Raw genomic sequence first — 57,671 nt, 5'->3', positions numbered from 1 at the left:
CGATAACCCAACGCTGAACCGCCCCACCTTCGGCGTAAAATCACGGCTACGCTCGCTGTCCAATGCGCACGCCATCAGCGCCTGTTGGCGCAAACCCGCCGTGTTCATCTCATCAAAATGGGTCATCATTAGCGCTTTATCCATCAGCGGCCATTGCTCAAACGGCAGAGCAGTCAAGCGCCGGAACCACGGACTGTGGCGCAATACCTGACGCCGAAAAGCGCGCAGCTTTTTTTCCTGCCACGCCTCCAGTTTCTCGCGTTCGGTAAAGCGTAGCTGGCGAATACGAAAATATCGCCACAGCGTCATCAATGGGGTCACAAATCCCCCTCGTGACACAGACGAATTGTCACTTCACCCGCACGCCATAGCTGGTTCATTTTTTCAAGAGTGCGCCAGTAAACGGCAGAATCGGCCAATACCAGATTGGCCAGTCGCGACGGACCGCGCAGTTCCTGATAGTTAGCCGGAGCCCACGCCGCATCGCCTGCCAGTAATACCCAGCCCTCATCCGTCAACACAAAGGCACCGATATGACCAGCCGCGTGTCCGGGAAGCCCGACCAGGATGATTTGCCCGTCGCTGTCGGGCAGCAGATAGCCCCGTTCAAACGGCGCCAACGCAGCAGGGAGCGTAAGGGAGTCGAAACTTTCAATAAAGCGTAATGAGGATTCAAAATCAGAGGGGATCAACCCCGGAATAAACGCTTCGCGTAGCGCCGCCAGACCCCGTAGTGTACGTACATGTCGCCAGCCCTCACCAGAACAGATACAGGCAACATCCGGAAAATCACGCAGCCCGGCAATATGATCGGCATGAAAATGCGAAAGAATAATGCCGTCAATATCCTTGCCGACCAGCCCACGGGCATCCAGTTGATTCACCAACGATAACTTCTCGTCGAAATAGACCGGTGTAAGATGGCGGTAAATGCGGAAAACGCCAGAACGGGTGAAATGTTCAAACCACGAAGAATAGCCCGTATCCCATAACCAGCGGCGATCGCCGACCTCCAGCAGCCAGGCGCGAGCGGGAAATTTACACACCCGAAATCCCGCGCCTTTTACCGCCATACAGCCAATGTGGGTACAGTAACCTATTTCAAACTCGCTGATTTTTGCCATGTTTTCTCAGCCACTCACCGGTTAATGAGATCCCTTCCGCCATCGAAAATTGGGGGCGATATCCCAGTTCATTAATTGCTTTTTCCGTACTCAACGTCATATCAAAACTGAGTGTTCCCGCACTGTAGCGGGTAACGGGTGGTTCCCTGTCAAGGCATTGCCCGGCCAGCTCCATCCCGCGCGCGACCAGTGACAGCAGCGACCATGGCACGTCTTTAACGCGATAATTCAGTTGCAGTTGTTGATGCAGTAGCGCCTCCAGCATATCGACCAGTCGCTGCGGCTGATGGTTCGTCACGTTATACACGCTACCGGAACACAGCCCCGGCTGGCGCGTCGCCAGTTCCATTGCATGCACCACGTTTTGCACAAAGGTTAAATCCAGTAGCGTCTCGCCGCCACGCGGCAGGCGCAACACCCCACCGCTGCGCCGCAGTTGCTGCACTATGCGTGGAACAATGACGTTATCGTGCGGGCCAAACAAACCGCGAGGGCGCAACAGGACAAAGGTAGTGGCAGGGAAACGGGTGACTGCGCCGTTAATCTCCTGCTCCGCCTGAAACTTGCTGTTGGCGTAATGGCTGGAAAAAGCGCGCGCACGGTAGTTTTCCGTCAGCAAATAATGATGCTGAAAATCAAAGTAGACTGCGGGGGTCGAAATATGGATAAAGCGCGGTATCCCGGCGCGCCCGGCGGCCTGCGCCAACAGGCGTGTTGCCTGCACATTAGCGAGGAAAAACTCGGCCTGTTTGCCCCAGGGCGAGGATTTGGCGGCGCAGTGCCACACCGCGTCGCAGTCCGTCATTAAACGGATGCAATCATTTTGATGGGCGTGTGTCAGATCGAGGGGGATAAAATGCGCCCCTGCCTGCGCCAGCTGTTCGCCCGCCAGTCGATTACGTCCTGTTGCCACGACCTGATGACCATTTTCCAGCAAATAGTGCGCCGCATTGCGTCCGAGGCCGCTGGTTGCGCCGGTCACCAGAATTTTCATGGCAGTAGTACCATACCTGCCAGCGTCAGACCGGCTGCTGTCCCTATTAGCATCACCGGGTTACCCGGCGTAAACCGACCGCTGTTAACGGCTTCATGCAGCGCCGTGGGGATCGACGCGGCGACCTGATTACCATAATGACGGTAAATATCCACCATTGCCGCTGCCGGAACATGCAGGCGTTTGCGCATATGCTCGAGGGAAAGATGGCTCGCCTGGTGCGGCACCACAGTGGCGATATCTGCCAGCGTCAGACCGCTTTTTTGCAGCAGTCGGGCGAAATAGTCTTCAATCAGAGAAGAGGCGTAACGAAACAACGGTTTGCCCTGCATATGAAACAGAAAATCGTTTTCAGTCATTCCCGCACGCGGATTACACCGCGTCCCCCCCGCACGAATTTCGCATAACTCGCTGCCCTCGGGGTACATTTCAATCAGACTGGCGACGATACCGCTGCGCCCGTTGCCACGTTCGACTATCGCGCAGGCCGCGCCATCACCGAAAATGAGTGAAGATTCTTCGTGATTCCAGTCGATGCCGCGCGACGCCAGATCCGCGGAAACAATGGCGATACGCCGGTAAGCGCCGCTATTCAGCAGGCCGGCGGCCACTTCCAGCGCAGAAATAAAGCTGACACAGCTACTATTAATATCAAATCCTGCCACGCCGGACGGCATGCCCGCCGCTTTCAGAATATGAATGGCGCTGCACGGCAGCGCCTGTACAGCCACCGCTGAGGCACAAATCAACAGATCTATTGAAGAGGGGGCGAGGCTGCCCGCGTTTAGCGCGTGATGTAACGCCTGTGCCGCCAGTCCCGACTGGCTGTCGTGCAAAGAGGCGTGATAACGATGGACAATGCCACAACGTTTTTCCACATAACCCGCCGCTTTACCGAGCCTGCTATCCAGTTCGGCAGAGGTGACGCACATTGACGGTAAGGCAATTCCGGTAGCGATAATCTTGCACGTTGTGACAGGCGAGGCTGAGTGTGTTTTTTCCATAAAACCAACTGTCGTTTTATTCTATTTCATCGATAAAAAAACAAATCCTGTCAGGCAGTTAGTTTCTCCATGGCAGAAAAGCACTATACCGTCAGAAGCGATAAAAGCAAGCATGGTTCAGGATGATTATCGTGTAAAAATATTTACATATTTCATTACCACTTCGTCAACTCCAAATTATTATGGGATGACTTTAGTCGTTAATCGTGCTTTATTGGCGACACCGTTTTTGCAGGAATACCCCAGTCACTCTGATTGATTAAAAAAATCCATCATTATAATAATAGTCATCAGCTTACTTTCAGCAATCGCACTTTCCATTTTATTATCAAAGAAGCTCAGCATGAACACTCTAACGATTTCGCTGCCCCCCAATTACAACCTATCGCTTATTACGATAATAATTCCCATTGGTTTAGCATTGATTATATTTTTTGAATCCACCAGCCTTTAGAATTTATTCGTAAAAATAGCTAACCAATTTTTCGTTCCTGCGAAGCAGAACACCAACGCATTTTGACGTTGTACGTCTCCCAGCAAGCGTTTAAGCGTCGTGACAGCGTTCCTGGTTCCAGAACCACGGCTAACAGCACAGCAACAGTCGTTGCACCAACACCATTAACTTCACTTAGCAGTGAAAATAGTCCACTGGAATTTATAGAAATATGAGCCGCCATTTTTACTTCAATTCGAGCTATTTCTTTTTTCAGTATCGAAATAACAAATCTGATAGTTTCATGGTTCTGAGGATGTGACGGATGCAACCAGTTCCGTTCAATCATCAGCATGATCGTTAGTTGTCTGCGTCAGACAACCCTCACTGCCCGCAAGCGAAGAATTTCTGTCACAGGAAGTAACCTATGGCCAGGGCAAAACCGGTTTATTAATCGCCTGTTGTTGGTGACGTTGATACGCATAAAGCTTTACATGCTGCTGTGGTTGATCAAAATAATCGAGTTTTAGGCTGTGAGTTTTTCGCGATAACACGCCAGGGATACCGGCAGATGCTGACCTGGATGGCATCTTTCGGAACGGTTTGCTGAAACGTTCACACAAGCCTGAAAATACGGCATTGTGTGATTCCGTTAATGTCGATTATTGATAATAATATTCCCGAAATAATTAACCGAACAGCTTTGACCATCCTAAACACTCACGAACCACATCGAGTATCAGAAAAAACGCAATCACGTAAATAAATGGATTCATAGCACACTCCTTGTATGACGGGTTCCCGAATTCCTTGCGGACTTAAATTAAAGACGATAACACATCGTAAATCAAAGGGGGGTAACGTAAACGTATGTAAAATGAGATATCCATTCAAAGCATTACCGTCTATATTTAAATGGTAGCATTTTGATATGAATACAGGGATGGCAATTCCGACAATTTCGTTATTTTAGAACATTAAGCCAACCACCATCGGATGGTTAGCCCCCCTCCCGCATATCGCCGTTTATTTGGCAATGAAGCCCGTTAATACGCTAATTTGTCACGATGACGAATCTTTCATGCCTGGATATGCGCAGGCATAAATAAACACAATGACAGAGGATTGTCTTATGCGTTTACGCAGTTATTTTTCAGGGATGATGGTGGTTTCCGCTGCTCTGCTCCTGTCGGCCCCCGCCAACGCAGAGAACTATAACCAACTGATAAACAAAGCAAGAAACGGTGAAATACAGCCTGCACTGCATTTTTTTCAGCAACAGAAAAGCTTATCGCCCGATCGTGTTGCCGACTGGCTGCAAATAAGCCTGTGGTCACAGGATGACAATCAGGTTATTTCGGTTTATGAGCGTTATAAAAACCTGAATATTCCTGATCGGGGGCTTTCAGCAGCGGCGATGGCGTATCGAAATATTCAGCAGTGGGATAACGCCATTCAGTTATGGGAGAATATCCTTAAGCATCAACCTGCCGATGATGATTATCGCCGGGGGTATATTATGACCCTCGCAGATGCCGGTTTACACGACCACGCGATATCTCAAATCACCACACTGACGAAAAATAAACCCATCGCGGAGAATTACCGTGTTCAGGCTTATGTATATCAACGCGCCGGGCAGCCTGAAAATGAATTACTCTCTTTAACGCTGTCACAAATGTATTCTGAATCAACCGGGGAATTATCCGACGTTCAGAATTTCACACTGCAGCGTAATCATCTGGCCGCACGGGTAAATAACCCTGGTGACGATATTATTCGCGCCGATGCCGCCGCAGAGCTGGTCAAACTCTCCTTTTACCCTTCCCGAAGCGAGCAGGATCGCTATCACCTTGCAGACCAGGCGCTGGCTGCATGCGACACGCTGCTTGAAGAGTGGAAAAACACCCCACAGACAGCGGCTCATCGTCAGGTTTCCATCGATCGTCTTGGAGCGCTTCGCAGCCGCGACCGTACGGCAGAGGTGATTGCTGGCTGGGAACAACTAAAACGCGACGGTGTCATTGTGCCGGATTATGCGCTGTACTGGGTCGCCTCGGCGTTGCTTGCCGAGCGCCGTCCCGCCGAAGCGGAAAGTATCATGATGCAGCTTGCGAATACGCAGGATGCGATTAACCGTCTGGAGCCAGAAGATCGCGCGCTTTTGTTTTACAGCCATCTTGAAAACGAGCGCCTACAGCAGGCGAAGTCGCTGACGTCCCTCACCCGCCAGAGTCATCCCTGGCAGCGAAATATTTACGGTAGCCCGACGCCACAGCCGAACGACCACTGGTTTCAGGGTCAGCAGTTTAGCGTGGGCGTTGACCGTTACGGCAACGACCTTCCCCGGGCGGAAGAGCGGGCCAACATGCTTGCGCGCTCGGCACCAGGAAATCAGGGGCTGCGCATTGATTATGCCAGCGTGCTGTTGACGCGCGGTCTGCCGCGTCACGCCGAGTGGGAACTGAAAAAAGCAGAAGCCCTTGAGCCGCGCAATATTCGTCTTGAAGCTGAGCAGGCCTGGGTCGCCGCGGATTTACAGGAGTGGCGCGCTTTTTCACAGCTTACTGACGATGTGGTCCGACGCGCACCTGAAGACGCTCAGGTGCAACAACTCCAGCGTGGGCTGGAGATCCATCGCAAAGCAGAACTGCGGGTGGATGGCTCGGTGGGGATCGACTCCGACAGTCCTGATGCTGGCCACAACGATTTTACCGTCAACACTGTCATCTACAGTCCACCGGTCAATGAAAACTGGCGCGCTTTTGCGGGCTACAGTTTTGCCAGAGGCGGTTTTTCGGAAGGCAAAGAGCGGTTGCACAACGGACTTGGCGGCGTGGAATGGCGAAGCCGGGATATCACCCTGGACGCGCAAGCCTCTGCGCAGCATGTGGCCGGTAAAACCCGCGCCGGGGCGCGATTCTCCGCGCAGTACGCGTTTACTGACCACTGGCACCTGTACGCCGACGCTGAACGCCTGAGCAACCGGACGCCGCTTCGCGCACTGCATCACGGAATTACGGCCAATGGCGGTTCTGCTGCCCTGACGTGGTACCAAAATGAACGCCGCGAGTATTCGCTGGCGGCGGCCATCACCGATTTCAGCGATGGCAACCTGCGCCAGGAATATGCGCTATCGGGAAAAGAGCGCCTGTGGACGTCGCCCCGTGTAAGCCTTGATCTGCTGCCGACGTTGGGGTTTGAAACCAACAGCCAGCAAGATGGTCCCTATTTTCATCCTGAAAAAGGGGTGACGCTTCTGCCCGCGCTGCGCGCAGAACATCTTATTACCCGCCATTACGATACCGTCTGGCAGCAGGAGTTCATCGGCGGTGCGGGCAGTTACTGGCAGGAAAATCACGGCAATGGCGCCGTGTTACAAGCCGGATACGGACAGCGTGTGTTCTTGAACAACGTGGCAAACATCGGAGCACGCCTGATGTGGGAAAAACGCCCGTGGGACGGTGAGCAGGAAAAAAACCTGTCTCTGGCGTTTGATATGAACTTCCGGTTCTGAGGGAACAACTATGAATTTCAATGGATGGATGTGTGCCGTCGCAATGGGACTGGTGCTGATGCTGACCGCCTGTTCGCCACAGGGTCCGGTCGCGTATACCGGGCCAGATCAACGTGAGTCACTACAGTCTGACAAACCGTGGCCGCATAACAGCTTTGTGGTAATTGGCTGGCATGATGTTGAAGATGAGGCGGCGGATCAGCGTTTTCTGTCGGTGCGAACCAGCGCCCTGCGCGAACAACTGGCGTGGTTGAAAGCCGAAGGCTACCAGGCGGTGAGCGTCGATCAGGTGCTGGAAGCTCATCGAGGCGGGAAGGCGTTGCCGCCGAAAGCGGTGATGCTGACCTTTGACGACGGATTTCGCAGCTTCTACACCCGCGTATTCCCATTGTTAACCGCCTATAACTGGCCCGCCGTGTGGGCACCTGTTGGCAAATGGATTGATACGCCAGCCGGGCAGAGGGTGGACTACGGCGGCATCACGGTTGAACGTTCACGCTTTGCGAGCTGGGATGAAATCCGCCAGCTTTCCCGCTCGCCGCTGGTAGAGGTTGGCGCGCATACCGATAATTCGCACTTCGGCATCGTTGCCAATCCGCAGGGTTCTATGCAGCCCGCCATCGCGACCCGCGGCTGGGACAGCGAGACGCAGCGCTATGAAACCGAGGCAGAGTACACCCACCGCGTGCGCCAGGACGTTAGCCGGATCACGCAGAAAATCCGCCGGGCGACCGGACAACCACCGAAAGCCTGGGTGTGGCCTTACGGAGCAGCCAGCGGCACGGCGCTTCGTGAAGTGAAAAATCAGGGATATGAGATGGTCTTCACGCTGGAATCAGGGTTGGCGAACGCCAGTAATCTTGATGCGATCCCGCGAATTCTGATCTCCGATAACCCCTCACTGGCCAATTTCGCGCAGCAGGTCATCAGCGTCCAGGAGCCTGCTCGCCTGCGCGTAATGCATATCGATCTCGATTACGTCTATGACGAAAACCCGCAGCAACTGGCGCGAAACCTCGATGTGCTGATCCAGCGCGTAAAAGATATGCAGATCAACACCGTGTTTTTGCAAGCCTTTGCGGACACCAAAGGCGACGGACTGGTGAAAGAAGTCTACTTCCCGAACCGATGGCTGCCGGTGCGCGCCGATCTCTTTAACCGGGTTTCCTGGCAGTTGGCCAACCGTGCGGAAGTGAATGTCTATGCCTGGATGCCGGTGTTGAGCTGGGATACCGGTCATCACCGTTCGCGTGTGCTGGCGTTTAACTCGAAGACTGGCGTTGTGTCTCAGGACAGGAAACAGTATTCCCGTCTGTCGGTGTTCAATGCTGAAAACCGCGAGATGATTAAGGATATCTACCGTGACCTGTCCGGACACGCCGCGTTCCGGGGCATTCTGTTTCATGATGATGCGCTGATGTCCGATTTCGAGGACGCCAGCGCGGATGCGCTCGCCGCTTACCAGAAAGCCGGTTTCCCTGACGATATTGCCGCCATTCGCGCCAATCCGGAACAGTTTGCCCGCTGGACGCAGTTCAAATCTCAGGCGTTAACCGACTTTACCATTGAGCTGAGCGATGTCGTGCGTGAGGTTCGCGGGCCGCAGGTGAAAACGGCGCGCAATATTTTCGCCATGCCGGTTCTCAACCCGGAAAGCGAAGCGTGGTTTGCCCAGTCGTTTCCCTCTTTTGTTGCCACCTACGACTGGACGGCGGTAATGGCGATGCCGCTCATGGAAGGCGTCAGCGTTAAAGAGAGCAACGCATGGCTGGAAAAACTGGTTCACGAGGTTAACCGCATCCCCGGCGCGAAAGCGAAAACGCTGTATGAGTTACAGGCACTAGACTGGCGGCCCGACGGCCAGCACCGTCCGATTGATGACGCGCTGCTGGCTGGGTGGATGTCCGTTCTGCAACTCAATGGCGTCACCCATTACGGCTATTACCCTGATGACTTCATCAACGATCAGCCCGCCATCAAGGTTATTCGCCCCGAGTTATCTCAAGCCTGGTACCCAAACGATGAAAAATAACATGTTGCCGTTCATTATTTTGTGTGTGGTGGTCAGCATTCCGGTGGCCTTTGCCCTTCTGTTCTCCAGCCAGGCCATGCTGAACTTTGTCTTTTTTTGGCCGTTTATGATGTCTGTGTTGTGGATTGGCGGCGGCTGTTATTTCTGGTTTCACCGCGAACGGCACTGGAAATGGGGGGACGATCTCGCACCGCCGCAACTCAAGGGCAATCCGCTGATTTCGATTCTGATCCCCTGCTACAACGAGGAACAAAACGTCCGGGAAACAATCCGCGCCGCCATGTCACAGCGTTACGAAAACATCGAGGTGATCGCGATTAACGACGGTTCATCAGATAAAACGGCGGAAAAACTGGACGAACTGGTACAGGAATACCCGAAACTTCGCGTCATTCATCTGGCAGAAAACCAGGGGAAAGCGGTGGCGCTGAAGGCGGGTGCTGCGGCAGCACGCAGTGATTTGCTGGTTTGCATCGACGGTGACGCCCTGCTGGATCGCGACGCGGCGGTCTTTATGGCCGCCCCGCTTCTCGCGAATCCGCGCGTGGGTGCGGTGACGGGCAATCCGCGTATTCGTACGCGCTCCACGCTGATTGGTCGCATCCAGGTTGGCGAATTCTCGTCGATTATCGGGCTTATCAAACGCACCCAGCGGGTGTACGGCCAGGTGTTCACCGTGTCTGGTGTGATTGCCGCCTTTCGCCGCCGTGCGCTGTCAGATGTCGGTTACTGGAGCGACGACATGATCACCGAAGACATTGATATCAGCTGGAAATTACAGCTGAAGCACTGGTCAGTGTTTTATGAGCCGCGCGCGCTGTGCTGGATCCTGATGCCCGAAACCCTGCGCGGGCTGTGGAAACAACGCCTGCGCTGGGCGCAGGGCGGTGCCGAAGTGTTCCTGGCGAATATCTCCCGTCTCTGGCGCTGGCAGTATCGTCGGATGTGGCTACTGTTCCTTGAGTTTTGCCTCTCAACGGCCTGGGCGTTCACCTATGTGATAAGTGTCATCGTCTTCACCATAGGTCTATTCTGGCCGCTGCCGGAGGGGCTGCACATCTACACCCTCTTCCCGCCAGCCATGGCCGGGCTGGTGCTGTGCCTGATGTGTCTGATTCAGTTTACCGTCAGCCTGATGATCGAACGCCGCTACGAAAAAAACCTGGCGAGTACGCTGTTCTGGATCATCTGGTTCCCAATTATTTACTGGATGCTAAGCCTGTTTACGACGCTGGTGTCCTTCACGCGCGTGATGCTGAATAGCCGTCGTACCCGCGCCCGCTGGGAAAGCCCTGATCGCGGTATTGCAAGGAGGTAATATGAAAAACGTCTTAATTTTTACACAGCAGAACCGGTTGCATCGTCTTTTCGATATTGTCATTACCCTGCTGGCCTGGGGTATGCTCGGGAGTTTGCTTATTCAGGGCATTTTCAGGCTGATAAGTAATCAGTCGCAAGGTTTACCTATTGAGAAAATCCTGTTTTATCTTGCCGTTGCGCTGTTGGTGAATATTGCGTTGTTGAGCTGGGCTAAATATAACCAACGGCGTTTTCGCCATGAACGCAGACAGCGCAAACCAGGTCTTGAACTCAGTGAGGTGGCGAAAAGCCTGCATATTTCACCCCGTGAAATGGAACGACTGAATCAGTCGAGAATCATGGTAGTCCACCACTGTAGCGGCGGTGTTATTCAGTCTGTTAAGGTGCGCCAGTAGCGTCGGAATATAATAGCAGCCGTGAAGGCTGCTATTATATTTGCACGATAAAACACATTTTTACATATACATAATATCTGGCTGGTATAGTAATTATTCTCTGATACGCAAGGAGTGCGACTGATGATCAGAAGACCTGAAGATATTGACCTGGCGATTTTAGATCTTAACAAGGCAATGGATGCCCATCTCGAATGGGTCGTTAATGTCCTCGATGCCTGTTTGAATGATGGCGAACTTCGCGACAATATTATGAGCAGCAGCGCGCACAAACGCTGCCGATTCAGCCGCTGGCTGCGTAAGGTTTCCCCTCTGGATGAGGCTGAAAAAACGTGTATTGCTGAGCTTAATACTACGCATCACCACATGCACGATACCGGACGCCAGTTAGTGAGCGCGTTAATTCGCGGGGAAATGCAGTCTGAGCTGGTCGATGCTTTCCGGCACGCGTTGATTACTTTTTCCGGCGTATTAATCCGCTATAAGACGTGGCTGATTGCCCTGCGCAGTCAGCACGATAATCTCACCGGGTTGCCGCTGCGCCAGTTACTTAATGACACGTTTGATAACGGCATGGTGTCCCTTTCCGGAAAATATCCTTATCTGTTACTAATGGATGTGGATTACTTCAAAAAAATCAACGACACGCTGGGGCATCTGGCAGGCGATAATATTCTGCGCTGTCTCGCTAGCGAATTGCGAAAATCAGCCAGACAGCACGACTGCGTATTTCGCTATGGCGGGGAAGAGTTTATTTTGATTCTTTACGCCAGCAGCGATACCACTGCCGCTGATATTGCCGCACGGATCGGTTTAACTATTTCCCGTCATTCCTTTGTGATTAATGAAAAACGCGTTGGCGTGACATTAACCTCCGGGATCACCCGTATTTTTCCCGGCGACACGCTGGAGAAAGCGGTAAGCCGCGCGGATAAAGCACTGTATGAGGGCAAAAAACAGGGCCGTAACCGGGCGATGTTTATTAACAGCCAGCATAGTATTGCGCTCATTAACGCCGCATAACACTCCCGGCGGGCATCTATGATTGCCCGCCCTTCTGCTTGCCCTGATCTCATTGCGCAAACGCGTAATGACCAGATCCCCTGATGACAGCACACACTTAGAAAGATCCTTTACACGGCATCACACTTGAAATGATGGTTAACACGTTAGTTAACCGTAAGAAAATGAATGTGCGGCGTTGCCTTAAGTTGTTATCTCTCACGAGAAGTCTTTACGCTGCGACGTATTCAAAACCGACTAATCAACACAACTTGACTCCTGGAAAGGCGCCCAGGTTAACCAGAACGGCAGTGATGACTGGCAGAGCTTCTGCCGGGCCAATAACCTGCTACCAGGTATGAGCCGGCGTGGCCGGCTGCTGGGATATGCCAAAAACTACGCGTTTATCCTTTCCACCAATCCGATATTTTAATCGCCAACTTTTGGCTCCATTAGGGAAGACCTCAAGGTGCAAGCCCCCGCTATCTGATAGTTTACAGGCTTTCTCTTTTGGCTTTGTCGCCTTGATTGATCTTACCCACCATATATGGACACGTGAGCAAGTAGGTAAATTCTTAAGCAAGAGGTGACTCATGACAACATTAACATCAACCAGTCAAAAATCCCGTGAACAGCACACACCTGAATTTCGGCAGGAAGCCCTGAAACTGTCCGAACGCATCGGTGTGGCTGCAACTGCCCCCGAGCTCAACCTGTATGAATCTCAACGGCATGAAGCGGCATAATCTGCATGGCAGTATCAGTGCCAAAGGCTGCTATTACGATAACGCCGGTGTTGAAAGTTCTTTCATTCGCTGAAAGTGGGGTGTATTCACGGTGAGTGCTTTGCCAGCCGGGAACTGGTGCGAACGACAGTGTTTAATTATATCGAGTGTGATTACAATCGGTGGAGCCGTCACTATGCCTGGGGCGGTCTCTGCCCGGAACAATTTGAACGCTCAGAAGCATGTCTATATTACGCTGGTAGGGTCACGTCAGCGTAATTACCTTCATCAGAAAGGTATCGTACAAACCACTGATACATTACGGGCCCAACCTTCCAGACCCGTAAATCTTCACGCGTACTAATCATCACTTATTCCCGATGATAACCATCCACCATACACCTGAATGTTTCGCCTGGCGTGCGACCCGTAGTACATAAATAGATATGACCGCAAATGAAAAACAAGCTAATAATTGCCAGTGCAAAATGTGCCTGCAATAACCAATAACCTGTACCGGGCAACTGACCTCCCACCACCTGCGGATAGAGCAGGAACAAACCGGTAATCAAAAGTAATGGCAGTAAACCGTACATCACACTGAGATAAGCGACCTGTTGCAATGGATTGAATTTAGAACGTATGGTTGCAGGGAATGGATGCGGCTCCCCATGCATAATGCCGAACAGGTAGAATCTCGCCTGCCTGAACGCCCGTTCTGTCCAACCATGACGTTGAATAATATAATGGTGGCCATTGCCGCCCACCAGATTGATTAGCATAAACCCAGCCCAACACGCCAGTAACAGGAATCCACAGACTTTATGAACAACAAGCAGGTTCACCATCACCGGAACGCTAAGTAACGCGAAATGGTTGATCAGTCCGCTGGTGAGCAGCATCATAAATAACAGTGCATTCGACCAGTGCCATAACCTGACAGCCTTTGAGTACAAATACACCGTCTCGCCATGTCCGACTGCGACCTTAACGGATGAACGTGCACGCAACATCGCATGTAGAGCCAATACTAACCACATCGCTACCAACATTAACCCGGCAATCACCAGCCATACCGGCCAGAATTCCGGAGTAAACAGGGGCACATATTGCCCGAGTTGTTCATGGAATTGTTCAGCATTCTGCGACGCGTTCATACATTTTCCTTTTTAATCAAATGTTGACCGAACCGACGATACAGATGGGGTTTCCCAGCCCCCTTAAGTTGATATTCGTAGTAGTTATTCTCCTTTAGCCAGCTCTGAATTTTCGGGCTGTCTTCACGACCAAAAATCAGTGCGTGCTCCGGACAAGCATTGACACAAATAGGGGCAAAACCTTTTACCAGCCGAGATTCGACGCAAAAATCACATTTATCGGCCACTTTAGTATGCGGGTTGAGATAACGTACCTGGTACGGACACGCGCCAATACAATAGCTACAACCAATACAACTGGATTGTTCAACACGCACAATTCCGCGCTCATCCCGCCAGGATGCCCCCGTAGGGCAAACATCAATACACGGAGCATTCTCACAATGCTGACAAGAATGGCGGAAAAAATGGTACTGAGTTTCATTTTCGTTATCTGACACAGGAATATGAGCAATCGACAATCGGCTCCCCTGTTCAGGCACATTATTGGTTTTCCTACAGGCTCGGGCACACAAATTACACCCGTTACACAATGATTCGTCGTGGATCATGGCATAACGGACTGCTTTGGCATTCTTCGTGTTTGCTAACAGGTTTTGACCGGGTACGGAGAAAAACATCACCGTACCCATGCCAATGACAAATTTTCGTCGAGTAAAGGACATCTGGTTATCCTCTAATGCTGTGACAGTGATCGTCCTCAGGTTCCATGACATCAACCTGAAATATTCAGGGATTCTGGTACTGCTCAACCTCAAGCCACTCGCACAATCCATATGCTTTGCCATAACTCATAAAACGTTCGCTAAACAGGTATGGCACTGCATTTGACGATGCAACTGATCGTATGTCGGCGTAATCAGGATGCGTATCCATTGCCGCCAACGCCGCTTCTATTTGTTGAGCTTCAAAGCAATACGGTAATAGTTCCAGCATCGCGACCTTGTAAGGCCGGGGATAGGTTTGGCAATCGAAACGAACGGCCGCTGCAATTGCACGGCAAATATCCTTTTCCATCACCTGTACACACATATCGGCATAATTTGCCGTCATAGTATGTGTGGAATAGAAGTAATCATCTTCCGTGCCCTGAATGCAGGTGATATCTGCCAATGCCTCTTCCTGGCTTAATGTTTCCAGCAACGGCATCAAATCTTCTTCCGTCAGCGAATACGGCGGTAGCAAAAACAGACTTCGAGCCACCAACTTCCCAGATGCCGAATGCTGGCGGATAAAATCCGCCACAATAGCTGTTGGATTGACGGATTCCTGCACTTGCAGTTCACTCGCCCCCTCCTCATTCTGCCTCCGCACCTTGAGCCACTTCCGTTTGTTGCTGTCTATTTCAGAAAGATTGTCAGGATCTTCCTCAACCAATGTAAGTACTTCACCAGGGTTAGTCATTTCGCGTTCCTTACGCTGGCAAAAGATTCTGTGCGGCCAAATCGTCTGCCACGTCTTCAAGTCCCAATCGATTTAGCGTTTCACGCGTCGGGCATCCCAGTTCCGGGTCCCATCCCATTTCCTGGTAGAATAGTGTGAAAGACTTATACATATCGTCACGATCCATTTTGTCGGTACCGGCGGTAAAAACCGGAATTTGTGGATCTTTTTCGAATACCCAGTCACAGATGAGATCGTGCTCATTACGCATGTCTTTGGTTTGCATCAACTTAACGGTATATGCACGATGCAGAGTAAAGATACGCTCGGCAGCGAGATCAAGACTGGTCTGGGTGGTTTCCTCGCCAGTAACCGCCTGAAAGAACTTCGCCTCCATATCCAGATCCCCGCGATAGTTTCGGCTCTTCAGTGGCGATACTGTCATCGGCCAGACCCAGTTGCACAGTGTGACGGCGTTATGCAGACAGACTTTGAGCAGAGCCCATTTCGCATACTTGATTTTGGCCGCATTAATCGGGGTGTAATTTTTGGTTTCGTCGTATGCATCTTCAGACCCAAACAGTTCTGCCGCCACTTCCCGCTGTAATTTCAGCGGCAGACCGGAACCGACAAAATTGATATGGGTATGGGTCATACAGTCGCGGTTAAACATACTGTTGGCAATTGCACCTACTTGTGCAGAAGCTTCATTTGCGTGATGCACGGGAAAACCAATCGGCGACCAGAGCTTATTCTTTTCATATGCCCAGTATTCATCGCCTAAATTCCAGCGTTCGGCGATAGCGCAGGAACCATCCGCGAGGTGACTGAATTCACCGACGCGATGCGACATTCTGTAGTAGATATCGATAATGAAGTGAGGATCACCCGCTTCCAGTTGATCCCAGCGAATTTCCGCATACTCTTCAGCAGGTAATACTCGCTTAAATACACCTTTGGTATAACAGTAAGTGAAATCTCGTTGTAGTTGTCCGTAGTTACACCACAGGCCATAGTCATCAAAAAGGTTTAATCCAATCAGATTACCAACAACACGACCGTCATCCTTTATATCAAAATCTTTTGGGCCATTTGGAAAAATTGAAGTGTGCCGCTCGGCCACTACACAGGAGCTGCCGCCGGTACTCGGAACGCCAAAATCCTTCACACGGGGAACAGTAAGTTGTGACATGCAGCGAATGGGGCACGAGTGACATCCCCCCATTTTTACGGTGAATTTTTCCGCGACAGGACCAAGATCAAATATCGACTTTAGCGTCCGATATCCAACAGTGTTCTGGTTGCCCGGTGGTATTTCGCCCGTCTCAATGGGGCCACCTTCAGCCTTGGTCCAGTACAGCCCTTTGCGCGCTGTCCAGCGAGACGTTGGGGCGGAATATTCTGCCCACGCCTGAGGCGTACTGGGCACCACATGATTGTTATTGGCCCCAATAAGCTCGGTCATCATGTAGTCATTGAGTCGTTTCATCTCTTTGCGATCGGCAATTTGAACCCCTTTGGTTCCCTCAATCGCAATAGCCTTCAGATTTTTTGAACCCATCACCGCCCCCGTCCCGGCGCCTCCACAATGATTACGGCTGTTTATCATACAGGAGAGCGGCACAAGGTTTTCCCCCGCCTGACCGATGGAGGTAACACAGGTATCAGTGTTGGTCATGCGGCAAATTTCTTCGGTGGTGGCACGAGTGCCTTTTCCCCACAGAAAATCCGCTTTCTCAATGCTGACTTTGTCATCTTTGATGTGGATCCAGACTGGAGAGGCTGCTTTACCTTCAATAATAATGGCATCGTAGCCCGCAAATTTCATTTGCGCAGGAAACATGCCTCCCATATGGGCATCAACAACTAAATTACCTTTAGAAAAAGTTGAAAGTGTTGTGATATTAACACGTGAACTACAAGGAGCGCCGGAACCCGTCAGTGGACCACCAGCGAAAACCAGTTTGTTGCCTTCGTCAAAAGGTTTAGTACCTGGAGGAACTTCATCGTACATAATTTTATAACCGAAGCCCATTCCACCGACAAACTTTTTCAATCTACTCGAATCTTCAAGAGTAATATTACCGTTGGTAAGGTTAATTCGTAAAATATTACCAGTCCAGCCGTTAGCCATAATGTTATCCTTAGATAAGGTAATTCAATGGCGTAACTTTTCGCACCCTTCAATTTACATATTTTTCAAACTGGCAACATTAGAAGGAGGATGACGCGCATTGATTTCACTTGCATTCAATTAAACAGTAATATCTTTCCACTCAATAATTTTTAATGCCCCAGTCGGACAGGCTTCCGCGCATTCACCGCACAAAATACATTTTGCAGACTTTTTCGTTTCTGTATTTACGGTGGCCATCATCCATGGACACGCTGTAGTGCATGCGCTACATCCAATGCATCGTTTTTGATCAACCACGATGCACTTATTTTCCTCTTTCCAGACGATCGCACCAATTGGGCAAACCTTCATACATTGCGGATCTTTACATTGACGACAAGTATCAGGACTATAATTTAAATCACCATATAATCCGCCACCGGACCCCACTCCGCCCTCACCAAAGAAGTAATTTTGATGAATCTTAATACGGGAAAAAAACGTGCCGACAGAACCATCGTTAAGATTAGTGCAGGATGTTTCACAGCGGTGGCAGCCAGTACAACGGGCCCGCTGGGTCACTAACACTCCCTTTGGGGTATTGATCAACCCCACAGTACCACTGTCGATATCTTCTTGTTTACAGCCAAAAAGTGACAATAATGCAGGCGCAATGGTTAATCCTGCCAGCCCCTTTCCTGATATCCGCAGAAATTCAAGTCGCGTTAGGCCGAAATTCAAAATGGGACGATCAACCTGGTTCATTTATTTCGCATCCTCTTCGATAACGCAGTGTTAACAACATGTAGAGGCCATTTTTTAATTACACAAAAGCGGGCCTATGATGCTGCCTCCAACACCCAGTTTTTACCTTAATCTGATTTCGCAACAGAGGATTAATACATACGATTTAGGATAAGGCACAAAAATAGTGTGGTTATTTACGCCACATAACATTGATCATTATCAATTAAAAACAGGAATAGAAACATTTAATACTAAGTAATATTCATTATCCTTTAAAAAGTGATAGTCGCCACACTACAAACAGCACATATTAAATTACAGATGATATCTTAGAGACTCCCGTCACAATATTATGACAAGGTTTTATACAATACCTGGGCGACAGAACCAATACCAGAACATTATTATCAGTCAATCGAAGTTTACAGGACTTAGACACTATTTAATAATATTAAATATAATTAATCGCCCATCTTGATGACGTTGTCTCTCTTTACTGACATCGTAAACATCTGAACGTTTATTTATCATTGATAGTTTTATATCTAAATATTAGATTGGTAACGAATACGAGTAGATCACTGGACAAATTGAGGATGTAACGCCCCACAAATTATTCACAAAAATTATATTCAATGCGCAATATAACACCAAGGGAAATAGAATATCTATTTGCTGTTTGCTGGCTCTGTCTGTCGGCCTTCCATTGATCGACTGTACCCGCGGGTATACCGCCAGATATGACGACACCAAAGAACAGGAGCGCCACCTGAAACTGGACAAATCTGAATGCAAGTCGTATACAAGTTCAAACTCCGGTTATGTCCAGATAGACCACAACGGGAATCAGGGTGGTTTTGCAAACGGCTGGAATACTGGCATGGCTCTGGCCGCTGCAGCGAATAAATCAGACCTCTATGATATCTGCATGAATAAACGGGGTTGGACTACTGACGAAGATGAATTCCTGCAACAGAAAGATGAGATAGCGAAAGCAAAGCTGGCGGCGAAAAAGGATGTCAGTGACTTTATGGCCGCTCATCCCGAATATAAGGATACAGCCAGGCACGACAGGCTCTCTATCGAAGTATTCAGTCTGATGAACGATCCGATGAATAAAGGCCTGACTCTCAGTCAGTTGCTCATCCTTGCTGACGAACGCATCAAAACCCTTAAGGCTCCGTAATGCCAGATACTGTCTCCTCTGCTCTTATGAGGTTTGATCTTACCCGCATAATCCGGACACAGCCCTAAACGAGGTTCTGGTTTTCAAATTATTCCGGGATGAGACCGCCGCAGGCACTGTGGCGTCGCCGCCGATTGTAATCACACTCGATATAATTAAATACCGTCGTCCGCATTATTTCACTGCTGGTAAAACGCTCCCCGTGGATACATGCCACTTTCAGTGAGTGGAAGACGCTTTCAGCACACGCGTTATCGTAGCAACAACTTTTTGCGCTCATGCACCCGTGCAGATTATACCGCTTCAGTAACACCTGATAATTCGCTGAACAGTACTGGCCCTCTGAGCTTACCCAGCAATACCAAAAACATCAGCCGGCACCAGTAGTTTTTTCATCTGTTAATCCCAAAGCCTGTAGCAAATGCTATCCCACCAAATTTAATCGTCAAAGTGTGTACCGCCATAACCCGTGTTGATTGCACCAGGTGTAAGCAGTAAACCCTCTTTTACAGTTAAATTTGCACTGTTTTCCTTTACAGATCGGGCGATCGCAATAGACGTAAGCATCGCTGCTGGCCAATGCAAAAGTGGCTTCAGGGGGAGTATCAAGTGGCAGCAGTTTAAATTGTCCGCCCTGAAAGGTGTAAATAAAAATCCATTCCAGACGGTGATCTGACGCCATGGGATGAGGGGGGCTACCTACGGTGACAAAAAGAGCGTTTGATTCAAAACCACCGGAGATTCTTATCATTGGCTGATGCTGCTGGGCGAGGATATCGGTCGACTCATGAACCATTAGTGCGGAGAGAACATTACCGCAGCAGGTGATATGAGACATCGCGTCGTTTTTTCCCATCGTGACGAGAAACTCCCCGCACTGAGGACAATGGTAAAATGTAGGAACGCGGTGAGTAAATGTTGGCTTAGTGCTGTTTTTAATCCGGGTTGACGTTCTGCGCAAGGCGCGGGAACGTTCTGTTGCAATATGATTGAAAGACATAACGAGGTCCTTATCAAACAGAAGCAGCCCAGTCAGGAAAAATGCCTCCCGAATTATGTACGGCAGAACTCAGACGCTGAATAGTATCCTGACATAAAATTTATTTTTCCTGATTAATACAAAGCGAAGCAATTTATCAATAACCACCAAACATTCTGGTTACTTGTATTTTTCGACCCATTATTCAGAATAAAAGTGGATGATATTCGGCTGTTGACGAATTTTTTGTGGATCGTTGAATATGACCCAGGCGAATGAACACTCAATAAGACGTTTATGTGGCATAGTCACTACATCTGTATCGCAGATGTCTGGGTGAAGTCATAGCATACCTTCAGCTTCACGGCTGCTGATATTTTCACCTCTACGAACGGTAGTGTCTTTTTTTAACCCATAACCGTCTTTATCCATCCGCCAGTTGCCCCCCTTGTAATACCCTCCATCGCCGTCAAGCACCGCCTCGGTTAGTTCCAACTCATCGAGAGTAATGATGAAAATATTCGGTTCATGCAATACCATTTCCCCCATACTATTATTCGGCAAAGACTTATTCATCACAAAAGAAGACCGAAACCCATTTTCTCAGCGGACGCAGCAAAACTCTGCCCGTTTAGTGAGTCAGAGTGTTTGCCAGTTGATCGTGACGTCTTACTCTTCCGCTACTAATTCATAACAGACAAGTATGTCAAAACACTTACTATTACTTTTCATACTGCTTCATGATCTGGCGACCTGAGATGTAAACCATAATCTCATCAGTACCTCCACCGATACGGTTAACACGAGTGTCACGCCAGAAGCGGGATACCCGACTGTCGTTGGTGTAACCAAGGCCGCCTAAAATTTGCATCGCATCGTCAATGACCTCACAGGCTGACTGTGCACAATACAATTTGCACATAGGCGCAGAAAGACGCATTGGTAAATCGTTGTCGCACTCCCAGGCAGTGCGGTAGACCATGTTTTTCATATTCTGGATCTTTACTGCCATTTGGGTCAGTTTGAGCTGAATCATCTGGAACTGACCGATCTTTTTACCGAACTGAATACGCTGATTAGCATAGCGGGCCGCATCTTCGAAGGCACACTCCGCCACCCCCAGCGAATGTGCGGCGATGACCAGACGTTCAATGTCGAAATTTTCCATCATGTGAATGAAGCCATAACCTTCACGGCCCACCATGGCACTTTCATCCAGTTCAACGTTATCGAGAAAAACCTCGCAGTTGCTGACCATGTGCCAGCCAATTTTGTGCAGATTATTACGTTTAACGCCCGGTGAGTTCGGATCAATCCACCAAAGAGTGAAACAGCGCTTCGGATCTTCCGGTTCGGGATTTCGCGCCAAAACCAGCATGTAGGGGTAATCTTTAGCACCCGTAATGAATGTTTTCTGTCCGTTCAAATAAACTTTGCCATTTTTACGCGTATAGGTTGTGGCAACACGGTTGTTATCTGATCCAGCCTGCGGTTCGGTGAAGGCCAGTGAGTATGCAGGGATCCCAGTCAGACCGACTTCTGCCGTTTTTGCCAGTTGTTCAGCATTACCAAAGCGCTGCATATTATGGATACATTGGCCTTCAGTCATAATGTAAGCGGGAGCACCCATCCGGGCGACTTCCTCCAGCACAAGCACTTGCGTCATCATGTCAGCAGGAATACCGCCAAGCTCTTCAGGAATGCCTAACAGACCCACACCGCTTTCGGCTAACGCCTGAAAAAACTTATGAGGAAAAGAGCCGCTTTCATCACAGGTCTTGAAATATTCTTCGGGAAAGTCCCGCGTAATCAGTTCGCGGATGCTGGCTAGAAGCAACTCCTGCTCTTCGGTCAGGCTAAAGTCCATGATGTCTCCTCAAAGGAATCCTGCTGGTAAGAGTTAATGTTTCAAGAAAAATTAAATATTTTATAACCAAGTAACATATATGTACTCTTAAAAAATAATTGCGAACAGAAGGATAAACTCCAAAGATTCAATGATGCATAGACATATTTAACAAACACCTGGACAAAACAGACATTAATTATATCTTTGTGATATTCTTTCAGAAATAACAATAAATAGTATGGTGATGTTCGATTTGTCCTGTCTTTGGTCAACTCTGTCAATGTCAGGAATGTAGATTCTATTTATACAATCCACTTCGTTACTCCATGAAAACTAGCCAATTTGAATTAGCTGTATTTTTATATGCGAATTCTTATTACATAAATTTTTACCTGAGTACTAAACATAGAGTGAGGTTGATATATGTCCATTTTATCTCAACAGCAGTTGGAAGCATTGAAGAAAAAGATCAGAAAGGTTACCGAAACTGAACTGGAAGAAATTCAACTGGAAGTTGAAAGGACGAATGTCTTTCCTGACGATTACTATGATGTTTGTCGTAAAAACGATCTGTTCCGGTTGGCGATTCCTGAAGAGTTTGGCGGGATGGGACTCAACTGCGAGCAGTTCTTTTCGGTGATGGAAGAGTTTTGTCGTGGACCGGGCGGAATGCGTATGAACCTGCACCATGCCAACGGTTTGAATTGGCGAATTATGTACGATCATGGTGCCGCTGACTTACGTGCCAAATGGTTGCCATTGCTTGCAAATAAAGATGCTTATATTAACTTCGCATTGACTGAGGCCGATTGTGGCTCAGGGGCAGACATTCGTACTACAGCAGTAAGAAAAGGCGATAAATATATTATTAATGGAACTAAAACGTTGATCTCCCATACGGATATATCTGATGGCAGCTATGTCATTGCAGTAACGGATGAGAAAAAACGTAAAAAAGGTGGCTTAACCGCGTTCTTTATCGAAACCAATACACCCGGCTATTACATTGACCCTATGCCACACATGATGGGTTGTCGAGGTGCGGGGCACGCCTACTTACGTTTTGAGAACTGTGAAGTACCTGCACATAACATCATGGGTAAAGAAGGGGATGGTCTGGATATTTTCATGAATGCGTTGGCACATTCACGCGCCATGATTGCAGTAACGTGTCTTGGAATGTCACAGCGTTTCCTGGAACTGGCTATTGCCAGAGCGAAAGATCGTGTGACCTTCGGTAAGGCACTGGCCTCTCGACAGGCTATTCAACAGACGCTGGCAGATATGGGGACGCAGGTCCATGCGCTGCGCGTTATGCTGCGTGATTGTGCACAAAAATTCGATAAAGAAGAAGACATTGAGATGGTATCCGCCATGTGTAAACTGCATGGCATCGATACCGTGAGAACGGTGTCAGATAGTTGTCTTGAGATTTTTGGCGGTATTGGTTATTTCGAAGATAACCCCTATGGCCCAGTGGAAAGAATGTACCGCGATGCTCGAGCCCTATGGTTTGAGGAAGGTCCTCGTACCGTACAGCGACTGACTATCGCACGTCCACTGATTGCTGCAGGTGGTGAAATTCGATAATTCGAGGGCGTTCACTCCGTACCAGAGGCTAGTGGTTATTAAAGGACACTAGCTTCAGTTTTGGCCGCGTATCTCTGTTTTTCATGTGGTTGCGGCCATTTTTTCATTTTTGCGAGAGTGCCCTATGAATACATCACCAGGGAACAGACGCTGAGATATTATTGTCCTGCTTATTATCGATTATTTTGTCCTGTTTGTAGCAAAAAGCAGTATGTCAATGTACGGATCAGCGTTGATGCAGGAATTCAGTTGGGTGCCATTCAATTTTGTTGGGCACCTAAAAGTGAGGCTGGTAAGGCTACAGGGCGATTGCAGATAGGTTGTCCTGCCGGAATTGCCGCAGCGATGATTTTTGCGAACCGGATTGTGCAAAACTGGAACTGCCAGACTGTTTTTATGTTATTTCCGCTCCCGGGCATGGTGTGGTGGACGCAGGAAAGTAACCGTTTGCAACAGGATAAATATATCAACCAGAATGAACTGGACTATATTCAGGCCTGGCAGGTGGTATTCGTCGTCCTTCATGCCGCTCAGCATAACGCAAAAAATGCCGCAAGCCTGGGCAGAATATCGGGCGTAAGATTGCTCCCGTCATGGGTCTTCTCTTCGCGAGGACGTTTTTGCTACCCGGAACGCGGGCCAACAGTTTGTGGAGTGCTGCAACGCTTATCGCCGCCTCGAATTTCTTCCTCTTTTTCACCATAGCTGCACACTTTTCTATTCCTGTGATCTTTTCTCAATAAGCCACCGGCATGCCAGTGGGGTTGAACGGCGTGTTCGGAACGATGACCGGTATTCCTTCCCCTGCACTGGCAGGTTGGGTGATTGATGTTTCTGGCAGCCAGCATAAGTATGCACTGTCTCTGGGGGGGTGGAATCGCGATTGTCGGCGCGTTTTTATGTTAATTGCGCATATTCGGCCTATCGAAAAAAATCAGCGCGCTTTAGCGCAGGTGCTCACAAAGGGTTTGCGGGTTGACCGTGGGGACATGACCATTAGAAAGCGTATGAGGTGAATGTACATAGTCGTAATCAGGAAATTATCGGGATCATCAGCGAAAAAGATGGCCAAACATCCCTTCTATAAAATGATTCAAATGTTAAAGCAAAACGACTTTGCTCATGAGAAGAGCCATACCCCCAGATGAAATCCTCGTCAATGAGCAATCGTGGGCGACGGATTGTCTGCGACAACGCAAAATACAGCACCAGTAACACGCTGGTGCTGGTCATTCCTCCGTTAATATTAAAGTCAGGGTAGCGGTGCAGAGTTGTCCGTCTCGAAAATTAGGATATGACTCGCAGAAAACACTCGCGAAGTACATGTATTCTATAAAAGAAATCAGTCAGTTGTATGCGGACGGAACCGTCATTTGGCCCACATAGCATCTACTCGCCAGCGAGTCAGGATTCCCGACAATGACAGCAGGTACATTATTCAGAATGGGGACGTATTGATGGTAACCACTATTCCTACTTATGCGCTCTATGGTGAACAATCAGAGCCCAGTTGGGAGAATTTCTTTAATGTCGAAATGATCTCATTGCGGTCAGAACCGATGAACTGGAAGGCGAACCCCCATATCCACAGCTCATTGATTCAGGCACTTTTTATTCAGCGCGGAGAAGTCGATGTTTTGATGAATTGCACACAGATGAGGGTGAGGAGTCCCGCTCTTATTCTCGTGCCTGCACAGACCGTGCATGGATTTGAATATTTGCCGGGGACTGAAGGGATGACGATCACCGCCTCGCAGCAGCCAATGGAATCCGTGATAGGTTTGCTGGCGCCAAACGTTTTGCAACTGATGCATAATCCATGCGTTATTCCGTTAGGTAACAACCCTGACGACTTGCAAGTTATTCATGGTTTTTTTCAATCTTTGCAAAAAGAGCTGCAGAAGCCTATGTTGAATCAGACAACAATGTGTGTTTCTATTTTTATATCCATACTGGTTCACCTCACTCGTATCAATGGTCAGGCAGAAGAACAGCAAAAATTTGATATTTGTTCACGAAAGGCAACACAAATAAACAAATTCCTGCTGTTGGTGGAAAAGCGGTTTCGCCAGCGACTGACCGTGAATGATTATTCCGAGATGATGGGAATGTCTCCGGGACATCTGTCGCGCTTATGCAGAATAACATTGGGGATGTCCAGTCTGGACGTTATCAATATGCGCGTCATCCAGGAGGCCCAGCAAGAGCTGGTATACACATCTAAAACGATAAAACAATTGGCGGCTTTTTTGGGCTTCAACGATGAGGCCTATTTTACTCGTTTCTTCCATAAGCACACAGGTGTTAGTCCTGGGCAGTATCGTGAACTCGCACTACGAAAAAGGTACACCGAGGAAATGAGCTAAGCACAACGACGTATTAGTAAACGCTCTGCACTGGTAGAAAAGTGTTGGACAAAACGCAACGACATGTTTATTGCCACTATTGTGTATGGAGGATTCCAGCTAAAAGTATACTATAACTCATTGAGCATGAAGCATGCTTGTCAGACATCAAAATTGTTTAGTCAAAAAACTAAATAGTTTTTCATTTTTTAAATATTATTTTTCAGACAATTTTTAAGAATCAATTTTTATTCACCTTGACATTTACACATCTTATTGTCAGAACGAACTTACTGGCAACAGTAAGTACTGATTTTTATCATGCAACGATCGCGTTAAACAAGTATGTAATCAAATAATGCTAAGGAACACCATCAATTATCAAAAAGTGTTACTCACCGATCTCACGAAGAACTGTCGCAACATCATCATGGAGCACTAACAATGTTCCTGTAAATATCTCAGTCCTCGGGAATATATTTAATTGGTTCCCAAATAAATTTCTTCGCATATCTATAACATATTTACAACAAACAATGTTGCACAAAATACTGTGACTACCTTCAACCCGAACTCTGGCTAATAATGCTATTTAATACTCTTATTCTTTTATGACGAGATCATTAAATGATGAACGCCTTTGAACTACAGGCTTTACGCCAGATTTTTTCGATGACCGTCGAAGAGTGCGCAATGTGGATTGCACCTGACTATAATATTGAGACCTGGCATCAATGGGAGAATGGGAGCGCCAAAGTCCCTTCCACTATTGTTGAAAAACTACTGACGATGCGCCAAAAAAGAAAATCACATATCAATGCCATTATCGAAAAAATTAATAACCGCATAGGTAATAATACCATGCGTTTTTTTGATAATTTAGCTGATTTCCAGGTTGTTTATCGTGAAGGGGATTTCCTGGACTGGAAAATTTATCAATCCGTTGCCGCTGAACTCTATGCCCATGAGCTTGAGCACTTGTGCTAAAACAATTAAAAAAACCAGCACCCGGCCCCTCTCTGGCAACACTGAATAATCAAATATTTTGAAATTTTATAGCTCAGCTTCATAGGGCTGTACCCTGGAAAAATTTTTAGCGACCTGAGCACAAATCATGAAAAATATCTATCTCCCCACCGCAATAGGACTCTATTTCAATTATCTGGTGCATGGTATGGGAGTCATACTGATGAGTCTCAACATGTCAGCACTTGAGCAACAATGGCAGACGGACGCCGCAGGCGTCTCTATCGTTATCTCCTCATTAGGTATTGGCCGTCTGAGCATCTTGTATTGCGCGGGTTTGTTATCCGACAGATTCGGCCGCAGACCTTTTATTTTTCTGGGGATGATTTGTTACCTGGTATTCTTCTTCGGTGTTATGAATACGAGTAACATTATCATCGCCTATACTTTTGGTTTCCTGGCCGGTATGGCAAACAGTTTTCTCGATGCCGGAACCTACCCGAGCCTGATGGAAGCCTTTCCCTCTTCACCGAGTACAGCCAATATCCTGATAAAAGCGTTTGTTTCAAGCGGACAATTTTTGCTGCCAATGATCATCAGCCTGTTGGTGTGGGCTGAACTTTGGTTCGGTTGGTCTTTTATTATTGCAGCCGTCATTATGATCCTGAACGGCCTGTTTTTATTGCGTTGTACCTTTCCGCCAGTTCCTGGCCACCATAAGTCTTTCCTGCAAAGCGCTCCTGTCAGTACAGAAACCGGGGGGCATCACTGTTCACTTATTGACCTCGCCAGTTATACTCTATATGGATATATCGCTATGGCGACGTTTTACTTGATCAGCCAGTGGCTGGCACAGTATGGCCAACACGTCGCCGGTATGTCGTATACGCTGTCGATTAAGTTGTTAAGTATTTACACCTGCGGTTCCCTGCTATGTGTATTCATCACGGCCCCCTTAGTGCGCAAAACCGTACGCTCCACCACGCTGTTGATGTTGTATACCTTTATCTCGTTTGTCGCTCTGTTAACCGTCTGCCTGCACCCCAGCACCTATGTCGTGATTGTGTTCGCCTTTGTGATTGGTTTTTCCGCTGCTGGCGGAGTGTTGCAAATTGGTCTGACACTGATGGCAGCCCGCTTTCCTCACTCAAAAGGAAAAGCAACAGGCATTTATTACACTGCTGGCAGCATCGCTACTTTCACAATTCCACTGATTACCGCCCATATCTCGGAAAGAAGCATTGCCGATATTATGTGGTTTGATACTGGCATCGCTGCAGTGGGATTTGTACTGGCGCTGTTTATTGGGTATCGCAGCAGCCGGGAGTCAAAAGATCGGGCAAACTTGTCCTCCAGGAGAGCGTAGCAAATATTTTACTGGATGCAATATTGTTACGGTCTCCTGCAAAATACTGGGGATAAATTTAAAAAAAACAGTAAAACAACAGCGGTAAAAATTCAGCATCACATTTTAACATGCAACATAGTTGATAACTAAAACGTCATGTTATGTAGGTTTAATGCCATGACTCTCGTATATTAATACCAAAATCGCCATGGTACCGATAAGTCTGATAAAAATAGAATAATTTCAACCCGCAAGGAGCCGTAAAATGTCTCAGAGCAAGGCTTTCAGCACGCCATTTATCCTGGCTGTTATTTGTATCTACCTTAGTTATTTTTTACATGGTATTAGCGCCCTTACACTCGCACAAAATATGACCGTGCTTGCAGAAAAGTTTTCGACGGATAATGCAGGTATTGCTTATTTAATTTCTGGCATTGGCCTGGGTCGTTTAGTCAGCATTCTGTTTTTAGGTGTGTTGTCAGATAAATTTGGCCGTCGCGCCATCATTTTATTTGGCATCGTTATGTATATGCTCTTTTTCTTTGGTATCCCCGCCAGCCCCAATTTGTTGGTGGCATTTGCGCTCACTGTCGGCGTTGGCATAGGTAACTCGGCACTTGATACTGGCGGCTATCCGGCCTTAATGGAATGTTTCCCGAAAGCCTCAGGATCTGCGGTGATTCTGGTCAAAGCGATGATTTCCTTCGGTCAGATGTTCTATCCGATGATTGTCAGTTATATGATGCTCAACAATATCTGGTACGGCTATGGCGTCATCATTCCGGGCATGATGTTTGTGCTGGTTACCTTGCTGTTGCTCAGGAGCAAATTCCCGAGTCAACTGGTGGATAAAACCATTGCTAAAGAATTACCACAGATGCACAGTAAACCACTGGTCTGGCTGGAAGGTGTAGCGTCAGTCCTTTTTGGTGTGGCCGCATTTTCCACCTTCTATGTCATTATGGTCTGGATGCCGAAATACGCCATGGCCTTTGCAGGAATGGCAGAAGCAGATGCGGTGAAAACCATCACTTACTACAGCATGGGCTCGCTGGTTTGTGTATTTATCTTCGCCGCGTTGCTAAAGAAGATGGTGCGTCCAATCTGGGCCAATGTCTTTAACGCCGGGCTGGCGACAATTACCGCCGCTATTCTTTATCTCTATCCCTCCCCCCTGGTCTGTAATGCTGGCGCCTTCATTATTGGCTTTTCCGCTGCAGGAGGCATCTTACAACTGGGTGTTTCGGTAATGTCGGAGTTCTTCCCGAAAAGCAAAGCCAAAGTGACGAGTGTGTATATGATGATGGGTGGCGTAGCTAACTTTATTATCCCGCTAATTACCGGATATCTCTCAAATATCGGCCTGCAGTACATCATTTTACTGGACTTTGGATTAGCGCTACTGGCCTTCATCACCGCCATTATTGTATTCATCCGCTACTACCGGGTATTCAAAATTCCGCAGAACGATATTCGACTGGGCGAACACTATTTTCAATAAATCAGGTATGCCAATATTTTAAGGAGTCATCTTATGAATGTAACTGCCAAATACGAATTGATTGGTCTTATGGCCTACCCTATCAGACACAGCCTCTCGCCTGAAATGCAGAATAAGGCATTAGAGAAAGCCGGACTGCCGTTTACCTATATGGCATTTGAAGTCGACAACACTACCTTCGCTGGAGCGATTGAGGGCTTAAAGGCATTAAAAATGCGCGGTACGGGTGTTTCGATGCCCAACAAACAACTGGCTTGCGAGTTTGTTGATGAATTAACCCCAGCCGCAAAACTGGTGGGAGCTATCAATACTATCGTGAATGATGATGGCTATTTACGCGGCTACAATACCGATGGTACTGGTCATATACGTGCGATTAAAGAGAGTGGATTCGATATTAAAGGCAAGACCATGGTATTGCTGGGGGCAGGCGGCGCATCCACTGCTATCGGGGCACAGGCAGCCATTGAGGGCATCAAAGAGATCAAGCTGTTTAACCGCAATGACGAATTCTTCCAAAAGGCGCTTGATTTCGCTCAACGCGTTAACGAGAGCACCGATTGCGTGGTCACAGTGACTGACCTCGCTGACCAGCAGGAGTTCGCTGCTGCCCTTGCCAGCGCCGATATTCTAACCAACGGAACCAAAGTGGGCATGAAGCCGTTTGAAAACGATTCCATTGTCAGCGATGTTAGTCTGCTGCGTCCGGAACTGTTGGTAACGGAGTGCGTCTATAACCCGCATATGACGAAGTTACTGCAACAAGCGCAACAAGCCGGCTGCAAAACCATAGATGGTTACGGCATGTTACTGTGGCAAGGTGCTGAACAGTTCAAACTGTGGACCGGCAAAGATTTTCCGCTGGAATACGTTAAACAGGCGATGGGGTTTACGGCCTGATAGATCAGAATTTGTAAATGATAGAAGGTATTAAATGAAAACCGTAACCGTAAAAAACCTTGTCATAGGTGAAGGTGCGCCCAAAATCATTGTGTCGCTGATGGGGAAAGATATCGCCAGTGTGAAATCGGAAGCACAGGCATATTGTGATGCTGATTTCGACATTCTGGAATGGCGCGTGGACCATTTTACCGCAATGGGATCTGTTGACGCTGTGTTAGACGCAGCGCGTGCCATCCGCGACGTGATGCCACACACGCCTCTGCTGTTTACCTTTCGTACAGCAAACGAAGGCGGTGAACAAGCGATTGCAACCGATGCGTATATCGAACTTAATCGCGCTGCGGTCAGCAGCGGTATTATCGATATGATTGATCTCGAATTGTTTACTGGTGATGAAGAAGTAAGAACCACCGTTGAGTTCGCTCACAGTAAGAACGTTAAAGTTATCATGTCTAACCATGATTTCCATAAGACGCCGACGGCAAATGAGATTATTCAGCGCCTGCGCAAAATGCAGGAGTTGGGTGCGGATATCCCGAAAATCGCTCTGATGCCGCAAAGCCGTCACGATGTACTGACGTTGCTTGCTGCAACGCTGGAAATGCAGGAACAGCATGCGGATCGACCGATAATTACCATGTCGATGTCGAAAACGGGTGTTATTTCGCGTCTGGCGGGTGAAGTATTTGGTTCAGCGGCAACGTTTGGAGCGGTGAAAAAAGCCTCCGCGCCAGGGCAAATATCCGTCAGCGATCTGCGCACGGTGCTAACTATTTTACATCAGGCTTAATACGCTATATTCAGGCGGAAATTAAAACCTCCCGCCATAAATGATTAGAAATGAATATTTACTCTAAATATTCAGTGAATGCCTACGTCTGAAATCAGTAACGTAAGTATTCTGGCGCATATTACCAGGAGTTATTATGCAACCTGAAAAACCACCACGCATTAATGGTCGCGTGCCTGTACTCTCAGCACCGGACGCAGTTAAATATATTAAGGATGAAGCCACGCTTTGTATTTTAGGTGCCGGAGGTGGTATTCTTGAAGCCACTACCTTAATTACCGCACTAGCAGATAAATATAAGCAAACACAGACACCACGTAATTTGTCGATTATCAGTCCGACAGGTCTTGGCGACCGTGCCGACCGGGGGATCAGTCCACTGGCGCAGGAAGGTCTGGTGAAATGGGCACTGTGTGGGCACTGGGGACAATCTCCACGCATTTCAGAGTTAGCAGAACAAAATAAAATAGTCGCCTACAACTACCCACAAGGCGTCTTAACCCAGACGTTACGCGCTTCGGCCGCCCATCAACCCGGAATTCTGAGCGAGATCGGTATTGGCACGTTTGTCGACCCTCGCCAGCAAGGCGGTAAGCTTAATGAAATCACTAAAGAAAACCTGATCAAGCTGGTTGAAATTGATAACAAAGAGTACCTGTACTACAAAGCCATTACGCCAGATGTGGCGTTTATTCGCGCGACAACCTGTGACAGCGAGGGTTACGCCTCCTTTGAAGATGAGGTGATGTATCTGGATGCCCTGGTGCTTGCCCAGGCAGTACATAACAATGGGGGTATCGTCATGATGCAGGTGCAAAAAATGGTCAAGAAGGCCACATTGCACCCGAAATCCGTACGGATCCCTGGTTATCTGGTCGATATCGTAGTGGTGGATCCTGATCAAACCCAGCTTTACGGTGGCGCACCAGTGAATCGCTTTATTTCTGGCGATTTTACCCTTGATGACAGTACCCAACTCACCCTGCCCCTGAACCAACGTAAATTAGTGGCCCGTCGGGCACTGTTCGAGATGCGTAAAGGCGCCGTAGGGAACGTGGGTGTTGGCATTGCCGATGGCATTGGTTTGGTTGCCAGGGAAGAAGGCTGTGCGGACGATTTTGTTTTGACCGTAGAAACAGGGCCTATTGGTGGGATCACCTCCCAAGGCGTGGCATTTGGCGCCAACGTTAATACCCGCGCCATCCTCGATATGACCTCACAGTTTGATTTCTACCACGGCGGTGGTCTGGATGTCTGCTATCTAAGCTTTGCGGAGGTGGATCAACACGGCAACGTCGGAGTGCATAAATTTAACGGCAAAATTATGGGCACTGGTGGCTTCATCGATATCAGCGCCACTTCAAAGAAAATTGTGTTCTGCGGAACGTTGACGGCTGGCGGTCTGAAAACAGACATAGCAGAAAGTCAATTACATATTGTGCAGGAAGGCCGGGTTAAGAAATTCGTTACCAAACTACCAGAAATAACCTTTAGCGGAAAAATAGCCCTCGAACGCGGTCTGGACGTGCGTTACATCACCGAGCGCGCGGTATTCACTCTGAAAGAGGACGGACTCCATTTAATCGAGATTGCGCCAGGTGCGGACCTGGAAAAAGATATTCTGGGCCAGATGGCGTTTGCCCCTGTGATTTCGCCAGACTTGAAACTGATGGACGAAAGATTATTTATCGATGCCACCATGGGCTTTGTGTTGCCTGAAGCGACCAATTAAAAGGAGTACGACAATGGACTTTTCTTTAACCGAAGAGCAGGAACTGTTGCTTGCCAGTATTCGCGAGCTGATCACAACCAATTTCCCAGAGGAATATTTCCGAACTTGCGATCAGACAGGCACTTATCCTAAAGAGTTTATGCGCGCGCTTGCTGATAATGGCATCTCAATGTTGGGGGTACCGGAAGAGTTTGGCGGTATTCCTGCGGACTATGTGACACAAATGCTGGCACTGATGGAAGTGTCAAAGTCTGGCGCACCGGCGTTCCTGATAACTAACGGACAGTGTATACACAGTATGCTCCGCTTCGGTTCCCCCGAACAGCTGCGTAAAACGGCAGAAAGCACACTGGAGACCGGCGATCCGGCCTATGCGCTGGCCTTAACCGAACCAGGTGCGGGGTCTGATAACAGCAGCGCAACCACCAGCTACACGCGTAAAAACGGTAAAGTCTACCTAAATGGGCAGAAAACGTTTATTACGGGTGCCAAAGAGTATCCTTACATGCTGGTACTGGCACGAGACCCGGAACCCAAAGATCCGAAAAAGGCCTTTACCCTTTGGTGGGTGGAATCCAGTAAACCAGGGATCAAAATCAACCCGCTGCGCAAAATTGGCTGGCATATGTTGAGTACCTGTGAAGTTTATCTCGACGACGTTGAAGTTGATGAAAGCGACATGGTGGGTGAAGAAGGCATGGGCTTCCTCAATGTCATGTACAACTTTGAGATGGAACGCCTGATCAACGCAGCACGCAGTACCGGTTTTGCCGAGTGTGCCTTCGAAGATGCCGCCCGCTATGCCAACCAACGTATCGCATTCGGTAAGCCGATTGGTCACAATCAGATGATCCAGGAAAAGCTGGCGCTGATGGCCATTAAAATCGATAACATGCGCAATATGGTGTTGAAAGTTGCGTGGCAGGCTGACCAGGAACAGTCGCTGCGCACCAGCGCAGCGCTGGCAAAACTGTACTGTGCCCGTACCGCGCTGGAGGTCATTGACGATGCAATTCAGATTATGGGAGGACTGGGCTATACCGACGATGCTCGTGTCTCTCGTTTCTGGCGCGACGTGCGGTGTGAACCTATCGGCGGAGGTACCGATGAAATCATGATTTATGTGGCGGGTCGTCAGATCCTGAAGGATTATCAGAGCAAGTAAGGAATTTCAGATAGTGTTGGCGTAATGCCCTGCTCTGGCCTACAAAGTCCACTCCATTGTAGGCCAGAAGAGACTCGCGCCAACGCTATCAGACCTCAGACATCAGGCACACTTGTTCAACTAAGTTATTTTTAAATTGCTTACGATAATCACTCGGGGAACATCCAACATGACGAAGAAACAACTTGGCAAAGTGATCAACATTCTCATACCCCACTCGCCAGGATATTTCAGCCAACGAAGAGTCGGTATTGGTCAGTGCATATTTTGCTTCTGTCATTCGCCGTTGGATAACATAGTTGATCGGAGAAATATGGTATTCTTTGGTAAATTCGTGACAGATATAACTGACACTGGCGCGAAATTTTTTTGATAGCTGATCGAGTGTAATTCTTTCCCGATAATTATTATTGAGATAAACAAGAATATCTTTAATCAGAACATCTTTTTTTATGTTCCCCTGTTCTGAACGATAAGCATTTTTAAAATTCTCATAGAATAAAACCGTGAGCGTATAAGCAAAAGCATCGCAGACAGAGGAGGTATACCCGTTTTTACTTTGCGGTAAGACCATACCGAGCTCATTAAAAATATTTTTTACCACCTCTTTTCCCTGACCAAGAGTCACCACCGGGCATGAATGCGGTTGTAACAGTTGGTTTTCTTCCCAACCTGGGAAACGGAAGCCATAAAGCGCGCAGTTGTACGTGGTTGCAGGCGTGTTAACATCAGAAGTCACGGCATGGAGTCGTCCACGCTCAACTACCACAATATCGTCTTCGTGAGCGACATAAAGTGACGAATCAATAATAAATCTGGCAACCCCTTTTTTGACATAAATAAGTTCAGTTTCATTATCATGAACATGATGTCCAGACTCCCATTTAGGATCATCGCAGATGACAAATCGTGAAAACCGCGGGGTCATTCCCTGGTCAAAAAGAGTCTCCATGGTATTATCAAAACATCGTTGATACATGACAACCTCCACACGTTGATAGTAATCCTGAACAATATAATGAGGATAAAATAAGGCGTGAACCGCGGTTGTACAACAGTAATTAGTTTAGGAAAAACAAGATTATTTACTCCTCATGCAAGATAATAGGAGTCTTCAACAATATCGATTTTTCTCTCTTTTCTTTTGTTCGACCGATCCCATTTTTTTTGCAAGATTCTTAGCAACGAAAACAGATTGCCCTGTCGAAAAAACGCCCCCTGTTGTCGCACACTACTTCGAGTCAAGTTTATCTTTCCGCCGATGATGGCACCCGTTGTCACCGTCAGCATGCGACTCACAGGAGATGCCATGAAAATAATAACCTGCTTTAAGCTAATGCCTGAAGAACAGGACATTGTTGTTACTCCCGAACACACACTCAGCTTCGATAATGCGGACGTGAAAATCAGTCAGTTCGATCTCAACGCCATAGAAGCTGCTGCACAACTGGCCACTGATGACGATGAAATCATCGCCCTGACCGTCGGCGGTTCACTGTTGCAAAACTCAAAAGTACGTAAGGATGTTCTCTCCCGCGGACCGCACGCGTTGTATATGGTACAGGATGCACAACTGGAACATGCCTTGCCGAAGGATACCGCCCGGGCACTGACTGCCACGGCGCAAAAGATTGGCTTTGATCTTATGGTGTTCGGTGAGGGGTCTGGCGACCTCTATGCGCAGCAGGTTGGCTTGTTGGTTGGCGAGTTACTGGAATTACCGGTGATTAATGCCGTAAGCAACATTCAACGTCAAGGCGATCACCTCGTGGTTGAGCGCACGCTTGAAGAAGACGTTGAGATAATCGAACTGTCACTTCCAGCGGTACTTTGTGTTACGTCTGATATCAACGTTCCCCGTATTCCTTCAATGAAAGCAATTTTGGGAGCAGGTAAAAAGCCGGTTAACCAGTGGCAGGCAAGCGATGTTGGTTGGAACTTCTCGTCTCCACAGGCTGAACTGGTCGGGATCACCGTACCGCCGCAGACACAGCGTAAACACATCATTCTGGACAACGATTCGCCGGACGCAATTGCTGAGCTGGCAGAATACCTGAAAAACGCCCTGAACTGAGCCCAACGGAGAAAACCATCATGAATCAATTAGCCAACGTCTGGGTGTTTAGCGATAACATCGAACGCTATGCAGAACTACTGGCCGGAGCCCAACAGTGGGGCAAGAAAGTGGTAGCCATTGTTCAAAGTACTGAGCAGGCAGATCATATTAAACCGTTCGGCGCAGATAACATTATTGTCATGGAGAAAAATTCTGATCTGCAACGAATTGAAAACTATGCAGAAACAATTTCAGCGCAGCTAAAAGGGGAAGGTGATGGCCTATTACTGATGGCTGCCACCAAACGTTGCAAAGCTCTGGGCGCACGTCTGAGCGTGCAATTGGATGTCGCGATGGTCAATGATGTCACCGCGGTCAGCATTGATGCAGACAGTCTTTACGCTGAACACCGTATGTATGGTGGACTGGCATTTGGCCGGGAGAAACTTAACGGCAGCATGGCCATTGTCACTCTCGCTCCCGGCGTGATGGACCCCGCTACGGCGAATCCAGCGCATGACTGCCCTGTCGTTCATACCGCATATATCGCACCGCGCCGTGAAATTCTTTGCCAGCAGCGGCGGGCTAAATCACTCAGTAGCGTTGATCTCAGCAAAGCAAAACGTGTTGTCGGCGTGGGGCGTGGTCTGGTGGCGCAAGACGATCTCAACATGGTGCGAGAACTGGCCACGGTACTGGGCGCAGAAGTGGGCTGTTCACGCCCAATTGCCGAAGGCGAAAACTGGATGGAGCGCGAACGCTATATCGGCGTTTCCGGCGTACTGCTGAAGTCCGATCTGTATCTGATGCTGGGTATCTCCGGACAGATCCAGCATATGGTTGGCGGTAATGCCGCTAAAGTGATCGTCGCCATCAACAAAGACAAAAACGCGCCGGTATTTAACTATGCCGATTACGGACTGGTCGGCGATATCTACAAAGTGATCCCCGCTCTGACTGAGCATTTGCGTTAATCCCCCGGGCCACAAATCTCCCGCTGTTTACGCAGCGGGAAGGAGCATTAAGCATGTCGGATGAAAAATTTGATGCCATTGTCGTCGGTGCTGGCGTCGCAGGAACGGTAGCAGCATATGTGATGGCGAAAGCCGGACTGGACGTCCTGGTTATCGAGCGTGGGAACAGTGCAGGCAGTAAAAACATGACCGGGGGACGCCTCTACGCCCACAGTATCGAAAACATCATGCCAGGTTTTGCTATGCAGGCCCCAATTGAGCGTAAAGTGACCCGTGAAAAGATCTCGTTTATGACCGGGGAAAGCGCCGTTACCCTCGATTATCACTGCGAACACCCCGAAATCCCTACGCAAGCGTCTTATACCGTATTGCGCAGCCGGCTGGATCCCTGGCTAATGGAACAAGCCGAACAGGCTGGAGCGCAGTTTATTCCTGGTGTTCGCGTCGATGCGCTGATTCGCGAAGGCAATCAGGTCACAGGCGTGCAAGCCGGTGACGATATTCTCGAGGCTAACGTGGTAATACTGGCTGACGGTGTCAATTCGATGCTGGGCCGTTCCCTGGGTTTGGTTCCCGCATCATCAGCACACCATTATGCCGTCGGTGTCAAAGAGTTGATTGGCCTCTCTCCTGCACAAATTGAAGATAGATTTAACCTTTCGGATGATGAAGGAGCCGCCTGGTTATTTGCAGGCTCTCCCTCAAACGGCCTGATGGGCGGTGGTTTCCTCTATACCAACCGCGATTCGATTTCCCTCGGTCTGGTTTGCGGGTTAGGTGACATAGCGCATGCACAAAAAAGCGTGCCACAGATGCTGGAAGATTTTAAACAGCATCCAACCATTCGCCCGTTGATTCAGGGCGGTAAGTTACTGGAATACTCGGCACATATGGTGCCAGAAGGCGGACTGTCTATGGTGCCGCAACTGGTGGACAACGGTGTGATGATTGTCGGCGATGCTGCCGGATTCTGCCTTAACCTCGGTTACACAGTGCGCGGTATGGACTTAGCCATTGCCTCTGCTGAAGCGGCAGCCAAAACGGCGATCACCGCAAAAGCGCAACAGGATTTCTCTGTTCGCACACTGTCAGCGTACAAAAATGCGCTGGAGCAGAGTTGTGTGATGCGAGACATGCAGCATTTTCGCAAAATCCCCGCACTGATGGAAAACCCGCGTCTGTTCACCCAGTATCCACGTATGATCGCAGACATCATGAGCGATATGTTCACCATTGATGGCACCCCGAACCAGCCGATTCGCAAGATGATACTGTCCCACGCAAAACAAATCGGTTTGATAAACCTCCTGAAAGATGGCATCAAAGGAGCGACAGCATTATGAGTCAAGATAATTGCGTTAACGTTGACGTCAAACTCGGTGTCAATAAATTCCATGTTGATGAAGGGCATCCGCATATAATTCTGGCTGATCACCCCGACCGTCAGGAATTTCGCAAACTCATGAACGCCTGCCCTGCCGGACTCTATAAACAGGATGACGCCGGTAATATTCATTTCGATTCGGCTGGCTGTCTGGAGTGCGGAACCTGCCGGGTACTGTGCGGTGAGACCATCCTTGATAAATGGGAATATCCGGCAGGAAACTTTGGCATCGATTTTCGTTACGGTTGATTCACTCACATGCAGGATAGTGACGCTGAAGCGTCTTATTCGCTTGATAACATTTGCATCACGTAGGCCGGATTAGGCACAACGGCTATCCGGCAAGATGTTCCCTCCGGGATCTACTGAGAATCGCCAATGAGTGTCACATTAACGTTTAACGACGAGCGTCGAAATACTTACCGTAGACTTGGCTTTTGGGGCGACGCATCGCTGGGCGACTACTGGCAACAGACCGCCCGGGCCGTACCGGACAAGATTGCTGTCGTCGATAATCATGGTACATCATACACATACACCGCCCTCGACCACGCGGCAAGTTGCCTGGCCAGTTGGATGTTAAACAACGGTATTCACCCCGGTGACCGGGTCGCCTTTCAGCTTCCAGGTTGGTGTGAATTTACCGTCATCTATCTGGCTTGTCTGAAGACTGGTGCCGTTTCCGTGCCGTTACTGCCCGCATGGCGGGAAGCCGAACTGGTTTGGGTGTTGAACAAATGCAAGGCGAAAATTTTCTTCGCCCCCACGGTCTTCAAACAGACCCGTCCGGTAGATTTAATTCTGCCTTTGCAAAATCAGTTACCTCATTTGCGGCACATCGTCGGCGTCGACAAACTGGCCCCCGCCACGACTTCACTGGCGCTAAGCCAGTTAATTCATGATCACACTCCGCAAACCAGTCCAGTCAACGTCCATGGCGATGAATTGGCTGCGGTGTTGTTCACGTCCGGTACCGAAGGTATGCCAAAGGGCGTCATGCTCACCCATAACAATATCCTCGCCAGCGAGCGGGCATATTGTGCCCGTCTCAATCTGACCTGGCTGGATGTTTTTCTGATGCCTGCGCCATTGGGGCACGCTACCGGTTTTTTACACGGTGTGACCGCACCGTTTCTGATTGGCGCACGCAGCGTACTGTTGGATATTTTTACCCCAACAGAGTGCCTCACATTGCTGGAGCAACACCGCTGTACTTGCGTTCTGGGCGCAACACCGTTCGTCTATGATCTGCTTTGTACTATGGAGCGGCAACCCGCGGACCTATCCTCGCTGCGTTTCTTTTTATGCGGCGGCACAACCATCCCGAAGAAAGTCGCACGCAACTGCCAGCAATTAGGTATTAAGCTGCTTAGCGTATATGGTTCGACGGAAAGCTCGCCACATGCGATGGTGAATCTGGACGATCCGCTGTCACGAATGATGAATACCGACGGATGTGCCGCAGACGGCGTGGAGATCAAAGTCGTGGATAAAGCCCGCAACACCTTAGCGCCAAATGTTGAAGGTGAAGAGGCCTCGCGTGGACCTAACGTCTTCATGGGGTATCTCGATGAGCCGGAACTGACCGCCCGCACGTTGGATAGCGAGGGCTGGTACTACAGTGGCGATCTCTGTCGTATGGATGACGCTGGCTACATAAAGATAACCGGCCGCAAAAAAGACATTATCGTACGGGGCGGAGAAAATATCAGTAGCCGGGAAGTCGAAGATATTCTGTTACAGCATCCCTGCATCTTTGATGCCTGCGTTGTCGCTATGCCGGATGAACGTTTAGGAGAGCGATCGTGCGCGTATGTGGTTTTGAAAGCTCCGCATTACTCGCTATCGCTTGAAGAAGTGGTCGCCTTCTTCAGCCGTAAACGGGTGGCGAAATACAAATATCCTGAGTACATAGTGATTATCGAAAAGTTACCCAGAACGGCATCCGGTAAAATTCAGAAATTCCTTCTGCGTAAGGATATTACCCAGCGTCTGAGTCAGAAAAGCAACGAAGAATGTAATGCTGAGTAGTGCGTTAACACGATGGAAAAAGAAAGAAAATCAACGGCCCCAAATAATGGGGGCTATTGATGGGTAATCCCCCCCAAAAAATCCAGTGTATTGATAAGTAGAATTTTCTCGTAATCTGAACCGGGGAGATTTCTATGAAAAAATCGCGTTTTACTGACAGCCAGATCATGTCCATCCTGAAACAAGCCGAGGCCGGAACGCCGGTGGCTGAACTGTGTCGTGAGCACAGCATGAGCAGTGCCAGTTTTTATAAATGGCGCTCAACGTTTGGCGGGATGGATATGGCACTGATGAGCAGACTCAAAGAACCCGAAGAAGAGAATCATCGGCTGAAAATATGCATGTTGAAGAGCGACTTAAGGACGAAACTATTCAGGAGGCCATGGCAAAAAAGTGGTGAAGTCATCAGATCGGATGATCTTACCCACCATATATGGTCGCTCAGCCAGTGCAAGGTGTTTTCAGCAATGATCAAAACGAGTAACTGCAGCTACCTGAATGATTTACGCGAAGCTATCAGTTATGCGGATGATGGTTAATTCATTCCAATCAATCATTACATTTACACAACTTGTTGAGCGGTATGGTTATGGAAACTCACGCATCAACAAGGAGTTATCAAAATAGCTATTCTCGCTCACCTGTTTCTTAAGGACGACGGCGGTGCACTGATTAAGGGTTCATCCGACGTACGGGATCGTGAAGGAAGTATTGAAGTGCTGAGCTTTACTCATGGCCTGCATATCCCGGTAGATGGGAACACAGGAAAACAAACGGGTACACGGGTACACGCGTACATGGTGCGTTCACTATTGGTAAAGAGTTCGACAGCTCATCAACCTATCTGTACAAAGCTGCAGCCACCGGCCAGACGCTTAAATCTGCTGAGATGAAATGGTACAGAATTAACGACGCAGGTCAGGAAGTGGAATACTTCAACATGCTGCTGGAAAACGTGAAAGTTGTAGCAATCACTCCGGTAATGAATCACTGCAAAGATCCGAGTATGCAGCACCTAAACCATATGGAATACGTCGATCTCCGCTATGAAAAAATCACCTGGAAGTTCTGTGATGGCAATCTGGTGTACTCAGACGCCTGGAACGAACGGACAACCGCTTAAGACGGAGATAACCAATGTCACGGCTTTCTTTTGACGGTGCAACGCACGAGATAACTCTTTTGGGTAATGACGGATCTGTGATTGGTACGTGGTCGGCCTATAACAATGTCGATTCTCATGCAACGATCCGCCATATTCATAATGGAACGTATGAAATTCAGGACCGAAGTTCACCACACCGACATACACCTGATCCAAACGGCCCTTATGGGTTATACGGAATTATTCGGTTTAACGTACCGGGACATCCCGGTATTGGTGTTCATTCCGGGAGAGCTAATGCACGTTTTAGACCCGGACCACCACATGCGACTATGGGCTGCATCCGCACAACAGATGAAGCCATGAGTAAAATAAAAGACTACATGGCGACATCATCGCTTAGTACGATTGAAGTGCTGAATAACAGCGGTCCGTCAGCTGTAGGCTCAACCCACCGTAACGAAAATAGAATCTATCATGGCGTGAGGACTTATTTTTTATGAAGGTATTAGCTTCACTGCTTTTCGTTTTTATCCTGATTGCAGGTAACGCAGTAGCAGCGGAGTGTTCGCCCAAAGACGCGGAAGCGGCCGATCTTGCCGTTGACCACCTCACAACATGGCAGACAGTTAACGATTATTTTAATCATTATCGTCAGTGTGATGATGGAGATATTGCGGAAGGGAGTTCCGAGGCGGTTATTCGGTTACTGGCAGATAAATGGGAAACATTACCTAAGCTAGATAAGATTATTGCAAAAAATCCTCCGCTGAAAGGTTGGGTGTTAAACCACATAAATACCACGCTTGATACGGATGATTTATTCAACGTAGAAAAGCTGGCAACTTCCCAATGCCCTTCCTCAGGTGAATCTCTCTGTAAAGAAATCGCCAGTTCAGCGCACGAAGCCGCCACTGGTAATTAAATAAAAGCCCGCATACCTGTAGCGGGCCTGTTTCACCATTCCCCTCACCATCAGAACGGAATTTCATCGTTTGGCGGTGTCTGGTCGTAATCATCGAAGTCTGCTGCTGGTCGTTGTTCCTGCGCCCGCCGCAGCGCGTCCGTTGCCTGCCCCTGCAGACCTGCTTTACCTCCCTTGACCTGCTCCCCGTTGATTAATACACCACGATGTTAGTAATGTCTTCATAAGCAACGTGAGGGCATCACCTTGAAGAAGCGTTTTTCCGACGAACAGATCATCAGTATCCTCCGCGAGGCCGAAGCCGGGCTTCTGCCCGGGAACTCTGCCGCAAGCATGCTATTTCTTACGCCACTTTCTACACATTGCGTAAGAAGTTTGGCGGCATGGAAGTGCCGGAAGTGAAGCGTCTTAAGTCACCTGAAGAAGAGAACGCCCGCCTGAAGAAATTGCTGGCGGAAGCCATGCTGGATAAGGAGGCGCTTCAGGTGGCTCTGGGCCGAAAGTTCTGACGACAGACCAGAAGTGGGAAGCCGTGGAAGTCATGTGTAAAGCTACGGGGCTGTCACAACGCCGGGCCTGCAGGCTGGCAGGTTTATCCCTTTCAACCTGCCGTTATGAGGCCCTGCGTCCGGCTGCAGATGCGCGGTTATCCGGGCGTATCACTGAACTGGCGCTCGAACGCCAGCGCTTTGGTTACCGGCGTATCTGGCAGCTTCTGCGGCGGGAAGGCCTTCTCGTTAATCACATGCGGGTTTACCGCATTTATCATCTTAACGGCCTGACCGTAAAACGCAGACGGCGTCGTAAGGGGCTGGCGACTGAGCGACTTCCGCTTCTGCGCCCGGATGCCCCGAACCTGACCTGGTCGATGGATTTTGTTATGGATGCACTCGCCAGTGGGTGCCGGATCAAGTGCCTGATGGGGATAGCTTAATGGCGAGGTATCATCTGAAACGTGCGCTACTGTACGCTAGCGTTGATTTGTGTTGAGGGAATTTACTTACACCAGCCGTTACATAAATTTTAATGCGTGTAAGGAGCATCAGAGATAGTTAATGTAACTACTTGATTTAAATGGCGCGCCCTGCAGGATTCGAACCTGCGACCCACGGCTTAGAAGGCCGTTGCTCTATCCGACTGAGCTAAGGGCGCATTGCGAAGTTGAGACTTCATGCGGATGAAACGCGTGAATTATACGGTCAGCACCTGCTGAGTCAATGGCTTTCGTTCTGGTTGCTGATGAAGTGTACGAATAACTCTCCTTTCCGGTCATTTTCAGGGTTCCAGGAAATCACCTGGTAAGATCTCATCCCCCATAAAGTGGGATTTAAGGATTACTGTATTTTAAAATGATTAAATTTAATTAATATTTGGCCTCCCCTCACTGCTGTATTGGATGTTTTTTTATGCTGAGCATCGCTATCAAGGAACCGAATAGTCACTTCGAACATGGCCTGAAAATCATTATTATGCGCCTGGCCGAACAGTGGCATCAGGAAATTCAGTTTCTCCCTGTCGACCTGCTGAATACTGCGGAAATCGCCTTTGTATCACTTGATGAAGACTGGTTCAGTGCCGATTGTTATCAGGTTCCGGTGCATACGCGACATCAGCAAAGAATCATTATTTGCAACAAAAATGAAAAAGAAAAATTGATGTTCAGACCCTGTCTATACATACTTCCGCATATTTATCGTGAAGATGATGTGGAGGAGATAACCCGAAAAATGGTGCTTATTCTGCAAAAACGCGCGCTCCGTCATCGAGTTCCCCCGGCAATCTGTCATTACTGTACCACTCGCCACTTTTCTATTGTAGAACGCCAGTTATTAAAATATATCGCTAAAGGCTGTCCCTTAGCGGAAAGCGCTGAACGCCTTTCACTCAGTGAACATCAAGCCAAATCCATTCGCCATCGCATGATGAAAAAATTACATCTTAAAAACGACCAACAGTTTCTTAGCTACATTAGAGCCAATTTGGATTGGCTGCAGAAATAGACGCCTGGCCGTTTTTCTTCACATATTGCGAAATGTCTCATCAATAATTAAGTAACCTCGCGTGGAGGTACGCTTTTGATGCTGCCAGACTAACGCACTGGTCATGTTTCAGCGAAATGAATATTCGAAAGTCGGAGATATCCCTCAGCGTTGATGCTGTTTACAGGAGTTGTTTTGTGGCAAAGAACCCGTCAATACAGGACAGTATTTTCAATTATACTGATTTTCCCGCCAAAACAGGTTGTCTCCTTCATCAAGAATTTACATTAAAGTTCGAACCGATTGTTAATTTGTCTTCTGGACAAACATTCGGCTATGAAGTGTTAACACAACTTCATCACTGTACAAATACTGAACTTTTTTTTGGCAAACTTCCGCCAGAACATCTGCTGGCGCACTTTTTCCAGCAGCTCACCGCGATTGCGCAATATCCCCGAAACCGTTGGTATTTCCTGAATCTCCCAATGAATACGCTGTTGCATTGGGATTTGTTTCATTTGGGAATGGCACACTACCCACCGAATGTCATTATTGAAATCCAGGATCCGGAAACATTTTATGCCCTCAATTTGCCACAACGTTCCAAATTATTTGAAAAAGTTCAGCATATTGAAGCAAATGGCATTCCGGTATGGCTGGATGATGTCGACGCGTCATTAATCGCGACATTTGCTGCCGCAAACTGGCGTCTGAGCGGCATAAAACTGGATAAGAATGCATTCTGGGCGTTGAGCGCATCCCCTCATAAACTGCATCAGATTGTCCTTATGGGGTATAACATTGCACCAGCCGTACTGATTGAAGGCATTGAAAATCATCAGCAAAAAGATATTGCCTTTCACTCTGGTGCCGATCTGGGTCAGGGGTATTTATGGCCAGCGCGATTACCGGATAGAAAGTAAAATACGGAAAAATAAAGGATGCGCAGAGAACGGCATCGTCGTTTAAGGAACGCCAGTTGCACACGCAATCCCTCTCAGACAACACGACAGATATTTGACCAGATTGAATATCTGGATCAACGGCTCAATTATGCGTTGCCAGATAGCACGTTCTCACACGCGATCGTTACCACCGATCGTTATCTGGGCTATACACTCAGCCGCTATCTCTTTTCAGGTAAACGCACTGCGGTATTCGACACCTTTGATCCCGCCGCGTTAGGGCCAGAAGAGTCACAGCTTCAGCAACTGGTGATCGATATGGAAGGACTGGCGATTTCCCGTTACGAAACGCTCGAACGTTTACGCCTCTTTACTCGCGAGCGAAATGATATTCACATCTGGTTTCTGGTTTCCGGCAAAGACACCAGCCTGATTCAGTTTATGCGAATGGCCGGGAATTTTCAGATCCTCTCACGCCATCTGGATCTTTCCTCGCTGCGCAACGCATTATTATCCCCGTCAGAAAGTTCTCTCCAGTCAGACGCCTTCAGCCACACCGACTGGAAGATAATTTCGGCCTTATCGCAAGGCGCCTCATTAAAGACAATCGCACGTTTACAAAATACGCCATACCATCGGGTAATCTATCGAATTAATCGCCTGACAGCACAGCTTGGACTTCCCCATCGCCAAAGTTTACTGCATCTGATTCATCGCCTCAGCGTTACTTCTCTTCACTTAATTTAACACCCTAACCCACTATGTCGTAAGATTTTTTAGGAAATTACTTATTTTGCATAGTGCGTCAATGTAAATTTTTCACAAAAAATTAATATTCACAACTATTCCTGGTATCCCCTTACGCCTACAATATCCCATACACACCTCATTCATAGGGACTTTCCATTTTATTCGGTATATAAAACCGCAAAAAAAAGCATAACACTAACTAAACAATTGAACTTTTGTATTGTTTTTTATATTTAAAAAAACATTTTAAACTATGATAATCAAAATCTCGGGATGATAATTCCAGTAGCTATTGAGCAATCTAAACCTCGCAGAATATCGTAACTGGCCGGGGCAATGGGGGTGCTATAAGTCTTTTCCGAAAAAACAGACAAGGTATAATCCGCCTTGCTCTTTGGTTAAAAATTAAATGTCTTTTGTTGGTGCGAAATGGATATTCCACACACTCATTGCTCTTACGCAAAATAGCCAGATAACAGGGATGTCATTGCATTTTCCATGACCTGATCTCATGGGGATATTTTCTGGCTATTTGACAATATTTACGACGTCTCCATTTACCTACAAATGCAAGACGCACGAACAGTCTGAGGCATACAACAATGAAACCAGCATCCGTTATTATTATGGACGAACACCCTATTGTCAGAATGTCGATCGAAGTGCTTCTCGAAAAAAATAACAACATTCAAGTTGTCCTGAAAACAGATGACAATCGCACAGCGATCGATTACCTGCGCACTTACCCCGTGGATCTCGTTATTCTGGACATTGAACTCCCTGGTATCGACGGCTTTACGCTACTAAAGCGGATAAAATCGATACAGGAAAACACGCGGGTTCTGTTTTTATCATCTAAATCGGAGTCTTTCTATGCAGGTCGGGCTATCCGGGCTGGCGCGAATGGTTTCGTCAGCAAAAGAAAAGATCTGAATGATATTTATAATGCGGTAAAAATGATCCTCGCAGGATATTCCTTTTTCCCTTCGGATACACTTAATTTCATCAGCAATATTAACATGCGAAAAGGAGAGCTACATGATATGCCGCTTTCAAATCGCGAGGTCACGGTTTTACGTTATCTGGCAAACGGATTATCAAATAAAGAAATTGCAGAGCAACTCTTACTCAGCAACAAAACCATTAGCGCGCACAAAGCCAATATTTTTTCTAAGCTCGGGCTGAACACAATAGTGGAGCTTATAGATTACGCGAAAGTACACGAACTCTTGTAATGACACTCCCGGCGAGACGTCGTTCGGGAGTGCTGAGCACACTTGATCTCAGTTGTAGTTGATCATGAACGTCGCATCCGCCTTTGCCGTGCCAGGCTGAACGCCGTCGGCTATTGCGATGTAATTGGCAAAAAAGGTCAGCGTCGCATTGCCGTTTTCATCAATGCTGACGGACTGACTGGCTTGTTCAAGCGGCAGTCGATTGCGGTCACTGTAGCGAATTTCAATCGCCACCTTCTGCGCCATTACCGTATCGTCGAGGGCCAAAAGCGATGTCCCCGGCGCTGGTGTTCCAGAAAACGTCATCGAGGCGGAACCTGGCGGACACCCCTCAAGTTTTAAGCTAAAGGGGATCGGCTGTGTCGTGTCCCCCGTTGTGCGCAGTTGTTTCGTCGGCCAGGTGCCAAGTTCCACCGTTTTATTGCTGTCACCGGCAATGACTGCGCAGGTAAAATCCACCACATTTCCCCGCAGTTCAATGTTGATTTCACCCAGCGACGACTCAGCCTGACAAAACGGACTGAGCAGCGTGCTACACACCATGACAAAAAAGAGTCGGATCATCATACGTTCTCCTTAGTCATAATCGACACGCAGATACCCTCGCGCAGTGAAGGGACCTTCCGTGGGCTTACTTCCGGTCACGCTCACGGGCCAAGCGCGAATCCCGACATTCGCCTGAGCATTATCATCCAGGCGAAATGGAATTTTGCTCGCCAGATCGTTGGGGGTCAGCGGCACGCCGCTGCCATCCGACACGATGAATCCTAAATCCGGATTATCAGAGACCATCGCCTTCCCCGACACTTTCTCCGCTTCCAGGCGCATGGATAAATAGGCTTGCGCCGCCACATTGGTGCATTTGATGGCGATCGTTTTCGTTTGCGGCGTGATCCCTTCCGGGCGGTTCCCCGCGCCCGCTTTGCTAAATAACGCCGCGCCAATATCGCCGAAATCAAACTCCACCACTTCTCCGGCGTTCACTTTACAGCTTTGCGGCACTTCCACTTTCCCGCTGTAGCTGATGGTGTAAACCGGCGTACTCAGCGCATCGCCGTTGCTGGTTGTCACATAGACCGTAAACATAGTCTGGCGGGGGATCGGCACCATGTTGATAAAAGGACGAATCACCTTCAGTTTGAAGATAAGCTTTGAATCCATCACGCCGAAGGGTTTCTGTTGTGAAACGTTGGGATGCGTCCCCATACGAATATAGTTGCGGGGCGGATAAAACAGCCCCGCAGAGCTGTCTGTAATGCTCATGGCCCCCAGCAGGTAATCGTTGAGTTTCAGATACTGGAACCCGCCTTCCGTACTTTGCACGGGGAGTTCACTCACATAGCTGCGGTAGGTGTAGTTCAACGTGGTCCCGGCAGGACAGGTGGCATTCACGCCAATCCAGCCTGACTTTTCCGGTAATGTCACGACTTGCCCTACCTGGTTATTACTGCTGGTAAAGACATTCGACAGATCGTAAAAAACATCCGTCGGCGTCCCGTTTGAGTTATAACAGACCGTCGCCAGTGCCGGGTTTGCCAACAGTAATGCGACACCTCCCAGCAATAATCCTGTTTTTAGTTTCATCTTCTTTTTCCTTTCACCGCGACGGACGCTCACAGGTCGCATTGACCAGCGTGACCGCCTGTTTCAGACTTTCATCAGGCAAAACGTAGTGCGCCATGCAGCGTGAGTTCGCCCCCTCACCCCATTGAATAAGCAAGTCACCTTTTAGCGGTAATCCGCTCAGGTAGATTTGCCCGTCGTCGCCGACCATGCTGGTGACGCCACTGACGGTCTCACGAACCACAGAGCCAAATGGGACTGGACGGTCTCCCTGCTTAACCGTGATCATCGCGCGTACGCCAATGCGTGTCTCAAACGCCGCACGAACCAACGCCCCTTGCGTCGGCACTACGCTGCTGACGTTGTTTTCCACGTCGGTATGGTTATTCATGGAGTTGGTGTCCAGCGCCACGCGGTTATAGCGGTACACCGTGGCATAAGGCATCACCGCGTAACCACGCCAGTCGGTCTGTACTCCGGTCTGGTTTTCGATATGAACGCCTTCAGCCCCAGGCGCTTTAATCAGGACGTTGGTGTCGCCCAATGGCTGACTGAGGGTAATCCCGTCGGCATGCCCGACCATGCCGCCAGAGAGCTGCCAGTTATAATCGTGCTGGTCGCGATCGTAGTTGTAGCCCACCCCGAGCGTGCCATAGGCTGCCTGCCAGTTCGCACTGGCGCTACCGCTGTAGCCGTTGGTGCTGCTGCGCCCCTGGTTCACGCTGTAGCTCAGGTTTCGCCCTTCCAGCAACGTACCGCCGACACCGGTTTGCCAACTGTTTTGCCCATCGCTGTTGCGACTGCCGTTAAAGGTGGCGTAAGTGCGATCCAGTGCGTTATCACGTGAGTAACGCCGTCCGGTAAGGACGCTAAACGGAACCGACAGATTGAAAGCCAGAATGCGGTCGGTGCCGGAAATGCCGACGGATTCGTTCCACGACCATGAGAGGGAATAGCTCATTCCCTGCCAGCCGCTGGCATAGCCGAGTTGATACCAACTGTTGGCTTCTGATGTATTCCAGTAGGTTTGCTGGCTGCCAGAAACATACAGCGAGCCGTAATCCCCCAGATTCTGTGAAATATTGACCTGGAAACGCCCTTTTTTGCTGTAGCTCAGATTGTGATAACTCTGCACCTCCGGCACGTCATGGCCTTGACCTTCACTGTCATCGTTGTATTCGTAACCTTCCATGTTGCGATACGCCACATCATCAAGGGTGTAAAACCCCCGGGTGGAATAGCGATACCCCAGCAACTGGAAGTTAGTGCCGAAATTATTGAGCGATTTGGCGTACAGAAAACGCAGTGACTGCCCTTCGTGCGTACTGTCATCCGCCAGTTGGCTGCGCGCATGGGTGACGTCGACAGACACCGCTCCCCAGTCGCCCAGGTTCCGTCCGGCACCCAGCACCATCGCGCTATAGCGCGATGCCAGTTGCGTCCCGCCATAGGCGGTGTAGCCTTGCGGCAGCCCGGCGATAACGGTTCCCTGAAAAAAGAACGGCGACGATTGCTGGCTATTGCCACTACGGTAATCCCCGGCCACCAGATCATATTTGATTCGCCCTTCACGCTGCAGCAGCGGCACGGTGGAATACGGCACGGTATAGCGTTGCTGACTGCCGTCTTTCTCGTCTACCGTCACCTCAAGGTCGCCGCTTGAAGAGGTCGGATTAAGGTCGGTAATGGCAAACGCGCCAGGGGAAACATAACTTTGATAGATAACGTACCCATTCTGGCGAATGGTTAGCTTCGCAGGTGTGCGGGCGATCCCTCTGACCGTCGGGGCATAGCCTTGCAGGCTATCGGGATACATATTGTCGGAAGAGTAGAGTCGTGCTCCGCGAAACCCCACGCTGTCGAACACGTCATTTCCTGTATTGCTGTCGCCCATCACCAGTTCCCCCTTCAGGGGAATGATGGCGCGTTGCAGCCAGGTGCCGATGTTTTTCCAGCTCTGCGAGTGATATCCATCGCCCTTGTTGTAACTCCATGCGCCGTTATTGCGCAGTCGCCAGGGACCATAATTGAGACCGCTCATCAGGCTTAAAAAATAGCTGTCGCTGTCGTTTCCGCGACTGCCGGTAAAGCTGTAGTTGATAAGCGCCGCAGGGATACCTTCATCCCACTCTTCCGGCGGAATGTATCCGCGCGCGCTATTGAGCATGGATGCCTGCGGCAGACTCACGTTGAGTCTCAGAGTGGCAAAATCAAAGGCAATTTCCGTGCCTGGTATGGCCTCGGGTAAATTGATGCACGCGTTATCCTTTTCCTGACTCATCGCAGGAAACGCAGCAGTGTTAATGCCCAGGCGCTTAACCCACTCCAGGTTAAAGCAGGGCATCAACCCTCCCGACTTTTCACCGGTCTTCACCGTTGTCGTTTCAAAGCGGATATCCTGGGTGGCGACAAATTCATCGTTGCGCCAGATATCGACCCGGTAAACACCGGGAGGCTGATGATTGCCTTTCTCAAAGCGTGACAAATCCGCCACGGATGCCGCATCCGATGACAAAAAAGCCGGGTTAAAGTAACTTTCCCCCTGACTTAAAGGGGGATAGAGTGCAGCCAGCGTCGACAGCGCCACCCCCGTCAAATGTGGCGTAAACCCCGGAAACAGACCGGGAAAATACGTTGTCTTCTTCATCATGTTCTCACGGCTCAGCGCAGGCTAACCGTTTTTGCCGTGGTCACTGCGCCATAATCATTGACCGTCTGAAACGTCACGTTGCCCTGCGCGCCGCCAGGCAACAGGATCTGGGTGTCACTTTTCGGCGCCACTATGACGTTATCCACTTTTTGGCTTCCCACTTTCAGGTTGACCAGCGTGAGGTAATAGGCCGATGGGTTGATGATTTTCAGGTGGTTGCCGACACGGGAGAATTGCAGCAGGCCTGGCGCGTCTTCTGAGAACTGCCCCAGATTGCCCGGACGGACAAACAGCTTAATGCGCGACAAAATCGCCAGTTGCAGGACGTTTTTCCCTTCGAGACTGTTTTTATCGACCGACGGTATCGCTTTCACATTCATCCAGAAAAGAGATTCACGGTCAGTCGGCAGCGGCTGTCCGGCGTAGATGATACGCAGCGTGTTCTCACTTTTGGGTTCGCTGACAAAAAGGGGCGGCGTGACGATAAACGCTTTTTCTTTGACACCCGCGCTGTTCTCAATCCAGGCGTTGACCAGATATCGTTCTTTGCCGTCGCTATTGCTAATGGCCAACGACGTTTGTTTCGCTTCTGCCGGATAAATAACCCGCGTCGCACCTAAAGCGATGCCTCCCGCGGCCTGTGCGCTAAATGAAAAAATTAAGGCAATAAAAATAATAAAGCCTGATTTAATAAATGTAAGCATGGCAAAAAATACCTTTTGCGTGTTATTAGCGCCGCGGAAATAAATCAGGGGTAAACCAGCGTAAACCACACATCTGAACGAATACTTCCCGGCGTCATATTTTCCGAGATAGCCCGGTAACGAGCAGTAAAATGGAAAGTCACCTCTTGCGTTAAAATAGGGGCGTAATGGAGCGGCAAGGCGTTCGGTATAATTTGCCGTTGTTCCTCATCAAATAATGCAAGACCGATTCCGGATGCAGAAGCGGCGTCACTGCTGGCAAGGAATACCTGCGGATCTTCCACCGGCGTTACGCCTGAAAACCCAATACCGACGTGGTCATAAACATCCGAACTGCATGACGTTAAGCGTAACGAGAAAGGCACGCTGACAGGGGCGAAACTGCCGGGTCCCGCAAACACATTCGTGCGGTATTGCCCCATTTGCACGCGTAAATCCTCACTTTCCGAGGCCACCGTACAGGCACCATTGACCAGTTTTCCGCGCAAATGGAGACGTCCGCTCTCCAGGATTACCGTATGCGCACATACCGACATCGCACAGAGCACTCCCGCCAGCGCCACGCCTTTCCTCATCATCAGCCACATCCCTTATTATCCCCGGTGTTGCCTCATCCGTTGAGGCACGCATCATCCTTGTTCAAAGCAGAACGCTTACTCGTACTTCATGATGAAGGTGGCATCCGCATTTGCCTGACCCGGCGTTGCGCTTGTTGCTGTCGCTTTATAACGTGCGGAGAAACGCAGGGTGTTGGTGCCTTCGACCAGCGCCTGAGCTGTTGAGAAGGTCGCGCCATCGGGCTTCAACGGAGACGATTTACTGTCCAGAATTTCGATACCCACACCGCCTGCGGTTGTGCTGTTATCGGAGGAAGAAACCGCCAGCAGGGCATCGTTGGTCAAGTCGCTTTGACCAGAAAACGCAACTGCCGCGGTCGCCGCTACGCTGGGATCACAGTCATTCAGGACAATACTGAATGGGATCTGTGCGGTGGTGTCACCCACGGCAGCAAAGCTGGCCGTACGGTACTGGCCCAGCGTCACTACCTGATCCGCCGACTGGGTGCTAACGGCACAGGCCGCATTGACCAGTTCACCTTCAAAGTGAACGGTGCCGCCGCTGACGCTCACCGGATCGGCGGCAACAGCGGAACCCGCGACGAGCATCAGGCCAGCAATAACAGAAGAGGTCATTAATTTACGTTTCATGTTTTTCCCTTGCATTACACACATTCGGTTCCGGCTTCCTGCGGGAACCGTTTGAATCAATATCGACATAAAATGTCAGGCAAATTATCTCTGCATCCTGTAAAGATATATTCCGAAAGAGAATTAGTTAATCTTTACCCAACTCTCCTGAGTCGCGGATTCACTAATTAATCTTTACGAATATGACAATTCGTCACAGCGATAAATTAAACATTTCAATAAATGAAAAACATGTGCAAACCCTTTTATTGACCTAAGCGATTTCTTATTGAGATATAGGACGGTTCCAGGGCGCTATAATATAAAGAAGGGTTCAAAAGCATATAACACTCTGGTTTTTGGGGGATTCATCCTTAAATTGCAAAGGTGATGAATTGTTTCTATCTGGTTAATTTTAATTAGCCTGCTCACAAAAATGCCCCCTCATGCTGGCAGTCCGTCAGGCTTCTGCCAGAAGGTCGCACAGCCGCGATCGCATCGAAAGACGCAAACGAAAACTGACAGCACGCCCCGCTTCTGACAAAATAGTCACATCCCCTTTGACTTAACGTAACAGATGGAATCTTCTCTCTGATGGTAGCAAAGATTATTGACGGTAAAACGATTGCGCAGCAGGTGCGCTCTGAGGTTGCTCATAAAGTTCAGGCGCGTATAGCGGCCGGACTTCGCGCCCCAGGACTGGCTGTTGTGCTGGTAGGTAGCAACCCGGCTTCGCAAATTTATGTCGCAAGCAAGCGCAAAGCCTGTGATGAGGTGGGGTTCGTCTCCCGCTCTTATGACCTGCCTGAAACCACCAGCGAGGCGGAACTGCTTGAGCTTATCGATACGCTTAATGCAGACAACACTATCGACGGTATTCTGGTGCAACTGCCATTACCGGCGGGCATCGACAACGTCAAAGTGCTTGAGCGCATTGCGCCAGACAAAGACGTAGATGGTTTCCATCCGTACAACGTAGGTCGTTTGTGCCAGCGCGCGCCACGTCTGCGTCCGTGTACCCCACGCGGTATTGTTACCCTGCTTGAACGTTACAACATCGATACCTACGGACTGAATGCCGTGGTGATTGGCGCATCCAACATCGTCGGCCGCCCGATGAGCATGGAACTGCTGCTGGCGGGTTGCACTACCACGGTCACTCACCGCTTTACCAAAAATCTGCGTCATCACGTCGAAAATGCCGACCTGCTGATCGTGGCGGTCGGTAAACCGGGCTTTATCCCGGGCGAGTGGATAAAAGAAGGCGCCATCGTGATTGATGTCGGCATTAACCGTCTGGAAAATGGTAAAGTTGTCGGCGACGTCGTCTTTGACGATGCGGCGGCACGTGCGTCATATATCACGCCAGTGCCGGGCGGCGTCGGTCCGATGACCGTCGCAACACTTATCGAAAACACGCTACAGGCGTGTGTTGAATATCACGATCCACAAGGTAATTAATATGGCGAATTTTTCTTTAGGCAAGCACCCGCACGTAGAGCTGTGCGATTTGCTCAAACTGGAAGGCTGGTGTGAAAGCGGCGCCCAGGCGAAGATTGCCATTGCAGAGGGTTTGGTTAAGGTCGATGGCGCGGTGGAAACCCGTAAACGCTGCAAAATCGTTGCCGGACAAACCGTGAGTTTTGACGGTCAGAGCGTTACCGTCGTCGCGTGATCGACAGTGCCGGATGACGGTTAACACCTTGTCCGGCCTGTTCCCCCCACATTTCAGATAATTAACTTCATCGTCCCTTCACAGTAAACTGTTAGCATGTTGTTTTTTCATACGAAGCGAACCTCATGCCAACCATTGTTACCCACGCCGCCGTCCCTCTTTGTCTTGGATTAGGCCTCGGCCTTAAGGTGATTCCCCCTCGGTTACTCTTCGCCGGGATCGTGCTGGCGATGTTGCCCGATGCCGACGTCCTGGCGTTTAAGTTTGGTATTGCCTACGGCAACGTGTTTGGCCATCGGGGTTTTACCCACTCGCTGTTATTTGCGTTTGTCGTGCCCTTTTTATGCGTACTGATCGGGCGACGATGGTTTAAGGCGGGGCTGGTTCGCTGTTGGCTGTTCCTGACGGTTTCGCTGCTGTCGCACAGTTTGCTGGATTCGATAACCACCGGTGGAAAAGGCGTCGGCTGGTTGTGGCCGTGGTCTGACGAACGCTTCTTTGCCCCCTGGCAGGTGATCAAGGTCGCGCCGTTTGCGCTCTCACGCTATGCCACGCCATACGGGCATCAGGTGATAATATCTGAGTTGATGTGGGTGTGGTTGCCGGGAGTGGTGGTGATGGGAATGCTGTGGTGGTATCGGAAGCATTAATTTACCGGATGGCGGCGCATTGCGCCTTATCCGACCTACAAATCCTCTGACCTGTAGGCCGGATAAGCATCAGCGCCATCCGGCAATACAAACAATTATTTACGACGCCAGGTGGTTCCTTGCGGACCATCTTCCAGCACAATCCCCATCTCGTTCAGACGGTCACGCGCCGCATCTGCTGCCGCCCAGTCTTTCGCTTTACGGGCGTCGAGACGCTGTTGAATCAGCGCTTCGATCTCAGCAACTTCGCTATCGTCGGCCTGCGCGCCGCTTTGCAGGAACGCTTCAGGGTCCTGTTCCAGCAGACCCAGCACGCCAGAAAGCTTACGCAGATGAGAGGCCATCGCGTTCGCCGCCGCCAAATCTTCTCCCTTCAGGCGATTCACTTCACGCGCCATATCAAACAATACCGAGTAGGCTTCCGGCGTGTTGAAATCGTCGTTCATCGCGTCAACAAAGCGCGCTTCAAACGCTTCGCCACCCGCCGGGGCAACGGATTTGTCCGTCCCGCGCAGCGCAGTGTAAAGACGTTCCAGCGCCGAACGCGCCTGTTTCAGGTTATCTTCGCTGTAGTTCAGTTGGCTGCGATAGTGGCCGGACATCAGGAAGTAGCGAATGGTTTCGGCATCGTAGTATTTCAGCACGTCACGCACGGTAAAGAAATTACCCAGCGATTTGGACATTTTCTCACGGTCAACCATCACCATGCCGGAGTGCATCCAGTAGTTCACGTACTCGCCGTCATGCGCACAGGTAGACTGGGCGATTTCGTTTTCATGGTGCGGGAACATCAGGTCAGAACCGCCGCCGTGAATGTCAAAATGGTTGCCCAACTGTTTGCAGTTCATCGCCGAACATTCAATGTGCCAGCCCGGACGCCCCTCGCCCCACGGTGACGGCCAGCTCGGTTCGCCCTCTTTCGACATTTTCCACAACACGAAATCCATCGGGTTGCGCTTCACGTCAACAACTTCAACGCGCGCGCCAGCCTGCAACTGGTCGAGATCCTGACGAGACAACTGACCGTAGTTCGGGTCCGTCGGGACATCAAACATCACGTCGCCGTTATCCGCCACATAGGCGTGACCTTTGGCAATGAGCTGTTCGGTAATTTCAATAATTTCGTGGATATGGTGCGTTGCGCGCGGTTCGAGGTCCGGAGGCAGAATGTTCAGCGCCGCAAAATCGTTGTGCATTTCGGCAATCATACGATCGACGAGAGCCACAAAGTTTTCACCGTTTTCATTGGCGCGTTTGATGATTTTGTCATCGATGTCGGTAATGTTACGCACGTATTTTAGTTTGTAGCCGAGGAAACGCAGGTAGCGCGCCACCACGTCGAAGGCAACAAAGGTACGTCCGTGGCCAATATGACAGAGATCGTAAACGGTAATACCACACACGTACATGCCGACTTCCCCGGCATAAATAGGTTTGAATTCCTCTTTTTGGCGCGTCAGTGTATTAAAGATTTTTAGCATCGAAGATTCCGTATAGACGTGTGTGGGTAATAAAGTCTGTATAATACCCATAATTCGGTAATGACTCCAACTTATTGATAGTGTTTTATGTTCAGATAATGCCCGATGACTTTG

The 57,671-nt window shown here is 49.1% G+C and carries 50 protein-coding genes, 1 tRNA gene and 9 pseudogenes (1 of these 60 running past the window's edge); 36 read left to right on the top strand and 24 right to left on the bottom strand.

The window, feature by feature from the left end; genetic code table 11:
• The 5 genes and pseudogenes from CJP72_RS23270 to CJP72_RS23250 all read right to left on the bottom strand — a co-directional run.
• A protein-coding gene (locus tag CJP72_RS23270; RefSeq protein ID WP_162383630.1) for a F390 synthetase-related protein crosses the window boundary here: on the bottom strand, positions 1-321 show its beginning. It extends 966 nt beyond the left edge of the window; the window shows 321 of its 1,287 coding nt (coding positions 1-321); the start codon lies at positions 319-321; its stop codon lies beyond the left edge, outside the window.
• Entirely contained in the window at positions 318-1,124 is an 807-nt protein-coding gene (locus tag CJP72_RS23265; RefSeq protein WP_162383629.1) for an MBL fold metallo-hydrolase, read from the bottom strand. Before CJP72_RS23265 ends, CJP72_RS23270 begins: the two co-directional genes overlap by 4 nt.
• Positions 1,102-2,118: an NAD-dependent epimerase/dehydratase family protein gene (locus tag CJP72_RS23260; RefSeq protein ID WP_162383628.1), complete on the bottom strand. Its 1,017-nt coding sequence runs from the start codon at positions 2,116-2,118 to the stop codon at positions 1,102-1,104. Before CJP72_RS23260 ends, CJP72_RS23265 begins: the two co-directional genes overlap by 23 nt.
• On the bottom strand, positions 2,115-3,122 hold the full coding sequence (locus tag CJP72_RS23255) for a 3-oxoacyl-[acyl-carrier-protein] synthase III C-terminal domain-containing protein (protein ID WP_162383627.1): 1,008 nt from the start codon (positions 3,120-3,122) through the stop codon (positions 2,115-2,117). Before CJP72_RS23255 ends, CJP72_RS23260 begins: the two co-directional genes overlap by 4 nt.
• A gap of 548 nt (positions 3,123-3,670) precedes the next feature.
• Positions 3,671-3,925, bottom strand: a pseudogene (locus CJP72_RS23250) (IS110 family transposase); the annotation flags it as partial.
• A 90-nt stretch (positions 3,926-4,015) separates the two neighbouring features.
• Here CJP72_RS23250 and CJP72_RS26415 point away from each other — a divergent pair.
• The 6 genes and pseudogenes from CJP72_RS26415 to CJP72_RS23220 all read left to right on the top strand — a co-directional run.
• Positions 4,016-4,159, top strand: a pseudogene (locus tag CJP72_RS26415) (IS110 family transposase); the annotation flags it as partial.
• 528 nt (positions 4,160-4,687) lie between these two features.
• Positions 4,688-7,072, top strand: coding sequence for a poly-beta-1,6 N-acetyl-D-glucosamine export porin PgaA (gene pgaA, locus CJP72_RS23240; protein WP_162383625.1), 2,385 nt, complete (start codon positions 4,688-4,690; stop codon positions 7,070-7,072).
• Positions 7,073-7,082: 10 nt separating this feature from the next.
• Positions 7,083-9,104 (top strand): poly-beta-1,6-N-acetyl-D-glucosamine N-deacetylase PgaB, encoded by a 2,022-nt coding sequence (gene pgaB / locus CJP72_RS23235; protein ID WP_162383624.1) that lies wholly within the window; start codon positions 7,083-7,085, stop codon positions 9,102-9,104.
• A complete protein-coding gene (gene pgaC, locus CJP72_RS23230; protein ID WP_162383623.1) occupies positions 9,094-10,422 on the top strand; it encodes a poly-beta-1,6-N-acetyl-D-glucosamine synthase in 1,329 nt (442 codons plus the stop codon). The genes pgaB and pgaC overlap by 11 nt, the downstream gene beginning before the upstream one ends.
• A gap of 1 nt (position 10,423) precedes the next feature.
• On the top strand, positions 10,424-10,819 hold the full coding sequence (pgaD, locus tag CJP72_RS23225; RefSeq protein WP_162383622.1) for a poly-beta-1,6-N-acetyl-D-glucosamine biosynthesis protein PgaD: 396 nt from the start codon (positions 10,424-10,426) through the stop codon (positions 10,817-10,819).
• Positions 10,820-10,942: 123 nt separating this feature from the next.
• Positions 10,943-11,842, top strand: coding sequence for a diguanylate cyclase (locus tag CJP72_RS23220; RefSeq protein ID WP_162383621.1), 900 nt, complete (start codon positions 10,943-10,945; stop codon positions 11,840-11,842).
• 379 nt (positions 11,843-12,221) lie between these two features.
• Here the strand turns inward: CJP72_RS23220 and CJP72_RS25700 are convergent.
• Positions 12,222-12,416 (bottom strand): annotated as a pseudogene (locus tag CJP72_RS25700) (Arm DNA-binding domain-containing protein); the annotation flags it as partial.
• On the opposite strand from CJP72_RS25700, the pseudogene CJP72_RS23210 reads away from it, so the two are divergent.
• A pseudogene (locus CJP72_RS23210) lies at positions 12,415-12,549 on the top strand (IS3 family transposase); the annotation flags it as partial. The pseudogenes CJP72_RS25700 and CJP72_RS23210 sit on opposite strands and share 2 nt — an antisense overlap.
• Before the next feature lie 4 nt (positions 12,550-12,553).
• Positions 12,554-12,825: pseudogene (locus CJP72_RS23205) on the top strand (IS3 family transposase); the annotation flags it as partial.
• Between the two features lie 92 nt (positions 12,826-12,917).
• Here CJP72_RS23205 and phsC read toward each other — a convergent pair.
• From phsC to CJP72_RS23180, 5 genes are all read right to left on the bottom strand, one after another.
• On the bottom strand, positions 12,918-13,703 hold the full coding sequence (gene phsC / locus CJP72_RS23200; RefSeq protein WP_162383619.1) for a thiosulfate reductase cytochrome B subunit: 786 nt from the start codon (positions 13,701-13,703) through the stop codon (positions 12,918-12,920).
• Entirely contained in the window at positions 13,700-14,368 is a 669-nt protein-coding gene (locus tag CJP72_RS23195) for a 4Fe-4S dicluster domain-containing protein (protein ID WP_162383618.1), read from the bottom strand. Before CJP72_RS23195 ends, phsC begins: the two co-directional genes overlap by 4 nt.
• A 64-nt stretch (positions 14,369-14,432) precedes the next feature.
• Positions 14,433-15,107 carry a YdhW family putative oxidoreductase system protein gene (locus tag CJP72_RS23190; RefSeq protein ID WP_162383617.1) on the bottom strand — a complete coding sequence of 225 codons (675 nt, stop codon included), beginning with the start codon at positions 15,105-15,107 and terminating at the stop codon, positions 14,433-14,435.
• Positions 15,108-15,117: 10 nt separating this feature from the next.
• Positions 15,118-17,220, bottom strand: a complete 2,103-nt coding sequence (locus tag CJP72_RS23185) for an aldehyde ferredoxin oxidoreductase (RefSeq protein WP_162383616.1) — start codon at positions 17,218-17,220, stop codon at positions 15,118-15,120.
• Positions 17,221-17,340: 120 nt separating this feature from the next.
• The gene (locus CJP72_RS23180) at positions 17,341-17,967 is read right to left on the bottom strand and encodes a ferredoxin-like protein (RefSeq protein WP_162383615.1); all 627 of its coding nucleotides are present in this window, start codon (positions 17,965-17,967) and stop codon (positions 17,341-17,343) included.
• 688 nt (positions 17,968-18,655) lie between these two features.
• Here CJP72_RS23180 and CJP72_RS23175 point away from each other — a divergent pair.
• Complete coding sequence (locus CJP72_RS23175; protein ID WP_162383614.1) at positions 18,656-19,135, top strand: hypothetical protein; 480 nt, start codon at positions 18,656-18,658, stop codon at positions 19,133-19,135.
• 88 nt (positions 19,136-19,223) lie between these two features.
• Here the strand turns inward: CJP72_RS23175 and CJP72_RS23170 are convergent.
• The 4 genes and pseudogenes from CJP72_RS23170 to CJP72_RS23155 form a co-directional block, all read right to left on the bottom strand.
• Positions 19,224-19,475, bottom strand: a pseudogene (locus tag CJP72_RS23170) (IS3 family transposase); the annotation flags it as partial.
• Between the two features lie 105 nt (positions 19,476-19,580).
• Complete coding sequence (locus tag CJP72_RS23165; protein ID WP_162383613.1) at positions 19,581-20,135, bottom strand: desulfoferrodoxin family protein; 555 nt, start codon at positions 20,133-20,135, stop codon at positions 19,581-19,583.
• Between the two features lie 321 nt (positions 20,136-20,456).
• A complete protein-coding gene (locus CJP72_RS23160; RefSeq protein WP_162383612.1) occupies positions 20,457-20,663 on the bottom strand; it encodes a hypothetical protein in 207 nt (68 codons plus the stop codon).
• A gap of 172 nt (positions 20,664-20,835) precedes the next feature.
• On the bottom strand, positions 20,836-21,981 hold the full coding sequence (locus CJP72_RS23155) for an acyl-CoA dehydrogenase (protein WP_162383611.1): 1,146 nt from the start codon (positions 21,979-21,981) through the stop codon (positions 20,836-20,838).
• 405 nt (positions 21,982-22,386) lie between these two features.
• Between CJP72_RS23155 and CJP72_RS23150 the strand changes: the two genes are divergently transcribed.
• From CJP72_RS23150 to CJP72_RS23105, 10 genes are all read left to right on the top strand, one after another.
• Positions 22,387-23,553: an acyl-CoA dehydrogenase family protein gene (locus CJP72_RS23150; protein WP_162383610.1), complete on the top strand. Its 1,167-nt coding sequence runs from the start codon at positions 22,387-22,389 to the stop codon at positions 23,551-23,553.
• A 60-nt stretch (positions 23,554-23,613) separates the two neighbouring features.
• A complete protein-coding gene (locus tag CJP72_RS23145) occupies positions 23,614-24,258 on the top strand; it encodes a hypothetical protein (protein ID WP_193568861.1) in 645 nt (214 codons plus the stop codon).
• 752 nt (positions 24,259-25,010) lie between these two features.
• Entirely contained in the window at positions 25,011-25,919 is a 909-nt protein-coding gene (locus CJP72_RS23140; protein WP_162383609.1) for a helix-turn-helix domain-containing protein, read from the top strand.
• A gap of 609 nt (positions 25,920-26,528) precedes the next feature.
• Positions 26,529-26,885, top strand: a complete 357-nt coding sequence (locus tag CJP72_RS23135; RefSeq protein ID WP_162383642.1) for a YdiL family protein — start codon at positions 26,529-26,531, stop codon at positions 26,883-26,885.
• Between the two features lie 127 nt (positions 26,886-27,012).
• The gene (locus CJP72_RS23130) at positions 27,013-28,230 is read left to right on the top strand and encodes an MFS transporter (RefSeq protein WP_162383608.1); all 1,218 of its coding nucleotides are present in this window, start codon (positions 27,013-27,015) and stop codon (positions 28,228-28,230) included.
• A 247-nt stretch (positions 28,231-28,477) separates the two neighbouring features.
• The gene (locus tag CJP72_RS23125) at positions 28,478-29,713 is read left to right on the top strand and encodes an MFS transporter (RefSeq protein WP_162383607.1); all 1,236 of its coding nucleotides are present in this window, start codon (positions 28,478-28,480) and stop codon (positions 29,711-29,713) included.
• Positions 29,714-29,746: 33 nt separating this feature from the next.
• On the top strand, positions 29,747-30,613 hold the full coding sequence (gene ydiB, locus CJP72_RS23120) for a quinate/shikimate dehydrogenase (RefSeq protein WP_162383606.1): 867 nt from the start codon (positions 29,747-29,749) through the stop codon (positions 30,611-30,613).
• Between the two features lie 34 nt (positions 30,614-30,647).
• Complete coding sequence (aroD, locus tag CJP72_RS23115) at positions 30,648-31,406, top strand: type I 3-dehydroquinate dehydratase (RefSeq protein ID WP_162383605.1); 759 nt, start codon at positions 30,648-30,650, stop codon at positions 31,404-31,406.
• A gap of 136 nt (positions 31,407-31,542) precedes the next feature.
• Positions 31,543-33,138 (top strand): acyl CoA:acetate/3-ketoacid CoA transferase, encoded by a 1,596-nt coding sequence (locus CJP72_RS23110; RefSeq protein ID WP_162383604.1) that lies wholly within the window; start codon positions 31,543-31,545, stop codon positions 33,136-33,138.
• A gap of 13 nt (positions 33,139-33,151) precedes the next feature.
• The gene (locus CJP72_RS23105) at positions 33,152-34,303 is read left to right on the top strand and encodes an acyl-CoA dehydrogenase (protein WP_162383603.1); all 1,152 of its coding nucleotides are present in this window, start codon (positions 33,152-33,154) and stop codon (positions 34,301-34,303) included.
• 88 nt (positions 34,304-34,391) lie between these two features.
• On the opposite strand, the gene CJP72_RS23100 is transcribed toward CJP72_RS23105, so the two are convergent.
• A complete protein-coding gene (locus CJP72_RS23100) occupies positions 34,392-35,282 on the bottom strand; it encodes an AraC family transcriptional regulator (RefSeq protein ID WP_162383602.1) in 891 nt (296 codons plus the stop codon).
• Positions 35,283-35,612: 330 nt separating this feature from the next.
• Between CJP72_RS23100 and CJP72_RS23095 the strand changes: the two genes are divergently transcribed.
• The 10 genes and pseudogenes from CJP72_RS23095 to CJP72_RS23050 form a co-directional block, all read left to right on the top strand.
• Entirely contained in the window at positions 35,613-36,377 is a 765-nt protein-coding gene (locus tag CJP72_RS23095; RefSeq protein WP_162383601.1) for an electron transfer flavoprotein, read from the top strand.
• Positions 36,378-36,397: 20 nt separating this feature from the next.
• Entirely contained in the window at positions 36,398-37,333 is a 936-nt protein-coding gene (locus CJP72_RS23090; RefSeq protein ID WP_162383600.1) for an electron transfer flavoprotein subunit alpha, read from the top strand.
• Between the two features lie 53 nt (positions 37,334-37,386).
• The gene (locus tag CJP72_RS23085; RefSeq protein ID WP_162383599.1) at positions 37,387-38,676 is read left to right on the top strand and encodes an FAD-dependent oxidoreductase; all 1,290 of its coding nucleotides are present in this window, start codon (positions 37,387-37,389) and stop codon (positions 38,674-38,676) included.
• Positions 38,673-38,966 (top strand): ferredoxin family protein, encoded by a 294-nt coding sequence (locus CJP72_RS23080; protein ID WP_162383598.1) that lies wholly within the window; start codon positions 38,673-38,675, stop codon positions 38,964-38,966. Before CJP72_RS23085 ends, CJP72_RS23080 begins: the two co-directional genes overlap by 4 nt.
• Before the next feature lie 129 nt (positions 38,967-39,095).
• Positions 39,096-40,748 carry a medium-chain fatty-acid--CoA ligase gene (fadK, locus tag CJP72_RS23075; RefSeq protein ID WP_162383597.1) on the top strand — a complete coding sequence of 551 codons (1,653 nt, stop codon included), beginning with the start codon at positions 39,096-39,098 and terminating at the stop codon, positions 40,746-40,748.
• A gap of 134 nt (positions 40,749-40,882) precedes the next feature.
• Positions 40,883-41,142 (top strand): annotated as a pseudogene (locus CJP72_RS23070) (transposase); the annotation flags it as partial.
• A 229-nt stretch (positions 41,143-41,371) separates the two neighbouring features.
• A pseudogene (locus CJP72_RS23065) lies at positions 41,372-41,871 on the top strand (Hcp family type VI secretion system effector).
• Between the two features lie 14 nt (positions 41,872-41,885).
• Positions 41,886-42,356, top strand: a complete 471-nt coding sequence (locus CJP72_RS23060; protein WP_162383596.1) for a L,D-transpeptidase — start codon at positions 41,886-41,888, stop codon at positions 42,354-42,356.
• A complete protein-coding gene (locus tag CJP72_RS23055; RefSeq protein WP_162383595.1) occupies positions 42,353-42,778 on the top strand; it encodes a hypothetical protein in 426 nt (141 codons plus the stop codon). Before CJP72_RS23060 ends, CJP72_RS23055 begins: the two co-directional genes overlap by 4 nt.
• Before the next feature lie 246 nt (positions 42,779-43,024).
• Positions 43,025-43,697, top strand: a pseudogene (locus tag CJP72_RS23050) (transposase); the annotation flags it as partial.
• 156 nt (positions 43,698-43,853) lie between these two features.
• Here CJP72_RS23050 and CJP72_RS23045 read toward each other — a convergent pair.
• A tRNA-Arg gene (locus CJP72_RS23045) sits at positions 43,854-43,930 on the bottom strand.
• Between the two features lie 254 nt (positions 43,931-44,184).
• On the opposite strand from CJP72_RS23045, the gene fimW reads away from it, so the two are divergent.
• The 4 genes from fimW to fimZ all read left to right on the top strand — a co-directional run bounded on the left by fimW (position 44,185) and on the right by fimZ (position 47,647).
• Entirely contained in the window at positions 44,185-44,778 is a 594-nt protein-coding gene (fimW, locus tag CJP72_RS23040; protein WP_162383594.1) for a fimbria biosynthesis transcriptional regulator FimW, read from the top strand.
• 176 nt (positions 44,779-44,954) lie between these two features.
• The gene (locus tag CJP72_RS23035) at positions 44,955-45,680 is read left to right on the top strand and encodes an EAL domain-containing protein (RefSeq protein ID WP_342212338.1); all 726 of its coding nucleotides are present in this window, start codon (positions 44,955-44,957) and stop codon (positions 45,678-45,680) included.
• Between the two features lie 18 nt (positions 45,681-45,698).
• A complete protein-coding gene (fimY, locus tag CJP72_RS23030) occupies positions 45,699-46,409 on the top strand; it encodes a fimbria biosynthesis regulator FimY (RefSeq protein WP_162383592.1) in 711 nt (236 codons plus the stop codon).
• 605 nt (positions 46,410-47,014) lie between these two features.
• Positions 47,015-47,647 (top strand): fimbria biosynthesis transcriptional regulator FimZ, encoded by a 633-nt coding sequence (gene fimZ / locus CJP72_RS23025; protein ID WP_162383591.1) that lies wholly within the window; start codon positions 47,015-47,017, stop codon positions 47,645-47,647.
• A gap of 48 nt (positions 47,648-47,695) precedes the next feature.
• Here the strand turns inward: fimZ and sfmF are convergent, their stop codons facing one another.
• The 6 genes from sfmF to fimA form a co-directional block, all read right to left on the bottom strand.
• Entirely contained in the window at positions 47,696-48,214 is a 519-nt protein-coding gene (gene sfmF, locus CJP72_RS23020) for a fimbria assembly protein (protein ID WP_162383590.1), read from the bottom strand.
• A gap of 9 nt (positions 48,215-48,223) precedes the next feature.
• Positions 48,224-49,231 carry a type 1 fimbria D-mannose specific adhesin FimH gene (gene fimH, locus CJP72_RS23015; protein ID WP_162383589.1) on the bottom strand — a complete coding sequence of 336 codons (1,008 nt, stop codon included), beginning with the start codon at positions 49,229-49,231 and terminating at the stop codon, positions 48,224-48,226.
• Between the two features lie 13 nt (positions 49,232-49,244).
• Positions 49,245-51,857 carry a fimbrial biogenesis usher protein gene (locus tag CJP72_RS23010; RefSeq protein WP_162383641.1) on the bottom strand — a complete coding sequence of 871 codons (2,613 nt, stop codon included), beginning with the start codon at positions 51,855-51,857 and terminating at the stop codon, positions 49,245-49,247.
• A gap of 14 nt (positions 51,858-51,871) precedes the next feature.
• On the bottom strand, positions 51,872-52,564 hold the full coding sequence (gene fimC, locus CJP72_RS23005; RefSeq protein ID WP_162383588.1) for a type 1 fimbria chaperone FimC: 693 nt from the start codon (positions 52,562-52,564) through the stop codon (positions 51,872-51,874).
• A gap of 44 nt (positions 52,565-52,608) precedes the next feature.
• Entirely contained in the window at positions 52,609-53,142 is a 534-nt protein-coding gene (fimI, locus tag CJP72_RS23000; RefSeq protein ID WP_162383587.1) for a type 1 fimbrial protein subunit FimI, read from the bottom strand.
• Positions 53,143-53,217: 75 nt separating this feature from the next.
• Positions 53,218-53,772 carry a type 1 fimbrial major subunit FimA gene (gene fimA, locus CJP72_RS22995; protein WP_162383586.1) on the bottom strand — a complete coding sequence of 185 codons (555 nt, stop codon included), beginning with the start codon at positions 53,770-53,772 and terminating at the stop codon, positions 53,218-53,220.
• A 573-nt stretch (positions 53,773-54,345) separates the two neighbouring features.
• Here fimA and folD point away from each other — a divergent pair.
• From folD to CJP72_RS22980, 3 genes are all read left to right on the top strand, one after another.
• Positions 54,346-55,212: a bifunctional methylenetetrahydrofolate dehydrogenase/methenyltetrahydrofolate cyclohydrolase FolD gene (folD, locus tag CJP72_RS22990; protein WP_162383585.1), complete on the top strand. Its 867-nt coding sequence runs from the start codon at positions 54,346-54,348 to the stop codon at positions 55,210-55,212.
• A gap of 1 nt (position 55,213) precedes the next feature.
• The gene (gene ybcJ, locus CJP72_RS22985) at positions 55,214-55,426 is read left to right on the top strand and encodes a ribosome-associated protein YbcJ (protein ID WP_162383584.1); all 213 of its coding nucleotides are present in this window, start codon (positions 55,214-55,216) and stop codon (positions 55,424-55,426) included.
• Between the two features lie 125 nt (positions 55,427-55,551).
• The gene (locus CJP72_RS22980) at positions 55,552-56,076 is read left to right on the top strand and encodes a metal-dependent hydrolase (protein WP_162383583.1); all 525 of its coding nucleotides are present in this window, start codon (positions 55,552-55,554) and stop codon (positions 56,074-56,076) included.
• A 95-nt stretch (positions 56,077-56,171) separates the two neighbouring features.
• Here CJP72_RS22980 and cysS read toward each other — a convergent pair whose 3' ends face one another.
• The gene (gene cysS / locus CJP72_RS22975; protein WP_162383582.1) at positions 56,172-57,557 is read right to left on the bottom strand and encodes a cysteine--tRNA ligase; all 1,386 of its coding nucleotides are present in this window, start codon (positions 57,555-57,557) and stop codon (positions 56,172-56,174) included.
• Between the last annotated feature and the right edge of the window lie 114 nt (positions 57,558-57,671).

This window comes from Citrobacter sp. NCU1 (assembly GCF_010231475.1).
Lineage (GTDB): Bacteria > Pseudomonadota > Gammaproteobacteria > Enterobacterales > Enterobacteriaceae > Citrobacter_D.
The sequence above is the reverse complement of the archived record's forward strand: the minus strand, read 5'-3'. Positions and strand labels throughout refer to the sequence as shown.

What these genes read in the sequence shown, in the direction of transcription:
- CJP72_RS23265 (WP_162383629.1), bottom strand. Translation starts at nt 1,124, where the DNA reads ATGGCAAAAATCAGCGAGTTTGAAATAGGTTACTGTACCCACATTGGC.
- CJP72_RS23260 (WP_162383628.1), bottom strand. Translation starts at nt 2,118, where the DNA reads ATGAAAATTCTGGTGACCGGCGCAACCAGCGGCCTCGGACGCAATGCG.
- CJP72_RS23255 (WP_162383627.1), bottom strand. Translation starts at nt 3,122, where the DNA reads ATGGAAAAAACACACTCAGCCTCGCCTGTCACAACGTGCAAGATTATC.
- pgaA (WP_162383625.1), top strand. Translation starts at nt 4,688, where the DNA reads ATGCGTTTACGCAGTTATTTTTCAGGGATGATGGTGGTTTCCGCTGCT.
- pgaB (WP_162383624.1), top strand. Translation starts at nt 7,083, where the DNA reads ATGAATTTCAATGGATGGATGTGTGCCGTCGCAATGGGACTGGTGCTG.
- pgaC (WP_162383623.1), top strand. Translation starts at nt 9,094, where the DNA reads ATGAAAAATAACATGTTGCCGTTCATTATTTTGTGTGTGGTGGTCAGC.
- pgaD (WP_162383622.1), top strand. Translation starts at nt 10,424, where the DNA reads ATGAAAAACGTCTTAATTTTTACACAGCAGAACCGGTTGCATCGTCTT.
- CJP72_RS23220 (WP_162383621.1), top strand. Translation starts at nt 10,943, where the DNA reads ATGATCAGAAGACCTGAAGATATTGACCTGGCGATTTTAGATCTTAAC.
- phsC (WP_162383619.1), bottom strand. Translation starts at nt 13,703, where the DNA reads ATGAACGCGTCGCAGAATGCTGAACAATTCCATGAACAACTCGGGCAA.
- CJP72_RS23195 (WP_162383618.1), bottom strand. Translation starts at nt 14,368, where the DNA reads ATGTCCTTTACTCGACGAAAATTTGTCATTGGCATGGGTACGGTGATG.
- CJP72_RS23190 (WP_162383617.1), bottom strand. Translation starts at nt 15,107, where the DNA reads ATGACTAACCCTGGTGAAGTACTTACATTGGTTGAGGAAGATCCTGAC.
- CJP72_RS23185 (WP_162383616.1), bottom strand. Translation starts at nt 17,220, where the DNA reads ATGGCTAACGGCTGGACTGGTAATATTTTACGAATTAACCTTACCAAC.
- CJP72_RS23180 (WP_162383615.1), bottom strand. Translation starts at nt 17,967, where the DNA reads ATGAACCAGGTTGATCGTCCCATTTTGAATTTCGGCCTAACGCGACTT.
- CJP72_RS23165 (WP_162383613.1), bottom strand. Translation starts at nt 20,135, where the DNA reads ATGTCTTTCAATCATATTGCAACAGAACGTTCCCGCGCCTTGCGCAGA.
- CJP72_RS23160 (WP_162383612.1), bottom strand. Translation starts at nt 20,663, where the DNA reads ATGGGGGAAATGGTATTGCATGAACCGAATATTTTCATCATTACTCTC.
- CJP72_RS23155 (WP_162383611.1), bottom strand. Translation starts at nt 21,981, where the DNA reads ATGGACTTTAGCCTGACCGAAGAGCAGGAGTTGCTTCTAGCCAGCATC.
- CJP72_RS23150 (WP_162383610.1), top strand. Translation starts at nt 22,387, where the DNA reads ATGTCCATTTTATCTCAACAGCAGTTGGAAGCATTGAAGAAAAAGATC.
- CJP72_RS23140 (WP_162383609.1), top strand. Translation starts at nt 25,011, where the DNA reads ATGGTAACCACTATTCCTACTTATGCGCTCTATGGTGAACAATCAGAG.
- CJP72_RS23135 (WP_162383642.1), top strand. Translation starts at nt 26,529, where the DNA reads ATGAACGCCTTTGAACTACAGGCTTTACGCCAGATTTTTTCGATGACC.
- CJP72_RS23130 (WP_162383608.1), top strand. Translation starts at nt 27,013, where the DNA reads ATGAAAAATATCTATCTCCCCACCGCAATAGGACTCTATTTCAATTAT.
- CJP72_RS23125 (WP_162383607.1), top strand. Translation starts at nt 28,478, where the DNA reads ATGTCTCAGAGCAAGGCTTTCAGCACGCCATTTATCCTGGCTGTTATT.
- ydiB (WP_162383606.1), top strand. Translation starts at nt 29,747, where the DNA reads ATGAATGTAACTGCCAAATACGAATTGATTGGTCTTATGGCCTACCCT.
- aroD (WP_162383605.1), top strand. Translation starts at nt 30,648, where the DNA reads ATGAAAACCGTAACCGTAAAAAACCTTGTCATAGGTGAAGGTGCGCCC.
- CJP72_RS23110 (WP_162383604.1), top strand. Translation starts at nt 31,543, where the DNA reads ATGCAACCTGAAAAACCACCACGCATTAATGGTCGCGTGCCTGTACTC.
- CJP72_RS23105 (WP_162383603.1), top strand. Translation starts at nt 33,152, where the DNA reads ATGGACTTTTCTTTAACCGAAGAGCAGGAACTGTTGCTTGCCAGTATT.
- CJP72_RS23100 (WP_162383602.1), bottom strand. Translation starts at nt 35,282, where the DNA reads ATGTATCAACGATGTTTTGATAATACCATGGAGACTCTTTTTGACCAG.
- CJP72_RS23095 (WP_162383601.1), top strand. Translation starts at nt 35,613, where the DNA reads ATGAAAATAATAACCTGCTTTAAGCTAATGCCTGAAGAACAGGACATT.
- CJP72_RS23090 (WP_162383600.1), top strand. Translation starts at nt 36,398, where the DNA reads ATGAATCAATTAGCCAACGTCTGGGTGTTTAGCGATAACATCGAACGC.
- CJP72_RS23085 (WP_162383599.1), top strand. Translation starts at nt 37,387, where the DNA reads ATGTCGGATGAAAAATTTGATGCCATTGTCGTCGGTGCTGGCGTCGCA.
- CJP72_RS23080 (WP_162383598.1), top strand. Translation starts at nt 38,673, where the DNA reads ATGAGTCAAGATAATTGCGTTAACGTTGACGTCAAACTCGGTGTCAAT.
- fadK (WP_162383597.1), top strand. Translation starts at nt 39,096, where the DNA reads ATGAGTGTCACATTAACGTTTAACGACGAGCGTCGAAATACTTACCGT.
- CJP72_RS23060 (WP_162383596.1), top strand. Translation starts at nt 41,886, where the DNA reads ATGTCACGGCTTTCTTTTGACGGTGCAACGCACGAGATAACTCTTTTG.
- CJP72_RS23055 (WP_162383595.1), top strand. Translation starts at nt 42,353, where the DNA reads ATGAAGGTATTAGCTTCACTGCTTTTCGTTTTTATCCTGATTGCAGGT.
- fimW (WP_162383594.1), top strand. Translation starts at nt 44,185, where the DNA reads ATGCTGAGCATCGCTATCAAGGAACCGAATAGTCACTTCGAACATGGC.
- fimY (WP_162383592.1), top strand. Translation starts at nt 45,699, where the DNA reads ATGCGCAGAGAACGGCATCGTCGTTTAAGGAACGCCAGTTGCACACGC.
- fimZ (WP_162383591.1), top strand. Translation starts at nt 47,015, where the DNA reads ATGAAACCAGCATCCGTTATTATTATGGACGAACACCCTATTGTCAGA.
- sfmF (WP_162383590.1), bottom strand. Translation starts at nt 48,214, where the DNA reads ATGATGATCCGACTCTTTTTTGTCATGGTGTGTAGCACGCTGCTCAGT.
- fimH (WP_162383589.1), bottom strand. Translation starts at nt 49,231, where the DNA reads ATGAAACTAAAAACAGGATTATTGCTGGGAGGTGTCGCATTACTGTTG.
- CJP72_RS23010 (WP_162383641.1), bottom strand. Translation starts at nt 51,857, where the DNA reads ATGAAGAAGACAACGTATTTTCCCGGTCTGTTTCCGGGGTTTACGCCA.
- fimC (WP_162383588.1), bottom strand. Translation starts at nt 52,564, where the DNA reads ATGCTTACATTTATTAAATCAGGCTTTATTATTTTTATTGCCTTAATT.
- fimI (WP_162383587.1), bottom strand. Translation starts at nt 53,142, where the DNA reads ATGATGAGGAAAGGCGTGGCGCTGGCGGGAGTGCTCTGTGCGATGTCG.
- fimA (WP_162383586.1), bottom strand. Translation starts at nt 53,772, where the DNA reads ATGAAACGTAAATTAATGACCTCTTCTGTTATTGCTGGCCTGATGCTC.
- folD (WP_162383585.1), top strand. Translation starts at nt 54,346, where the DNA reads ATGGTAGCAAAGATTATTGACGGTAAAACGATTGCGCAGCAGGTGCGC.
- ybcJ (WP_162383584.1), top strand. Translation starts at nt 55,214, where the DNA reads ATGGCGAATTTTTCTTTAGGCAAGCACCCGCACGTAGAGCTGTGCGAT.
- CJP72_RS22980 (WP_162383583.1), top strand. Translation starts at nt 55,552, where the DNA reads ATGCCAACCATTGTTACCCACGCCGCCGTCCCTCTTTGTCTTGGATTA.
- cysS (WP_162383582.1), bottom strand. Translation starts at nt 57,557, where the DNA reads ATGCTAAAAATCTTTAATACACTGACGCGCCAAAAAGAGGAATTCAAA.